A 57,671-nucleotide genomic window follows, 5' to 3' on the forward strand; every position below is an offset into this window, starting at 1 on the left:
TTTTGGCGTTGCTGATTTAAAACATGAAAGAATTTTGGACTAATCTTCTTTGCTTCTTTCTTTGCGTCTTTGCGCCTTTGCGCGAAACGAATTCATATCTGGATTCAGCAACGCCGCAATTTTCAATTTTTAATTAATAAGAATGCTTATTGTGATTTGTGGCGCGACCGCAAGTGGTAAATCTGGATTGGCCTTGAAACTAGCACAAAGGCTGAATACTGTTATTCTCAGTGCCGATTCTCGTCAGGTTTATCGTGAATTTGATATTGGAACCGCCAAGCCGTCGATCGCTGAACAGCAATTAGTTCCCCATTATCTGATCGATATTTGCGAACCAACAGAAACTTTAACTCTTGCAGAATATCAAGAACAAACCCAATCAATTATCAATAAATTCCCAACAACCCATTCCCCCAAATCCCAACTTCCCCAAATCCCTACTTCCCCATCTTCCCCAACTTCCCCAACCCCCCCAACTCTCCTCGTCGGCGGCACCGGACTGTATATAAAATCAATTACCAGGGGACTGAAAATTCCTAGAGTGGCACCTCATGGTAATTTGCGATCGCAGCTATCTAGCTTAGGACAAAACCAACTCTATAGTTTTTTGTCTCAAGTAGATCCTGTTGCAACTAGCAAAATCCATCCCAACGATCAAGTAAGAACATTACGAGCTCTAGAAGTTTATTACGTTACAGGGAAAACCATTACCTCACAGCAAGGAGAAAATCCTCCTCACTATCCAATTTTACAAATCGGCTTAGATTGCGATGTTGACAGCTTAGATCGCAGAATAGCCCAGCGTACTCATCAAATGATTGAAATGGGACTAGTTTCAGAAGTAACCAAACTCTGTAATAAATACGGTCAAGATTTACCTCTTTTAAATACTTTAGGCTATGGAGAGATGAAACAATATTTAGCCGGAGATCTGAGTTTAGACGCCGCGATCGCAGAAACGATATTGCATACTCGTCAATTTGCTAAGCGACAACGTACTTGGTTTCGTAATATTCAGGATATCAATTGGTTTGAAGCTAACAATCCTGATTTATTAGAAAATGTATGGCAGAAAATACAAGAATACATTAGGTGAAGATAAAAATTATTTTGTCTGCACAGCGACACTGGGTAAATAAAGATGGGTTGATTGAGATTTGGCAGTTTTTTTTCTTGTGTTAGCAATAAATATGGGCGCGATCGCCGTGAGAAGAGTAGGCATTCTGCTTAGTCAGGGGACTAAGCCCGCTTGCTTTTTCTCTTCAAGATTATTTTTATTCAGACAGCGCACAATACATAATCTCAATCTAAATTTAATATTAGGCAGTCTTCAACAAGTGTTTCATTAGATTATCTTTGACCATCATTTGACGAAACATTTCTAATAAATACTCTTGTGCTTGCTCCTTGCTTAAACCTCGAACCTGCTCCTGAAGAACTTTTAATTTAAACTGCTGTTCCATACTCAATTTCGCAGATACATCCATAAAACTACTCCTTATAAAACTGTATGACTAATTGCAAAAAGTAGAAGTCATCAAAACTATTACTCTTTTAATTAGATTATTTTTTATAAATTTAACACAGGATAGTAAAATGTCCAGCTTGTCAAGCAATATTGATAGAGATTAATAAAAGTTAATATTTGGGATTAGGAATTTCAATATTCTTCTGTATAATTCAATGCGAAAAAATATAAAAAACGTGATACTGGTCAGTTCGGCAAAACCTAAGACCTAAAACCTAAGACCTAAAACCTAACGCCTAAAACCTAACGCCTAAAACCGAACACCTAAAACCTAACGCCTAAAACCGAACACCTAAAACCTAACGCCTAAAACCGAACACCAGTCTTGAAGACATTAGTAAGTGGAGTTTAGATTGCGATTAGCATCTATCTTCAATTAATTCTGGAGGAACAGTTGGTAATAAAATACGAAAACTAGAACCTTTGTTTAATTTACTATTGACCAAAATTGAACCGCCAGCGCTTTCTACTAATTTATGAACAATAGTTAAACCCAGTCCCGCTCCGGTGATTTCGTTGTTTGTAACGGTCTTAGTGCGATAAAAACTATCAAAAATTTTACCCAAGTCTTTGGCTTCAATTCCTCGGCCTGTATCACTAATTATTAACTTGATGGCGTCGTTGATACTCGTTGCTTGGACGAAGACTCGACCTTTAGGTGGCGTAAACTGCAAACTATTATTGAGTAGTTGAATAATTATTTGCCTTACCCAAGCAGTGGGACAAGAAACCGGAGGTAAATTGTCAGGAATTGTATAACCTAGCTGAATTTGTTTCTCACTAGCTAGGGGTTGATAGGTACTAACTATTCCTGGGATGAGTTCATTTAAATATACCGCTTCTGCCTTCACTGGTCCATGTAAACTAAGCAACTCTAATGAACCACTAATGACCGAATTTTGGCGATCGCATTCCCGTTCCAGCATTTTAAGATAGCGTTGGCGTTGTTCTCCTTTGATCGATTTTGATTCCAGTAAGCTCAAAGCAGTTTTCATATGAGTTATTGGCGATCGTAATTCTGCGACCAAATTATGGAGAAAATCGATGTCCAATCTCAAGTTTTGAGCTGATTTTATGTCCTTGTTCTGAGTTAGAGATCTTTGCTCAACCGATGCTTGAAAGGATTCTGACTGTTCGATTTGCTTTAAAAGTAGCTTAGTGATGAAATTTGTAACCTTGGTCTCCGTAGAGGTAATCTTAAATACTGCTGGCAGAATTTGCTCAGTTGCTCTAGATGTTACAAGGTTTTTTTGAATACCCAATAAGGCTTTTTGTACTACAGACACCTGAAAACTCAACACCATTTTTAGGTAAGGCTGTTCTAGTCTTTTTCCCGAACTATTAACCTTAATCTTGCCCTTTTGCCATTGAGTAAGAATTAAACCAGAAAAATCTTCAGTAATTACGAGCAGAAAACATTCTCTTTTCAACTCAGCATTTTTTGTCAGAGTAACAGGAATCAAAGAACTGGCGGCTAAATCCTCAAATCCTAGTAATTTAGCTGAACGTTCTAAATGATCACTACAAAGATAAATCTTTTCAAATTGACCAAGTTTTTGATATTTGCGAACTTCTTGATGCCAACTTTTTGTTTGAGGTAATTTGAGCCAAATCTTCGCTGATAATTTTTGCTCTATCAGTAGATCTAAAAACATGGCAACGCAAGAGCGAACTGTTGTCGGACTAACAGCGATCTCTAAAGGAGGAGGATTGATGCTTTGAACTAGTTGATAAAGAGATAGACTACTCTTAGTTTTGGAAGTCATGAGTCATATGCCGATTTCCGGTTGCCCTTACTAAAATTCTAGTTAAATGCGAAATTGTCGAGCCTTTTCATCTGGCGAGTAAACATGATTATTAATGAATTCAGAGGAAGTCCCTCTGCAAAATAGTGGGTTCTCTCTGACAACAGGATATCCGACTCTTTTTCAAATTGACAATCACCATCAGCAACTGCAACATGCTACAGGCAATTATCCAAAGTAGCAACCAGGCAGTAAACCTTTACAAAAGAAGCTAACAATTGCTTTTGTAGCTTCTCTCCTACAATGAGTAAAGAGAATTTAATAGTATTTTAGGAGCAAGTGATGGTGACAAAACCGGATTGGTTAAGAGTAAAAGCACCTCAATGGCAAAGGGTAGGTAATGTCAAAGAAATATTAAGAGATTTAGCCTTAAATACTGTATGTGAAGAAGCTTCCTGCCCCAACATTGGCGAATGTTTTAATGTTGGGACTGCTACGTTTTTGATTATGGGTCCTGCTTGCACCCGTGCTTGCCCCTATTGTGATATAGATTTCGATAAAAAACCTCAAGGGCTTGATCCTAGTGAACCTATCAGATTAGGAGAAGCTGTTCGTCGTCTCAACTTGAATCATGTAGTTATTACTTCTGTTAACCGAGACGATTTACCCGATGGCGGAGCATCTCAATTTGTCCGCTGTATCGAACAGGTGCGCCGAGTTTCGCCTCAAACTACGATAGAAGTATTGATCCCTGATCTTTGTGGAAATTGGGAAGCTCTCGAAATAATACTGCAGGCCCAACCAGAAGTCCTTAACCATAATACAGAGACGATTCCCCGTTTCTATAAAAAAGTTCGTCCTCAAGGTAATTACCAAAGATCGCTAGAATTACTCCAAAAAACCCGCGACTTAGCACCTGCAACCTATACAAAATCAGGTCTTATGGTGGGCTTGGGCGAAACAGATTCAGAAGTTAGGGCCGTGATGGGAGATTTACGCCAGGTAGATTGCGATATTTTGACCATCGGACAATATTTACAACCTTCTCAAAAACATTTAGAAGTTAAAGAATTTATTAAGCCTGGCCAGTTTGCTGCTTGGCAAAAGTTCGGCGAATCTTTAGGGTTTCTTCAACTTGTGGCAACACCTCTAACCCGTAGTTCTTATCACGCAGAAGAAGTTAGGAGTTTAATGAAATTGTATCCTCGAAAAAAGTAAATCATGTAGTAATTACTTAGGTCGACAGCTATTTTTTGAATTGGCAAATTTCACCGTATTTTTTTTGCGTATAATTACGTAAGAAAAAATTATTTAATTTATAAAAAATTTGTTCAAGAGCAAGTATGTCCGTGATTATACTTGCTCTTTTTTGCGGCAAAAATATCTTGCAACATTTTATTTTTTTCAGTATAAAAGTGATAAAAACCATGTAAGATGTTAAACAATTCCTCAATAAGGAAAACCAGTGAATAAAAGTCCATCTACTATAATCAAATTAACAACTATTTGCTTCTCCAAGCTCTAAGAAGTCTTTAAAGGATGGCCTAATATTAACTATAAAAAAAGCCTTAACCAGTGTTCTTTTTTATCTCAAACTTGGGCAACCTAATGCTTAGAGGAGTGATTCCAACCTGATTTTCATTCTAAGTCGTCATTGAGAAATTGCCATGTCAGCCAGTTCCTTATCTATTGAGTCCAAAGAAGATTATCCTGTTTCTAATTACGAAATAAGTAATTTAGAAGAAAATAATTTAAATTCAAACAAGATTGGTGATGATCTTGTAGAACTTGATTTTGAGCATCTCGATACAGAAAATATCGCTAAAAGAGGGAGTCGTACTACTACAGACCTAGTTCGTTTATATCTTCAAGAAATTGGTAGAGTCCCTTTACTAGAAAGAGACGAAGAAGTTTCCGAGGCCCAGAAAGTTCAGCGGCATATAAATATCTTGGAACAACGAGATGAGGCGGCGAAAAAAGGAAATATAAATATAGCGGAATTTGTCGAAATCATTAACGCTCATGACGCTTTGGTGGCGCAGCTAAGCCATCGTCCTTCTATGAAAAGATGGGCTAAAAGTCTAGACATGGAAATTCCTGAGTTGAAAGAGGCTCTATCCCGAGGAAAAGCCAGTTGGGCTCAAGTCACAGGATGTGAAGTCAATGAATTGGAAAAAATCCAAAAAGACGGTATTCGTGCCAAAGAACATATGATCAAGGCGAATTTACGTCTAGTCGTTTCGGTGGCTAAAAAATATCAAAATCGCGGTTTGGAATTGCTCGATCTTATTCAAGAAGGAACGCTAGGACTAGAAAGAGCCGTAGAAAAATTTGATCCTACCAAAGGTTACCGTTTTAGCACCTATGCCTATTGGTGGATTCGCCAAGGAATCACTAGAGCGATCGCAACCCAAAGTCGCACCATTAGACTTCCTGTCCACATCACGGAAAAGCTGAATAAGATTAAAAAAGCTCAACGGAAAATCTCTCAAGAAAAAGGCCGCACCCCCTGCATCGAAGATCTATCCCTAGAGTTAGACATGACGGCAGCACAAATTCGTGAAGTCTTATTGCGGGTACCACGCTCAGTTTCTCTGGAGATTAAAGTCGGGAAAGAAAAAGACACCGAATTAGGAGATTTGCTGGAAACTGAAAGCGCCTCTCCCGAAGAAACCTTGATGCGAGAATCTCTACAACGAGACTTACAACTATTGTTGTCAGAATTAACTAGCAGAGAAAGAGAAGTGATTCAAATGCGTTTTGGCTTTGGTGGCGAAAAACCCTTTTCTCTGGCTGAGATTGGTCGATGTCTAGAGCTTTCGCGCGAAAGAGTACGACAAATCGAGGCCAAAGCACTACAGAAGCTTAGACAGCCCAGACGTCGCAATCTGATTAGAGATTATTTGGAATCTCTTAGTTAATTGAGTCAGATACGCTATCAAGAGGGGGTTAGGAGCTAGCCCTCCTCTACTTGATTCCAATACCGTGAAAAAGATAATGTAAGGGGTAAGAATTCTTAGCAATCATAAATTGTGCAATTAAAATATGCCTTAGTCCATGAATGGTTTACCCCAGAAGCCACTGGCGGTTCGGAACTGGTAGTTCAGGAAATATTGAATTACATTGATGCTGAACTCTACGCTTTGATCGACTTTGAATCAACTAATTCTGACAGTTATCTTTACGAGCGCTTGATTGGTACAACATTCCTACAACATTGGCCATTCACTCGTAAAGGAGTGCAAAAGTATTTGCCCCTGATGCCCTTGGCCATAGAGCAACTAGACTTAAGGGCGTATGATGTGATTTTATCTTCTTCCCATGCCGTTGCCAAAGGTGTGATATCTAGTCCCCATCAACTGCATATTTCCTATTGCCATACCCCAATGCGCTATGCCTGGGATCTGACCTTTGATTATCTGCAAAATGACCCTAGAGGACAGGGCTTTTCAGGCATTTTAACCAGATATATTCTGCATCGCTTACGAACTTGGGATGTCATCTCCGCGAATCGGGTAGATTATTTTATTGCCAATTCTCACCACACTGCTTGTCGCATCTGGCGTTGCTATCGCCGTCAAGCAAAAGTTATTTATCCTCCGGTAAATATCAATAGATTTCAACATTTAGCTAAATCTAAGCCCCAAAAAGAGGAATTTTACCTTACAGTTTGTCGACTGGTAAGCTATAAAAAAGTATCTTTAATTGTAGAAGCTTTTAATCAACTTAAAAAACCTCTAGTAATTATTGGTACGGGTTCCGATCTTCAACAAATTCGTAAATTGGCCAAATCTAACGTGCAAATAATGGGTTCGCAACCCCATAATGTAGTTGAGGATTATTTAGCCAAAGCGAAAGCATTCGTTTATGCTGCTTGTGAAGATTTTGGCATCGCTCTGGTTGAAGCTCAAGCCTGTGGCACGCCAGTCATAGCATATAAACAAGGAGGTGCATCAGAAACAGTCAAAGATATGACCCAGTATCCAAAAACAAGTACGGGTATCTTGTTTGAGGAACAAACAGTTGAGGCGATTGTCGAAGCTGTTAAAAACTTTGAAAAACATCAAAATCGAATTGATGTGGAGCAATGTTGCTTGCAAGCAGAGAAATTTAACCCGATAATTTTTAAGAAGTCCTACCTAGAATTTATAGACAATTGTTGTCAAAAATTTTATTCTAGTGATAAATAAGGTCAAAACAACTGTTATTGCTAAGCTTTAGAGCCTTAAAAACTCAAAAAGTGCAAATTAATGTTCAAATTAGCTTTAATTAGTTTGACTTTAAATATATGATTGGGACTGTGTGGTGTGTGTGATTTGAAGGAGAGAGATGACTGCTACTAACAGCCAAACTATCTCCACTAAGCTAGTACAAAAATTTTTTAGGAAGAGTCTGAAAAGACCTCTAGTCGCCCCTAAGAAAACTCAAGGTTTTTCCTTAGCATTAGCTTTAGATGGAGAGTTAACCAAACGTTTATTTGATATAGTTTTTTCCCTGGCGGTTTTGATATTTCTATCCCCGCTCTACCTTGTTCTGTCTGCTTTAATCGCCCTTAGTTCCCCTGGGCCAATTTTTTACGTTCAGCAGAGAGTTGGCAAGGATTTTCAGCCCTTCAACTGCATTAAGTTTCGGACTATGGTCAATAATGCGGATGAAATTTTGGAAACCATGATGGCCGATTCTCCTGAGATGAGGGACGAATTTACCGACAATTTCAAGCTTAAAAGAGACCCAAGAATTACCCGCATCGGTAATTTTCTTCGTTTAACTAGTTTAGATGAGTTTCCCCAGTTTTGGAATGTTCTCAAAGGGGAAATGAGTGTTGTCGGGCCGAGACCTCTAGTTCCAGAAGAGTTACATAAATACGGTCGCCGTATTAATGCAGTATTACAAATAAAACCAGGAATCACTGGATTATGGCAAGTCTCTGGCAGAAATGATATTCCCTATCCCAAAAGAATTCAGATAGATGTTTATTATGCTATTAGTAGGAATTGGTTGTTGGATTTATGGATTATTGTAAAAACCATTGGGGTCGTCATTTTCCCTGGTAATAATGGTGCTTATTAAGGTGCTTATTAAAATGAGATAAACAGGAAACATTACATATTATAATTAGCAAAATTTAGGATGACTGAAGCCAAGCGAGCTCTGATTACAGGTATTACTGGTCAAGATGGTTCTTATTTAGCAGAACTCTTGTTGAATAAGGGCTATGAGGTTCATGGTGTAATTCGTAGAACTTCAACTTTTAATACGGATCGCATTGATCATCTATATCTTGATCCCCATAACCCTGAGGCTCTTTTATTTTTACACTACGGTGACTTGACTGATGGGACAACCTTGCGTCGTATCATCGAAGAAGTTCAACCAAGGGAAATCTATAATTTAGGTGCCCAGTCTCATGTTCGAGTTAGTTTTGATTCTCCAGAGTATACTGCCGATACCGTAGGGATGGGAGCATTGCGATTGTTAGAGGCAATCCGCGATTATCAGAAACGAACTGGGGCCGAAGTTCGTTTTTATCAGGCAGGTTCTTCGGAAATGTTTGGCAAAGTGCGAGTAGTTCCTCAAAATGAAACGACTCCTTTTTATCCCCGTAGTCCCTACGCTTGTGCCAAAGTGTATGCTCATTGGCAAACTGTCAACTATCGGGAATCCTATAATTTATTTGCCTGTAATGGTATTTTATTTAATCATGAATCTCCTCGCAGGGGAGAGACTTTTGTGACTAGAAAAATCACGAGAGCTGTTGCTAATATTGTTGCGGGCAAACAAAAAAAGCTATATCTGGGGAATCTTGATGCCAAAAGAGACTGGGGTTATGCCAAAGATTATGTGAAAGCAATGTGGCTAATGTTGCAACAAGACAAGCCGGATGATTATGTGGTGGCGACAGGAGAAACTCACTCAATTAGAGAATTTTTAGATATCTCTTTTGGCTATGTAAATCTTGATTGGCATGACTATGTAGCATTTGATCCTCGATATTTGCGCCCGACAGAAGTCGATTTACTAATTGGAGAACCGAGTAAGGCACAAAAGACACTGGGCTGGCAACCGTCGGTTGATTTCAATGGTCTAGTAGAGTTAATGGTCAAGGCCGATTTATTGTCTGTGGGCATGAAAAACTCTGATATCGACCCAGACTTGGTTAAGGATAAGGTTATTAGCTCTCGCAACATGGGTATCCGTGTTGATTAAACTAAGTAAACATGATTGGCGCTTGGGGGAGAATAATCCACAAAGACAATGTTTTGCTGATAGAATGACCAGAGGGGGGAATGAAACACAAGTTGGTTTTTCCGCCCACTAGAATCTCTAATCTCAGATGGAGAGTGGGTCTTGCCCGCTTTTTTTATTGTTTAAACTGACCCTCAACAACATTTGAGCTAACTAGCAATCTTTATTAAATTAGGTTTGAGGGATGAGATTTTAGTTTCAAGGGATGTCCTTTTATCTAAATATCAAAACTGACTACAGACTCTCATGACTCATCCTCTAATTCCTCAAATTACAGATTTAGCAGAATCTCTTGTTCAAGAGCTTGATTTGGAAATAGTAGAGATTGTGTTTCAGACTAATAGAAATCCGCCATTACTTAAGGTGGGTGTTCGTAATCTCAATCAAGATACTAGTCTCAAAGATTGCGAACAAGTGAGTAGATGTTTGGAGGAGAAGTTGGATCAAGCAACGATTATCCCTGGAGCTTATGTCTTAGAAGTTTCTAGTCCAGGAGTCAGTAGTATTTTAACCACAGATCGCGATTTCCTGTCTTTTAAAGGTTTTCCTATTATTGTAGAAACTGTCTCCCCTTTTAAAAATCACCAGCAATGGTCAGGAAGACTTCAAGGGAGAGATGAGGATTCATTGTTTATCAATCAAAAAGGAAAAATCACGACCATTCCGCGAGAATTAATTGCCGAGGTGAAGATTGACGAGGGGAGCGACGATTAGAACTTTTTATATGCTTATCTGCTCGGTATAGAATAAGCATGAAAATTTGCGAAGCCGGCTCTCATTGAAGCTAGGCTCTTAATATTAAGCAAGATTATTATTTTTAAGGAGCGATGTGATTTATGACTCTAATCAGTTTGCCAGGTCTTAGAGATACTCTCGAACAGATTAGTCAGCAATATAATTTGCCTGCTAGTGCAGTGGAGGATGCCTTAAAAGAGGCATTGGTTAAGGGCTATGAGCGTTTTCGTCGCACAAAGGAAGCCAGCCGTCGTCAATTTAGTGAAGAGCATTTTGAAAATTTTAATGTTCATTTAGATACAGAAGAAGAGGGCTTTCAAATTATTACAACAAAAACTATTGTTGAGCAGAAGAAAGAAGATATTGAGGATGGCGATCGCGAAATTTCTCTTCAGGAAGTTCAGGATCTAGTGGGCGAGTCAGATATTCAGGTTGGCGATACAGTGACAGTAGATGTGACTCCAGAACAAAGTGATTTTGGTCGTATGGCCGCGATCCAGACCAAACAAGTACTATTGCAAAAGCTACGCGATCGCCAAAGAAAACTAATTCAAGATGAATTTAAAGATCTCGAAAATACAGTCTTGCAGGCTAGAGTATTACGTTTTGAAAGGCAATCAGTTATCGTGGCAGTCAGCAGCGGTTTGGGGCAGCCAGAAGTGGAAGCGGAATTACCCAAACGAGAACAATTGCCCAATGATACTCATCGCTCTAATTCGACCTTTAAAGTCTATTTGAAAAAAGTACGAGAAACTCCTCATCGTGGTCCACAGCTAATTGTTTCCCGTGCTGCTGCCGGTCTCGTCGTAGAACTTTTTAGTAACGAAGTGCCAGAGATCGAAGAGGAAATTGTCCGCATTGTTGCTGTGGCCAGGGAAGCTCGTCCACCATCAAGATATGTGGGGGTTCGTACCAAAATAGCTGTCGATACGCTAGAAAGAGATGTTGATCCGGTGGGAGCTTGCATTGGCGCTAGAGGGTCGCGAATTCAGGCCGTAGTTAATGAATTGCGGGGCGAAAAAATTGATGTTATTCGCTGGTCTCCCGATCCTGCTACTTATTTGGCCAATTCCCTAAGTCCAGCCAGAGTGGATAAAGTTTTGCTTGTTGACACTGAAGAAAAACAATCTTTAGTCTTAGTCGCAGAAGATCAGCTTAGTTTAGCGATCGGTAAGGAAGGGCAAAATGTTCGCTTAGCAGCTCGGATTACTGGTTGGAAAATTGACATTAAAAATAGTGCAACCTATGATGCTGAATCGTTGATAGCAAACGAGGCGGATGACTCTGTCGAGGAATCAGATGAAATCACAACTGAAATCACAACTGAAATCACAACGGGCGAATCAGTAGTTTCGCCCGTAGAAACCGAAGCTCGCGAAGTTGAATCCCTTGAACCATAAATAAACCTATTTATTACCTATTCTTTTGTTTATTATTTATGTTGTGTAACAAGGCTAGCCTATGAAAATAAATTATCGACGTTGTATTAGTTGTAAAAAAACTGCATCTAAAGAAGAATTCTGGCGCATTGTGAGGCTTCAAGGTTCTTGTGAGATTATCTTAGACCAAGGAATCGGCCGTTCTGCTTATATATGTCCCAAATCTGATTGTCTACAAAAGGCTCAACGTAAAAATCTCCTCAAACGAGCCCTCAGAGCTATGGTTCCCCAAGGGATTTATGATTTGCTGCAGCAGCGCCTAATAGCAGAAATGTAATCAGCATTATTGGCCGTAAAATTTTTCTCAGCCAAATTTTTACTTTAAAAACTGAAAATAAAACAAACAATTTCGCATTTTTCTTTAAAATAAGATATATGGAGGCGCTAACTGTAAAAACTAAAACAATACTGAATCAAAAATACTCAAATTATATTTAATGAAGCGATTTCAAACTTTATAGTAGTCGAAAATGATGAAAATAAACATCAACCTACGGATAGTCAGAGAATAGCTGTTTTATTAATCGGCATTAGGGGGCATAGTGGATGAACAACGGAAAAATTAGAATTTACGAATTATCAAAAGAACTTAATTTGGACAATAAAGATATTAAAGACATCTGTGAACAACTCAATATTGCAGTAAAGAGTCATAGTAGTACCATTACTGACAATCAGGCAGAGCGAGTTAGGGCTATTGCGGAGAAATATCCCTCAACGACCAAAAAAACGAATCCTGATCAAGGTAAAAAGGAAAAAGTGATCAAGGGAAAACGTAAACAGCAAATATTAGCCATTCATCACAAAGGTAATTCAGCAAATCCTCCGTCAAGTAATCCCACAACAGAATCGACCTCTGCAACCAGGTTAGCTTCCCCGCCCAAATTTCCCAATCAGTCCACATCGTCTTTGCCAACTAGTTCTGCACCTCAACAGCCCGTGTCACCAAAAGTTCAACTTCAAGCACCACCAAAAGTTTCTGATTCTAAATCTTCTTCCCCATCGGGTTCGGAAATATCCTCGGTCGATAGAACTGACGCCAAAACAACAGTTCAAGAGATTCAAGAACCAGCAAAACAACAAATAATTGCCCCTCCAGCCCGACCTCAATTGGTCAAGCCTGTCTCAAGAGCTGCGCAAGAACCATCTCAGACAATCGCAAATAGAAGTTCTAGGAATAAACCTGCGGCAAGACCTTTAGCGAAACAAGTTACGGAAGAGGAGAGGCCCAACTCTTCTCAACAAGCTGCTTCTGTTAAGAAGAAAACCAAGCAGCCATCTAACGCTCTAAAATTACAACGGCCCCAGAGAAAAGTGGCTTCTGAACCCGAACCGACAGAAACGTCTGTTGCAATACCGGAAGAGTTAGAAAACACTGATGGCACGAATGTTGGGGTTGAAGAAGAGACTCCCATTTCTAAAGTTGATAAACTCAAACGTCCTAATCCACCTCGTAAAATTAAAGCCAAGGTTTGGGAAGAGGAGGATGAAGAGACTCTTGATAAGCAAAACAAAGCTAATAAAGCGAAAGGAAAGCGCAGACCAAAACCAGTCATTGATGATGATGATGATGATTTTGGGCTCTCTCAAGAGGTATCTCAGGATTCTGCTGCTCTAAGTTTGTCAATGGCTCGTCCTCCCAAACCGAAATCGCTCCAGAAACAAACCGCAACTGTAGCTGCAACGAAAAAACCCAAGAAAACGCCATTCAAAGCTGAAAAAGTTCCTAAAGCAGAGAAGAAAACTCGCAAAACCGTAGCTGCACCTCCGGAAAAAATTACTTTAACTAGTAATTTGACGGTGAGAGCTTTGGGAGAAATGCTAGAGATTCCCGAAACAGATATTATTAAAAATCTCTTTTTCCGAGGTATTGCGGTGAATATCACTCAAACCTTAGATTTGGATACAGCTCGCTTGGTTGCTGAAGAATTAGGCGTTGAGGTGGAAATTCCTGAAGAGAAATCGGCTGCAACTAAAGAAACTGAAATGCTGGATGAGGCAGATTTGGATAATCTGCAACTGCGACCTCCTGTGGTGACAATCATGGGTCATGTGGATCATGGTAAAACTACTTTGTTGGATTCTATTAGACAAAGTAAGGTGGCTTTAGGAGAAGCGGGGGGGATTACCCAGCATATCGGAGCCTATCATGTGGATGTTGAGCATGAAGGGAAACAGCAGCAAATTGTCTTTCTCGATACTCCAGGACATGAAGCCTTTACTGCGATGAGGGCCCGAGGCACGAGAGTAACAGATATTGCTATTTTAGTGGTGGCCGCGGATGATGGAGTGCAGCCGCAAACGAGAGAAGCAATTAGCCATGCAAAAGCAGCTGGTGTTCCTTTGATTGTGGCAATTAATAAAATTGATAAGCCAGAATCTAATCCCGATCGCATTAAGCAAGAATTAACCGAACATGGTTTAGTTCCGGAAGATTGGGGTGGTGATACGACGATGGTTCCTGTCAGTGCCTTGAAGGGAGAAAATCTTGACGAGCTGCTGGAGATGATTATATTGGTTTCTGAAATTGAGGAGTTGTCCGCAAATCCCCATCGTCCGGCGAAAGGAACTGTTATTGAAGCTCATTTAGATCGCACTAGAGGGCCTGTCGCTAGCTTGTTGGTGCAAAACGGAACTCTTCGGGTGGGAGATACCATTGTCGCGGGTTCTATTTTGGGTAAAATTCGGGCGATGATCGACGATCGCGGAGACAAAGTAGAAGCGGCAACGCCTTCTTTTGCTGTGGAAATCTTGGGTCTGAATGGTGTTCCCGAAGCTGGTGATGAGTTTGATGTGTTCCCCAGTGACAAGGAAGCCCGAGCGCTTTCGGAAGATCGCTCGGAAATGCAACGAGATTCCCGCCTTCAAAAAGCAATGTCGTCTCGTCGTGTTAGCTTGAGTACTTTGTCTGCTCAGGCTCAAGAAGGAGAACTTAAAGAACTCAATTTAATTCTTAAGGCGGATGTTCAAGGTTCCTTAGAGGCGATATTGGGTTCATTGCAACAATTGCCGCAGAATGAAGTGCAAATTCGGATCTTGTTGAGTTCTCCAGGAGAGGTTACCGAGACTGATGTTGATTTGGCAGCTGCTAGTGGAGCAGTCATTATTGGATTTAATACTACTCTGGCCACTGGCTCCCGTCAGGCTGCGGATAATGAGGGTGTGGATATTCGTCAATATGACATTATCTACAAACTGCTAGATGATATCCAAGGAGCCATGGAAGGTCTATTAGATCCCGAGGAAATTGAGGAAAGTTTGGGTCAAATAGAAGTTAGAGCCGTATTCCCTGTAGGAAAAGGTGCTGTGGCCGGTTGTTATGTACTTTCTGGGAAAGTAATTCGTAATTGTAAGATGAGGGTTCGCCGTAAGGATAAGGTGATTTATGAAGGCACTTTGGACTCTTTGAAACGAATGAAAGAAGATGCTCGGGAGGTTAGTTCCGGTTACGAATGTGGTGTCGGTTGTGCTAAATTTGCTGACTGGCAAGAAGGTGATATCATCGAGGCCTATCAAATGACCCTCAAACGTCGTACCTTATCAGCCAATTGAGGTTCTTGCTAGTTTGGTCGGAATATCGGTAATGGTTTTTAGTAATAGTGATCGCGATGGTAATTTACTTATTTTGCGATCGCTATTTGCTGTTAGCTAGTTAAAAAATCGATAACGATTGTTGCATTTAAAAATTATTAGGGAATAAATTAACCTACTATTAATCTACTTACTTAGATGCTCTCAATCGACTCATAAAACTCTAATTCATCAGACTCGCATTTCAGGCAAGTTTGACATTTCTCGTCAAGAGGAGACTTCTTTACTTTTCCTTTTTGGATTAACCTATCGAGCATTGGCCGAAGACTTTCTCCATTAGTTTGGAAGCATATTTTCATCTCTGCCAAAGAGACGCGACCAAAGTCAAAGACAAAATCCTGTAGTTCTTGTAAATTCATTTGTAAAACCTCGTCAAGCTTCTGCTAACTTTAAGTTTGGATAGTCTAAGGGTATCTCATTGAGCGTCCTTCGTCTGTTGTTCCGCCAGCAGGGGACAAGTAATTTTACAATTAATCTTTCTTCACACTTTACGCTAGACTCATGGGGAATGTGAATCGGTTAACTTGTGATGAATCAATTTTGGGATCGAGTGTTAGAGTTTTGCCAAAAAACAACTCAGGAGATTGGCGATCGCCTAATGGATGATTACGGTAGCCTGAAACCGATGGAAAAAGCCGATGGTAGTTTGGTAACGAAGGCAGATCAATGGGCTGATAAAAAGATTAGAGAGGCGATCGCCAAAGTTTTTCCGGAACATGGGGTTTTAACAGAAGAAACGACTCATACTTTGCCTGACACTGATTGGTGCTGGATTATTGATCCGATTGATGGCACAACTAATTTTACGCGGGGAATTCCTATTTGGGCTATTTCCTTGGGATTGTTATATCAAGGAACTCCCGTCTTTGGGTTTGTTTATTTACCCTTTCTCAACCAAGCTTTCCATGGCTATTGGTACGGCAACTCTGGTTTGACTGGATATACTGGAGCTTTTTTAAATAATCAGCCGATTCAGACAAGTCAAGACTCTCCTAGTAAGAGTCATCTGTTTAATCTTTGTGCTCGTAGTTTGGCGATTTTACAACATCCTTTTCCCTGCAAAATGAGGATGATTGGCGTTGCGACCTATAATATTTTACTTGTAGCGGCAGGCGCGGCGATCGGTGGCGTAGAGGCAACACCTAAAATTTGGGATATCGCAGCAGTTTGGGTAATCTTGCAGGCAGCGGGTGGTTCTTTCACGTCCCTCGGTGATAATGAGATATTTCCTCTAGAAGTGGGCAAAAATTATGGTGAGGTTTCTTTTCCCACGCTGGCTCTTTGTCGTCAAGAATTGGTTGCAACTTTTAAACCTTTAACAGAAGTTCTGTAAGTATTGCTGTGTGGAAATCAAGAGTCAAGAGTCAAGAGTCAAGAGTCAAAAGTCAAGAGTCAAAAGTCAAGAGTCAAAAGTCAAAAGTTGGAATTACTAAAACCTGTAAGATTTTAATTGCTTAACAGCTTTTTCTTAAGATATTCCAACATGATTGGTTGTTGAATGAATCCTGTTGCTGTGATTTCTATCAAAGATCTGCCTTGTAAGGATTCTAAAGCTTCGATGATTTGGCAATATGGTATTTTTCCTCCGATATTATCCGCTAATTGGGTAAAACTGGCATCCTTGTTTTCTAGGGCAAGATAATAGGTCAGCTGTTGTTCCAGGCCAGACAAACGTTGAAATTGTTGATCGAGTAATTGCCAGATCCCGCCATATAACAAATTATTATTATGAGAGATGAACTTATGTAGATCTCCAGCAAACAAAGCTTCGATAGTCGCTGTCGCCATTTTTAGAATGAGAGGATTTCCTTCACAGCGATCGCAAAATTGTTGGAGAGTTGATTCCGAGCCAGTTAAACCGCGATCATCTAATATCTTCAACATGGCATCTTTTGCTAATCCTTTGACCACATGCGATCGCACTAAAGATTTGCGCCCTTCTCTTAAACTTAAACCAGTAGGCTTTTCTCGACTTGTAATGATGACAGAGCTTTGGTGAGATTCGTCTTGAATTCTTCTTAGGAGCTGACCATAGCCCTGATAACCATCGAGATATTGTCCTCCAAGTTTGCCACTTGCTAAAATATTGTCCAGGTGATCGAAAATTAACAAGCAGCGATTTCTGCGTAGATAGTCCATTAAATTATTAATTTGACCTTCAGCAGTATCAGAGATACAAAACATTTGGCGATCGCCAGAGGTGAAAATTAGTTCAGACAAAAAGTTTTTAAAATTTGGGGCATTACGTAGGGATTTCCAGATTACTATGTCAAATTTGGGGGCAACTTGTCTGGCTAGTTTTGCGGCCAAAGCAGTTTTGCCAATGCCACCTATGCCCAATAGAGCAAGGACGCGAGATCGTCGGTAGTTGCGATCACAATCTCCAATTAGCCATCTTTCCAGAGTAGCTAATTCTTGAGTTCGTCCATGAAACAGGGAGCTATCTGGAGCGTCTCCCCAATCCCGATAGGAATTTGTAACAGATTCGTTACCTAAAGTTGCTGTTTTTAAGGCAGATTTAGTAACTTTTGGTAAGTTTATCTCTTCATGGTGAGTTTTTTGATTAATATCTAGTAGTTTCTGGTGTTTACGTTTGACAACTAACTTTATGTTCCTTTTCGTTACATTTTCTGACAAGGCTTCTGAGAGTATTTTCCAAAGGTTTGCCCCAATGCCTTTAAGATAGTCGGGATCATTGAAAGTTTTTTCTGCAATTTTTACATAGGTTTGTCCAGACCAAGCTCCCCGCAAGACTTTTTCCTGCAAATCACTTAGGACTCTAGGTTTGAGATAATTTACCAGATAAGTAATTAATTCTTCCAACTCATGCGATCGCTCTTGCTTTATGACATGTCCGTTGTTCTCGGCAGTAGAGATAGCTTCGGCTTTTGGCTGCAAATTGTCCATTAAAAATATTAATTTGTTTTAAGTTTGTCACTCTTACCTATTACTCAGCTTTTATTATTGTTTTTATGCAAAAAGAAGATTTTTTGTAATAGTCCTTCATCAAATATCGTTAAATAACCTTTTTTTAGTTGAACGAAATCTAATTTGCCGACAAAAACGCCTAAAATCCTCACTTTATATGGTTTTCAAGAATTACTATTTTTTTACAATTAAAGGCAATAATTAACTTAACTACAAAAATGTTTTAAAATCTTGCCAAAACTAAGTTCTATCAATCTGAGTGCAACGCGTTGCAGAAAAGCAGATTCCAAAAAGGCTATACAAGTTTTGTCAGTCAACCAGCATAGAAATGCACTAAATTTACTCTTTGTTACTCAATAAATCACCTTCTCTCACTGAAATATATTGATGATCAGTGAAAGGATTGTAGTTGAAAATTAGGAATTGTAAATCAAAATCTTGAATCAAAATATTTTGATTATTCAGATTGAATATTAAACATTAAGTTTATGGAAATAAAACAATTTTTTAGGATAAAGATTTGTCTAACATTAGTATCAGCGACATTTTTTTTAGGTAGTTGCACAAATGAAGATATAAAAACTGCTGAGAAGTTCGGTCTATTGTCTGCTGAATTATCAGCAGCAAATACAAGAATATCTGCTGATATTTATGGGTCTTGTACTAGATGGGCAATATTATTCGGAAATGATACTCCTAGGAGTCGATCACAGATGCAAACAGTCATAAAAGACTGTGATGAATATAGGCAAAACGCAGAAAAAGCTAAATTAGCTGGAGGGATCCTTATCGGTTATGTTAAAGCTATAGGTGAACTTGCAACAGAAGATTCAGCTGGTTTTAATCAGAGATTTGCTGAAATTGAGGAATCGCTAAATAGTTTAGCGTTTGATAAAAACGTCCCTACTCCCACGGCTGAAGACCCAAATAAAATTTCAACTATAAAGGTTAAATTTAACGATAGCGCAGTCAAGGCTGGAGTTAAGATAGCTGAGTTTATCACTAATTTAATTATTCGTGATTTTCGAAGAGAAAATCTCAAAACTGCAATTGTTTGCACTTCTGATTCTATTGAAGAATATTCAGAAGAATTAGCTAGTTTTTTTGAAGATCACTATGTAAATTATCTCCTTGATCGAGAAATAGATAAACTAGCAGAAGTGAGAGGATATGATAAAGCGGAGGATCAACTGTTAAAAAAAGAAATTCAAGATATTGTGGAATTAAAAAAAGGTGGATCTGCTTATGTAATATTAATTCAGTCTACTGCTCAGTTTCACAATAGACTAAAGCTTATTTTTAATGATGATCAAAATGAACTTTCAATAGAACAAAATAAAGAATGTGATGAATATTTTGCTTTTAATTCTTCTCCGTCATATTTATCAAATCAAGCAATTAGCTTAAATGAACTAGATAGAGCTAGTAAAGCTTTAGATAATTATATTAATGAAATCAGTCCTTTACTAGCTCAGATAAATAAGAAGTCAAAATAATTTTTTTAATGAAAAATCAGTAATTTAAGAATAATCATGACCAATAGCAATAACTTAAACAAAAAGCTCAGCTTGGAAGACCTGAAATCTTTAAGAGAAGAACTTACGAATACTATCAATATTATTCGTCAAGAAGTATTTAAAGCTCGACAAGACAGCACAATTAGCGAACGTCAATTTCAAGAAGCTAGAGATGATTGGCAGGAGCTACAAATTCAAGAGAATCGTTTAACAGGAATAATTATGTCTTTAGCATTAGATTCCTTATTAGATACTAATGTTAATAGTCCTAGGTCAAAAATTAGTAAAGCGATACAAAAGCTTAACAATGCAGCTAAGAGAATCGAAGAGTTTAATAGTTTTTTAAGGGCTGTTAATGATACTATTGAAGTTTTCGGCGCTGTAATTAAAGCAATACAAGGTGGTCTAATTATTCCTATTCCTGCTGGTAGTTAGTCCATTTTGTATAAAATAAATACCCAGGACAAGATCGCATATTAATTATTGGGCGAGGAATAATATTCTGTCTTGGGATTATTCTTTGAGAAACTTTTCAAAGCTGTCTAAGGTAATTACTAAAACATTAGATTTACAAAAGTTCAAGATACATTAGTATTTGAGCTTATACTTCAACTTTATAATAATTGTATAAGGATAAAAAATGAATTTTAATTTGCCAGCCTTTTTGGATATAGCGATTGGTCTAGTTTTTATTTACCTAATATTGAGCTTATTAGCTTCAGAAATTCAAGAATTGTTTGCTGGTTTTTTTCAATGGCGAGCGAAACATTTGAAAATGTCTATCTACCGAATGCTTATAGGAACAGGAAATGTTAAAGAATTAGAACAAATATTAAAATACAAAACAGAAGAAAACATAGAAGACAAGATCAATGCTGAAATAGAAGGAGTTAATAATGAATCAAAGAAAGAATTATTAAATGCAAACAAATCAATCATTCTATTGATTCATGAAATTTATAGTCATTATGAGATCGCATCTCTTAGTCAATCATCTTTAGGATTTGCAGTAACCCAAACTAAGGATTTGTATGGACCTTCTTATATTCCTCCAGAATCCTTTGCTGAAGCTTTTATTGATATTTTGGCTGAAAAAAAGAAAAAATTTGATGAGAATAATCCAGAAAATAAAGACTTAGATTTAATTGCTACAGTCATAGGTAATAAATTAAACTCACTACCGGATAACCTTAAGGCAATTCTTGCAAGAATTGCAGAAAAAGCTGTATTAAAAGTAGATATGTTAGATCCTAAACCTCAAGGATCTCAGTATACTTCTTCTGTAATGGTTCAATTCCAAGTGGAAATTGCCAATTGGTTTAGCAATTCGCAAGACCGTACATCTGGAACATATAAGAGAAATAGTAAACTAGGGCTGTTTTTAATAGGATTATTAGCCGCTATTTTCGCCAATGCTAATACATTTACGATTTTAGAAAATTTACATGATGAAGATGTTCGTGAAGCAGTAGTAACTCAAGCAATTAGTACAGCTAATGACTGTCAAGATAAAAAAGGAGAAGATTTAGCCACATGTATTGATGACAAAGTCGATGCTGCTCTTGAATCCAATAAATTACCTATCGGTTGGTTTGAATCTATTGATCAAGAATCTCCCAATAATGTTTTGAAAATAGTTTTTTATGATCTTCTCGGTTTTATCGTAACAGGATTAGCAATTATGATGGGTGCACCTTTTTGGTTTGATCTACTTAAAAAGTTTGTTAATGTTCGTAATGCAGGGCCTAAACCTCAATCAGAAAATTCCAGCTCTACAAATACATGAAATCAATTTTTTGTAATTGTTCGATATTAATATCTTGCTTAGTCTATATATAATCAGGAATAAATATCATGATAACCACAAAATAATGAAGTTTGTAATAAGTAAGCTGTTCTTTCTGTCTTTATGTTTGCTCAATATCACTATGCCTGGTTGGGCAGCAATGTCTTTTTCTCCACAACAAAAAGCTGACATTATTGAGCGTATCAATATTTGTCAGCAACCTATATTTGAGGATGGCTATGAAACTTCTGATTTCAAGATTTCTATTTTTCAGGAGCAAGATGGCAGTTTTGTTTACTGTGGTTATGACAAGAAAAACCAAGCAAAACTTATTCTCCCTGCGACGGTTGGTGACGCGGCTGAAGCTGACATCATTTGGCAAGCGCGCAATGGAAATGTAGTCTATATCATCAAGGTATTAGATGATGCGAGCTATCTGTTGAGCATTATAGAAAAAGGTGATCTTATCTATCAAGCGGAAGCTTGGTCTGTATATCCTCCCTAAATCAGCAATGAGCAAGGAAAACCCTAAAACTGCATATTCTAGATTCATGAGAAATAGATATTGATATTAATAACCAATCAAAAACAGACCAACAATAATTAAACAATAAAAACTAATATTAAGGTGATTTATTATGGGCGATACTCCAATTTTATTTGACAAACCTTTTCCCGAGATTCAAGTAACAAGAAAATCTTATAAGCGATATACCAATAGGATTATGGGATCTGTTATTGTCACAGGAGGTTTTATGGAACCCAAAGGTCATGGATATAAAGGACGTGCCCGTAAAGCGATTTTTCGCGATGGTTCAATGAAAACCATTAATCCTGGCAACTACAATATTGGTTTCGATTATACGAAAGGGTTTGGCACTAAAGTTATTTGCATGTATTCGGGAGTAGTTACTAAAGCTGGTCGAGAAGGAGGCTATGGCCATCGGATTCATGTCAAACTAGATATTCCATTTATTTATCAGGGCAAAACCTACACCTGTTATCAGGCCTATGCTCATTGTTCCAAACTCCTAAAAGCCCCAAAACAAAGAGTATCTCAAGGGGAAGCTATTGGCATTGAAGCTGGTCAAGGACCGAGGGGGCCAAGGCATTATGGTTCCCATGTCGATCTAGATACCTATTGCTTTATCAAAGGAGAAAAAATTCATCTTAATTTTGAGTTGCTGGCTGGTGGAGTCGATGAGGATGATTTCATTGAAAATATTGAAGTAATGCAGGTTGGCACCAGTGGCTTAGATGTTCGTTGGCTACAGCAAAAATTAAAAATTAAAGTTGATGGCGATTTTGGCAACATTACAAAGCAAGCGGTTACAGATTATCAAGCCAGTCAGCCAGATTTATTGGTGGATGGGATTGCGGGAGAAAATACCTGTAAAAAACTTGGGCTATTTGATTATGCTATTTATGCCAAGAAAGCGACTGTGATAAAAAGCCAACCTATCCAGTCTATTGATATTACTAATCCTCAAGAAAAGTTTCAATTCGACCCGAAAAACAATACTGAGCCTTTGCTGGCAAATTGGGTGCAAGAGGATGGTGATCACTGGAAGTTTGAATTACAAGATCCCAAAAATGGTAGGTACAACTGGCATGCTTTTAAGGCTCATGTTGAAATTGTCAAAGGCTACGACAGTGATTTAGATGATAGTGATATCGATAACCTTGGCGATCTCGATCCAGCTGCTGTTGATAAAACTAATAAAGATAGTGGAGCTCTAAGTCGTTGGGAAAAAGCCTTAAAAAATTGTCCGACGGATGGTTGCTTGATCGCAACTGCTAAGCCCGAAAATATTTCTGAACCTGGAGTTGCCGCAAGTGAGGAAATCGCGCGCCGAGATTTAAAAAATCTTTCTCCAGCAATACTAGCTTCTATGAAGAAAGCCGGCCAAAAATTGAATGTTCCTGTGCCGATTATTGTGGCGCTCGCTAGTCGAGAAAGTCATTTAGGGGCTGTTCTGGGGATACCTCCGAATAAGAAAGGTTGGGGAGACAATAATCATGGCTATGGCATTTTACAGGTTGATAATCGCTCCCACTCGATCCGCGGATTAGATGATCCCTATTCTCAAGCACATATAGAGCAAGCAATTGGCATTTTTAGTAATTATCGCGATCAAGTAGCGCAAAAACATCCCAGTTGGCCTGATGAACAAGTTCTTAAGGGAGCTTGTGTGGCATATAACGCTGGAGTATCTAATGTTAGAACCATCGCAAAGATGAATCTAGGGACAACACATAATGATTATGGAGATGATGTGATTGCTCGTGCTCAGTTCTATATGGACAATATTTAGACAATATAGTTACTGAATAGGATTGGAACAATAATTTATCTATTTAATTGTTCCAGTAAGAGGGGAACTTGCACTGGCATATTGTTTAATAGGAATTCTCCCCGCAACATAAGCTAGTCTCCCGGCAACTGTCGCCAAACCCATAGCTTGTGCCATTGCGATCGGATTCTTCGCCAATGCGATCGCACTGTTAATCAGTAACGCATCAGCTCCCATTTCCATCGCTTGCGCCGCCTCGCTAGGACTGCCAATTCCTGCATCAACGACGACAGGAATATTCGATTGTTCGATAATAATCTCAATATTGGCCGTGTTCCTAATGCCCTGTCCGGAACCAATAGGAGAACCCAACGGCATAACCGTCGCACAACCAGCCTCCTCTAAACGTTTGGCGAGCAAAGGGTCGGCATTAATATAAGGTAGTACGGCAAAACCTTCTTTTACCAATTGTTCTGACGCTTCGAGAGTGCCAATAGGATCGGGTAACAAGTATTTAGCATCGGGAATTACTTCCAATTTGACAAAATTATTATCCTCTTGTCCCAGAAGCTTGGCCATTTCTCTGCCGAGACGAGCCACTCTGATAGCCTCCTCGGCAGTTTTGCATCCTGCGGTATTAGGCAACATCCAGATCTTTTGCCAGTCAATAGCTTCTGCCAAACCTTCATGCCCTGCAGCCTTAGTTTGGACTCGACGCACCGCTACGGTAACAATCTCACAACCACTGGCGATAATGCTATGTTGCATTGCTTCGATACTGGGATATTTTCCTGTGCCAGTCATTAAACGAGAATTAAAAGTTTTTCCCGCAATCGTGAGGGGTTGATCTTCTGAGGCGCTTAGACTATTGGGTGCAGGTAAAGGTGAAGCAACAATTGACATAGGAGATTTTTCTTTAATTTCTATAAATGAATTAGGGTGATGAGCCTTATAGCCATTCTGGACATTATGACCGTTACTCAGAGAATTATTTAAAGAGTTAGCAGTTTTATTCAATGAGTGAGTCAAAAAACGTTGCCAACTAAAATAAGATAACAACGGATCAGATTTTTGTTCCAGAATCAAATCAGCCATTAAGGATGCTGTTACTGGAGCGAGCAAAATCCCGTTGCGATAATGTCCTGTCGCAAAATATAAATTATCACAAGGACTAGTTCCCAGTATCGGCAATTCATCGGGAGTCCCCGGGCGAAAACCCCACCAAAATTCTTCAATTTGCCAATTAGCAACTGCTGGATATAGCTTTGTGGCTTTGTTTAATAAATTTTGAATCCCTTGAGGGGTATTATGGGGTGTCCAATCGACTTGTTCTACGGTCGCTCCGATAATTAACCTTCCATCTTGTCGCGGTACCAAATAGATATTATCGCCAAATAAAACCCTTTGGAGAGGATAGGGCTCATGGGGTTGATGGGGCATTCTCAGAGACATCATCTGCCCTTTGACTGGTTTGACTGGAAGTGGCAATAATTGACTTGCCCAAGATCCTGTTGCCAGAACATATTTCTCAGCAGTTAATGAGCCCTGGCTCGTCATAATATTGGTGACGTTGCCTGCTTGTTGTTGAATGCCTTGAACCGTTACTCCTTCTTGGATTTCTATTTTTAAATTCTGAGCTGCTTGAATCAGAGATCGCATTAAGCAACGATTATCGACTTGTCCATCTTCGGGATACCACCAAGCACCAACTATCTCTTGACCCAATCCTGGCTGATAAAACTCAAGAGCTTCTCTATCCAACCAAGTTTTATTTCCTCGTTCCTCGTTCCTCGTTCCTTGTTCCTTATCAGAGGGGGCCAAAATTCCACAGGGTAAATAACCTGTTGCGACGCCAGTTAAATGTTCGAGCTTGCTAGTCCATTCGGGGTATAGCCAACGCGATCGCAGACATAAATCCAGCATCTGAGGATCAGCTATTTCTTCTGCCATTGGTGCTAACATCCCCGCTGCTGCTTGCGAAGCTGCTTGTTGGACATCACGGGAGACCACTGCAACCTCGGCACCTCGCAATTTCAGCTCAACTGCGATCGCCAAACCAATGACACCGCCACCAACAACAATAACTTCCCAATTCTTATTCATTGTGCCAATCCGAAGCGGAAACCACTCAACAACATCTCAGGTATAGAATTATATCTTGGTTTGCAGTCTAGTTTTATGAAGGAATTATTTATTACTTCTAATTTTTAAACTCGCGCGTTCCCTTGCGCCTTTCGGCGGCGCGGGGTCGCTCGTCAACTTTCAATTGTTCCAATACTCTTTGTAAAGCCTGTCGAACAACCTCCTCGTCTTCTTTTTCTTCTCGAATATGCAAAGCATATGTATAAGTCTTAGCTGCTGCTGAATATTGTTGCAAGGCTTCTTCTACTAAACCTTTGCCTAACCAAGCTTCATAGGCGTGATCATCAATGGCAACTACTTTGTTGTACATTTCTAATGCTTTGGCATAATATTGCTCCGCTTTATAACAATTTCCTAGGCCAATTAAAGCAGGAACATAATTCTGTCTAACTGAGATCGCCTTTTGGTAAGTAATAATGGCTTCTTGATATTGTTGCTGTTGATAATATAATTTTCCCAAGTTATTCCAAGGAACAAAACTTTGTCGTTGATTGAGAGAAATTGCCTTTTTAAAATCTGCGATCGCCTTATCAACTTGTCCCAGTTTCGTATAAACTTCCCCTCGATTGTTCCAGAGCCATAAATATTCTGATTCAATCGCGATCGCACTATTATAGGCAATAATCGACTCCTCATATCTTCCCAGACTATCTAAGGCTAATCCCTGGCAGTTAAGCAACTCATAGCTCTGATAATATTTCAAAGCTTCATTACAAGTCTCTAAAGCTCCTTGAGGATTGTCTAATCGGTTAAAAGCCGTTGCTTGTTTGAGCCAGACTTGCTGGTAATGTTTAACTTGTTTCTTGGTTTTAAAGATTTTTTTTAATCCTGCATCATAATAACTAATTGCTGTGCCATATTGTTGCTCCTCCAGCATAATATCCGCTTTATAAAATTCTAAGATAGCTGTTCTTTGACCCCATTGAGCAACCATAAATAAAATACCAATTACCAATAATGGTAGAGACAAAAGATAGAGATACCATAAGGGGAATTTGGCCTGATACTTAATTTTTTTGAGATCTCGAAGCAAATGAGTTGTCGATTGATAACGTTGAGAGCGATCTAGGCAAGTCATTTTATTGATTAACATAACCAGGTTTTTGCTGACCTTAGTCTTGTTTTCCCAGAGAATTTGTCCTGTATGGGGATTTTTGGCTAATGCTTGAGGAGTGATGCCTGCTAGCGCATAGATGGCAGTCATGCCCAAACTGTAAATATCACTGGCATAGTGGGATGAATCACTCAAGTTGTTTTGCGGCGAAATATTCTCTCTTTGAAGCTCAGAAAAAACATTAGTTAGGTCGCCAAAAATATTAAAATCTCGAAGTACAATAGTCCTTTGAGGTTGACTCTGAATTAGACTTGAAGGCTTAATATTATCGTGAATAATCTCCTGACTATGACAAGCATTTAAAGCTATAGCAGTATGTTCTATGAGGTTTAAAATACTCTGTTCGGAAAAAACAGTATTATTTTTAATTAATTGTTCAACAGTTTTTCCCTGAACATATTCTTGAATTAAATAGTAGCAACCTTGTTCGGCAAAGTAATCTAAGATGGATAGTATTTGCGGATTTTTAGCTAATTTTTGAGTTTTTATAATAAAATTTTTGATCTGTTTTTCTGGCTCAATCCCTGTTGTGTCTGCCAAGCCTTTTGGGGATACTTTAGTTGCAAAATATAAAGAATGTTTATGATCTTGGATGTCTTGAACTATGTAATTATCAATAAAACCTTCACTATTGAGATATCCCACTATAGAATAGCGTCCTTGTAAAACTTGTCCCAGCATTAATAAAGGTTTGAGTGCTGAAATAACTTGTGCCGCTGAGGTAAAACGTTCCGAGGTTTTGGGTGCTACCATTCGCTGGATCAGCTTGATGAATCCCTGACTAATATTGATATTATCTTGCCAATAAATAGCCTCATCTATTTCAATTTGTTCCCACTCGGTGGGAGAATGACCCGTCAAGGCATAGATTACAGTTTTTCCTAGAGCATAAATATCACTGCTGAAAACAGGTTTACCATTATTTTGCTCAGGAGGCATATATCCTGGAGTTCCAATTATTTGGGTATATAAATGGTTCTGGGTCCCAGGTAAGGAGGACTGTAAAATCGTTGTGCCAATTTCCTTAACTGCGCCAAAGTCGATGAGAGTTATTTTCCGAGGCGCATCAGCAGATCCTGCGGGATCTCCACTGCTTCTGATTAAGTTACTCGGTTTAATATCTCGATGAATTACTCCTTGTTGATGAACAAAATCCAAGACTTCTAAGACTTGCTGTAGAAATCGAATCGCTTCTACTTCTGTTAATAACTTTTTCTGAACTTCTTGAGCAAAATCTTCTCCATCAATGAATTCTAAAATCAAGTAGAACTGATTATTTTCTTCAAAATGGGCAATAAGTTGCGGAATTTGTTCATGTTGTCCTAATTTTTGTAAAACTAAACCTTCTTGTTCTAATCTTAGTTTCGCATTTTCCCAAATAGAGGGACTGTTAAACCTTGGCTGTAATTGCTTAACGACGCATTTACTGTTATTTTCCGAGGATATATCAACTGCCAAATAAGTAGTAGCAAACCCTCCACTTCCTAGTTCTTGGAGAATCTGGTATTTCTGCCCGATAATATCTCCTGCGCAGATCATTTGATATTGATACTCACTTGCTGGCTCAGGAGATAAATCTTTGATCCCAGACATGGGAATAGTCCAATCTTGATCTGACATAAATTGAGGAACGAGGGATTTTTAACGGATGAGGGATGAGGGATGAGGGATGAGGAATCTACTGCCTATTTATTTATTTACTTAATTAAGTTATTCAGATATTCAATGGTTTCTAGATTGCCTTCGGGTTACAAAGTTATATCAGGAGATAGCAGTTCACTTTTCAAACTAGAAGAGTTTGCTAGACTCACCTACCAGGAAATATTTTCCTCGCAAGATGATTATTCCCATTTAACAACTACGATTCATAAACTTTTTTCGACTGAGACTCCTCTTTGGTGGGTTCAAACAGAAAAAGCCCAGAAAATTGGTTGTTTATGGATGGGTAATGCGATTGATTCTTTAACAAATGACCGCTATTCTCAAATATTCCTCATTTTCGTCCTACAAAACCATCGTAGTCAAGGTATTGGTACATATTTGTTGCAAAAAGCCCAAGAATGGGCAATTAATAGAGGCGATCGCCAAATAGGATTGCAAGTATTCGCCAAAAACCAGAATGCGATTAACCTCTATCTCAATTTGGGATTTCGTACGGATTCTTTATTGATGCTGAAGCCGTTATTAGATTAATTGGCTAAAGATCCTTAGATTAGGGGATAATGTAAAGTCTTGAGCGTTAAGTTAAATAATTTTAAAAAATATAGTCAAAAATAAAATTTAAGTTTCGTTGATATGGATAATAATGATTTGAGTCTATTAGATGGGGAAGCTGGATTGGATAATCCTCAAAAGAATAATAATTCATCAAGCACAGACTTGAATATTGCACCAACAGCTCCCGAAGATATCGAGAAGATGCTGGGTTTGCTGACGCATCCTGAAGCCTCAAAAAGGATGTTGGCGGCTAGGGTTTTTTGTGAGTTGTCAGATTCACGCTCAATTCCTTTTTTGATTAACTTACTTGATGATATTTGCCCTTTAGTAAGAGTGAGCGCGACCTATGCTTTGGGTCGTAACACGAGTCCGGAAGCGGTTGGGCCTTTAATTGACTTATTAGGTCAAGATTGGAATGGTTATGTCCGTAAAGGTGTTGTCTGGGCCTTAGGCAATAGTAGCGATCGCAGATCTTTACAGCCTCTAATTCATGCCCTGAAAACTGATATTTCTGCGGTACGTTTATGGGCTGCTAGCGGTTTGGCGCAAATTGCCATCTTGGCCTATGAAGATATGATTGCGGCGGTGCCACCTTTGATTCAAGGATTACGTAGAGATTCAGTCTCAGCAGTGAGGAGTAACTGTGCTTGGGCGATCGGGAAAGTCTGTCGGGAATTACCTTCTAATGTGATTTATGCCACGGCGATCGATGCTTTGATCGAATCTTTAGTCGAAGATGAGGATTTGGGGGTTAAAGATGATGCGAGAGCAGCTATTTTGCGAGTAGGAGATTCTCGGGGCTTGCAAACTATTGAGGATTTGGAGTTTGAAGGCGTTATTTAAGCCGAGTGATGGGATGAGAGCTGGGCGATCGCGATTAGGCTACACCCAACTAAGGCTGATTGTTAATAAATTGTCTGGCGTTGTTTGGAGGGACGACCCAAAGACGCGGTCGCAGTTTGTAATTCCTCGACTGTCATACAAGTCCCTCCCTGAGCTCCTGCCATAGTCGTAATATGTTCTTCCATCAAGGTGCCACCGAGATCATTGCAGCCCCAGTTAAGAGCTTGGGTTGCCGCTGTTAATCCTAGTTTGACCCAACTTGGTTGATGATTAATGATCCAATTCCCTAGAAAAATACGAGCAACAGCAGTCAATACCAGAGCATCTTCAATTATTGGTTGATCTCTGCCAACTCTATTTTTGAGGGCTTTCGGGGCTTCTTGTCCTACAAAGGGCAGGATGATAAATTCGCTAATTTTAGCTGGATAATTGTTGGCGATCGCATTTTGTTGTAGCGATCGCAGTTTTCCCAAATGAGCAATCTGTTGTTCTGGGCTTTCAATATGGCCTGAGAGCATGGTGCTAGTAGTTGGCAGTCCCAACCGATGAGCTGTGCCAATGATTTCGAGCCAAGTAGCCGTATTAATTTTCTCAGGACAAATAATTTTTCTTACAGAATCATCCAAGATTTCTGCTGCTGTCCCTGGCATAGAATCAACGCCTGCTTTTTGCAGAGCTGTGATCACCTTCTGATAGCTGATGTCATCTTCACGGGCAATAAACTGTACTTCCTGGGGAGAAAAAGCATGGAGGTGAATCTGGGGAAATTGATTTTTAATAGTTGTGGCCAATTCTAGATAATAAGCCAGAGACGTTCCCTGAATTTTCGCTTCGGGGTGCAATCCTCCTTGCATACATATTTCCGTGGCTCCTTGAGCAACTGCCTCAGCTGTTTTCGCAATTATTTGGTTTGTATCGAGCCAAAAAGAGCCTTCAGCCTCAGCATCACGACGAAAAGCACAGAAACTACAATGCTGTTCGCAGATATTTGTAAAGTTAATATTGCGATTGATCACATAGGTGACTGCATCACCGACTTGTTTTTTTCTCAGGCGATCGCCAGTCTGTTGAATTTTATTAATTGTGGATTGTTTGACCTGGGTGGGAATGTTATCTGATTTTGTTTGCTGGAGCAAGATTAGGGCTTCCGCTTCTGAAATATCCTGCTGATCTAAAGCTTTGTCTAAAATCGAATCAATTAAGTCTTGATTCTCCATGGCAGTAAATCGCATTAATTAGGCCCCTTGCATAATAAAATCTCGTGTTACATTAACGAAATTCTAAGCTGACAACAATAGTTGGTAATTATAAATCTTCGTGGGTTGAATTACCAAACAAGCCAAGGATTTAGTTTTTCTTAGATTAATGGGAAACTAAGAAGCCATGACTATCAGTATTTAAGCGGAATTAACCCCTTGAATGCTGTTTTACTCTTGATCAAGATTGAGAAATACTTAATAGCTAAGCAAAATAATGAAATATCTTATGGGGAGTATGTTCGATCTAAAAGGACATGTATCTGTTGTCACAGGGGGCAGTGACGGAATCGGCCTTGGCCTTGCTAGAGGACTTGCAAAATGCGGCGCAAAAATTGCCATTTGGGCTCGTCGAGAAAATAAAATTTCTCAAGCAGCCGAGAAACTTCGTTCTTTAGGATGTGTTGAAGTATTAGAAATATGTTGTGATGTCTCGAAAGAAGAGCAAGTTAGAGTTGCGATGAAAAAAACAGTTACTCATTTCGGCCAAATAAACTCGGTTTTTGCCAATGCAGGCATTGCTAAGACCAAATCTCTGACAGAAAGTACGATCAAAGATTATCGAATTCAAAACGCAGTTAACTTTGAAGGTATGTTTTTCTGCTTCCGCGAAGCTGCAAAATATATGATCGATCAAGGTAGTGGCGGAAAACTAATCGCAACTTCCTCAACTGCTGCGGTTTTAGGCTCCCCAAATTTGGTTTCTTATTCAGCTTCAAAAGGAGCAATGACTGCAGCTGTCAGAGCATTAGCTGTAGAACTCGGCCCCCATAACATCCAAGTAAATGCCGTACTTCCTGGCGTTTTTAAAACAGCCATGACTTCTAAGGTAGAAGGGCTTACGGAGTATTTCTTACCTAAAATACCTTCTACTTTTATTGGCGAACCAAAACATATTGAAGGTATTGCTGTGTTTTTAGCATCGCGGGAAAGCGATTATGTGACCGGTGCTTGTATCCCGATAGATGGCGGATTAAGTATTATCTGGGAATGAATAATCTTACAATAAGTTCTAGAGGTAGAAGCTCGTAAAAACTCACTGCTTCCCTGTTCCCAAATGCCAATTATGTACTGCTTAGGTACTGCGTCCCAAGGATAGAATGATCACTATGATCTTATCTTTTCTTTTTGGCAAACAAAATATCCATCATGGCAAAACCACCATACAAACTTATACAAAATAAGGGAAGTATTAAGGTTAAAAATCCCAAGCTTATACTGCCATCAACTAATAGCTTGATTGATATTGCGACAAGAGACATACAGGGAGAAAAACACAAAAACTTTTTTACGGGTTTAGGAAGAGCCGCCAAAACATCAAGTAACAATGTTGAAAATAATAATGGGAGTATTAGTGCTATCAGGAAAATGATTAACCCCTGATTTCTATAAAGTAATATAAAAAACATAAGCTAGTATTTTTTGATGTTACAAAATTAGTAATTAAACGTCTTCCCTATAAGGTAAACAATCATACAAATATTGGCGAATTTTCTAACTTGTTCTTTATCTTTAAAGCCCGGCAAATAACAGGTAGAGAAATAGTTAAGTATTTATAGCTAAAAAATTACGATTTACTCTATTTTTGGTCTATGTCTCAATAATTAAACTTGCGTAAATATACTGAGATATTAAAATAATTAACATCTAATGAATCGCACCCATTCTTAACTCTTTATGATCACTCGCCGTCAATTTTTCGTCATAAGCACCGCTATTACTGCAAGTCAATTATTATCTGCTTGTGGAGATCCGACAGGGACTCTCAATGTAATGATGCTTCAGGGGTCGATTCCTACACAATTAGTGGCAGCTTTCCGTCAAACTTTAGCTAAAAATAACCCAATTAAATTTAAACCTGAAGCACAATTAACCAGAATATTTAATCTTCTAGAGACTTGGAAAAACGGTGAAAGCCCTAGAGGTTGGGGTCTAGAACGAATAAAAAATATTTGGCCGAGATCCTCGACCCAAGCAGATTTGGTGACCTTGGGAAATTCCTGGCTAGAAAATGCGATCGCAGAGGAACTGATTCAACCATTAGATATTAATGAATTGGCTGGTTGGACTAGTCTAGACCCGAGATTTCAAAAGTTGGTGACCAAGGATGGCAAAATTTATGCTGCGCCCTATCGTTGGGGCAACACAGTGATTGCTTATCGCAAAGACAAGTTACAAGAGTTTAATAAAGATCGAGTGGAAAAACTTGAAATCACTGATTGGGCGGACTTATGGCGTCCTGAGTTGGCAGGACAAATTTCTTTATTAGATAATTATCGAGAGATCATCGGCCTAACTTTAAAAAAACTGGGTCATTCTTACAACAGCTCAAACTTAACAGCCATAACTAATCTGGAATCGGAGTTAGCAACTCTCCATCAACAAGTCAAATTCTATAGTTCTACTAAATATCTTCAGCCTTTGGCTTTAGGGGATCTCTGGGCTGCTGTCGGCTGGTCCACAGACATTTTACCTTTAGTGAGACGTTATCCAGACAAGATTGGCATGGTTGTCCCTGCTTCGGGCACCTCTCTCTGGGCAGATTTATGGGTGCAACCAACTGTTGATGGCTCCATAGGCGATCGCGTTGAGCGCCGCTTGGCATCCTGGATCGATTTCTGTTGGCAAGATTCTAGCGCTTCAACCCTTATGTTATTTACCAATGGGATTTCCCCGATCTTAAATCAAGAAAATCAAGTAGAACTAACTAAAGAGCTGAAAAATAACCAAGACTTTATCCAATCTAGTCTGAAGCTTTTCTCTAACAGTGATTTTATTGAGCCCCTGACCACTGAGGTTACTCAAGAATATCAAGCTCTGTGGGAAAAAATTCGGACGGCACCAGGCTCTTCTGTTTGAGTTGAGAGATGAAGGCATTATTTAATTTTACTTAATATTTTCTTTCGTAAAGAAGGGGTTGACAAGGTGCGATCGCTGGAGGTATTGTGATTTCAATGCTTCATAATGGGAGTGGAAGCTTCTGTAGATAAACACAACCACTCCCATTACGAAATAAACAATATCACGAAGAGAAAAAAAATGCAAATGATTCAATTTTGGGAATTTTTTCGTTGATAAATATTAAGAAAAATTATAATTTTATTCGGATAGGAGCTAATTATAATTGATTATTATGTTTAATTTCTCCATATCAAAAAAAGCCAGACAAGTTTATCTTATTCCAGGAATTTTATTTGTTTTCGTAATATTTTTGTTGTCGAGTCGATACTCTAGAAGAGCAAATCAATGTGCCGATCGCAACCCCAGGAGAAATGGGAGCATTCAGTTGGGAAGAGTTGGTGGACAGACTAGGAAAATCCCAGGAATACTCGTCAGAATTTAAGGCTGTTTATGCAGATGGCATCAATCCTGAGAATGTTCGTGATGCGATCGCGGTATTTGAGAATTCCTTGTATACTCCCAATGCTCCTTTTGATCGTTATAGTTTAGTTCAAGAAAAAGATTGGTTTTATCCTCTTAAGTTAGTGCGATCGCATACCAATCTTATTTTGGCTCAAAAACCTGAAGTAGAAACCCTAACAAAACAGATATCATCACCCCTAGCCAAACAACAGCAAGCCTTGCTAACAATTTATGATAGTTATTATCAAAAGGCAATCAGAACAGGCAATTTTTACCGTATTGTGACAGGAATTATCTTAATATTAGTTTTGGTATTAATTAACTATTTGATCGTTAAAAGAATCATGGAAATTAATCCGAAGCTTAAGAGCTATCAAAAAATAATCGGCCAAATAATTGACCAGGTAATCGCAATCAACAACAACGAAGCTAATGCTTATGATATGAGAATTATAAATGTTGAGCAAGATGATTTGAACCAATTATCAGAAGAGATTGAGATAATTGCTCATGCATTACAAGAAAAAGAGCAACAGCTTCAGGCCAAACAGGAACAGGAAATCAGAGAAGAATTTCTGAGTAGGGAAGTCACTGTCTCTAGTCATAATAAAGAGTCTTTCTCTTTTTTGACTGTGCGGTTATTGTTGATAACCAAAAATAGGAAAAAGATCCTTCGGCCTGATATGTATGAGTCACTAGAGGAAGTTCTTAGTAAGAAGTTAGGACAAAGCGAAAGTCAATTGATAGAATTTCAAGGAGAAATGGATCGAGTACAAATCATATTTAGTTATCCGCCACATACTCAATTATCTAAATTAGTAACGGCTCTTAAAATTGTATCTAGGGATCTCATTGGGCGAAATTTGGCCAAAGAACTCAATTATGAGCAAAATCATGATGAGATATGGAGTGATGCCTATTTTATTGCCAGTTGTAGCGGTTTGAATTCTAATATAGGTGATCAATTGTCAATTAATGCTTAAGCAGATTGAGCTGGCTTTTGTTATTTACAGATTACGAGTGATAGTCAATAAATTGTATAGGGTTGGACAGCAAATAGAGAAGTGCTTCATTGTATTATTTCATAGAGACAAAATTTAATTTTTTGAGGAGAGAACATGGAACGTCGTAAATTTTTAAGCTGGGTCGGTGTAGGGATGTTGGCTTCGTCTTTACCTGTCGCAATTGCTGCTTGTTCTTCTGAAACTAGCTCTTCTAGTCCTGCTGAGACCAGTTCATCGGCAACTCCTGAAATCGATACGACTCCTGATGCAGAGGGTTTTACTGCTGTGGGAACCAATACAGAATTAACAACCAAAGGATTTATCTACGATAAACAGTTAGGAGTCATTATTGTCTCCAATGGCGGCAGTATTGCGGCATTGAATCCTACATGTTCCCATCAAGGATGTGATGTGGATTGGAAAGGAAATACTGGGGAATTGGTTTGTCCTTGTCATGGTTCAAAATTTGGAGTTGATGGTGCAGTGCTCACTGGACCAGCAACAGAAGCATTGCCTGTCTATGAATTTAAACAAGAAGGTGATTTGATTAAGGTGAAAATTGCCTAAACATCTGATTCATATCACATCAAAACAAGGTTACAGAGGAGATGGGGAAAAGCTTTATTCGTCTATCATTGATATTTTTCTTGCCTTTTTTGCTGCTGAGTGCTTGCGCTGGGTTTCCGATCGCCTCTTTAGAGGCCAATTCTGTTGAAGAGACAGAACAACCAGAAGATACTCTGACTAAAATTCGGCAAAGAGACAAGATTATCATTGGAGTTAGCACAGATTCCCCACCCTTTGCTTTTCTTGATTCTGAAGGTAAAAATATCGGCTTAGAAGTTGATATTGCTCGCTTTATCACCAAAGAAATTCTCGGCTCGGTAGAGAAAGTCCAGTTTATTCCCATTTTTGATCCTAGTAAAAGAATTGAATTTCTGAGGACAAAGAAAATTGATTTAGCGATCGCATCCATTCGGGATTTGCCACAAAATAAACAAGAAATTGATTTGAGTCGTCATTATTATTCCTCTGGATTTGGTTTTTTAACCCGCAAAAATAACGGCATCAATAGCTGGCGACAACTCAAAGGTCAAACCGTTTGTGCATTCAGGGGCGGTTACTGGAATAAAGCTCTCTCTCGTATGGGGTTCGAGCTCATAGATTTTCGGAGTTTCAATGAAGTAGATCTCGCGCTAGAAGAGGAACGTTGTATTGGTCTTGTTTCCAGTCACGCTCGAATTTCTGCCGTTTTGCAAGATCCGGAATGGTCTGAACAATGGCATCAGGCATTGCCACTGATTTTATCGGTTCCCTGGTCAATGGGATTGCCCAAGGGGGATGATAGCTTTAAACAAGCTGTTGATGATGCTATTCTGAAAATGGAATCCAAAGCATTTTTGGTCACAAGAGAAGCTCAATGGAATATCCCCACTACAGGGTATGTCCAGAAACAAGCCGCTCTGGCAAAAATAGAGATTGGTATCCTGGATGCCAATCGATTGCAAGATCTGACAATAGATAAAGCCTACGATAATAATATTTTGATTGACGGCTCTCCCATCATCTCCCCATTGTCCGATCGCATAGCCACCAAATATGAGGGTAATAACGATAATATCAAGATTGTTGTGGGGCGATCGGGTACCAATGAAGGCATCAAAAAGTTATGTCATGGGGAAATCGACATTGCCAATGCTTCTCGTGGGATGAACCAAGCTGAAATTGAATTATGTTTGACCAATGGAATTGAATATAATAGAAGTGCCCTTTGCTTCTGATGGTATCGCGATCGCAGTTAATCCTCAGAATGACTGGCTAGATTGTCTAAAAGTGCAAGACTTAAAGGAAATTTGGCATGCTGCCAATGACCAAACGGTAGAGAAATGGCATCAGGTTAGCGATCGCTAACCCCAAAAAAGCCTTCAGCTATTTGGCAAATTAACTAGCTCTGAGACCTATGATTATTTCACCAAAGCTGTAGGTAGTAATATCGCGCGCGACAATTATCAAGCTCGGGAAAAAGATTCTAAAATCATTCAAGATATTGCCCAAAGTCCCCAGAGTCTTGGCTTTTTTGATTTTAAAGTTGATAATTTGGCTCAAGATAAAGTCAAAATTGTCTCTGTCATGAATGAAAAAGGCTGCTGTGTTAAACCAAATGAAATTTCTATTGGGGATGGCACCTATAGTCCTCTGAGTCGCCATTTATATTTTTATATTAATAAACAATCTCTGATCAACAATGATGATGTTCGAGCTTTCACTAAATATTTTTTAGCTAGGGAAAATCGTTTTGAGATTACTTCAGTTGGCTATGTTCCCTTGCCTCAAAATACTGCGAACAAGACCCGCGATCGTTTGCAAACTATGAAATAGTAGAGTGAACTAAGGAATGAGAAGCAAGGAAAAACAAACGAGAAATAGTTTTAAATTCGCTTGTAACTCTACAGAATATTTAATGGGCGACAATGAAACATTCAAAACTTAACTGGTTAAACTTCCTTTATAAAACATCATTAGCTCTTGGCCTACTCAGCTTATTATTATTCGTCATCGGTTCTATCTTATTCCGACAAACTCAAAAAAATAGAATTCAAGCAGCTCAGGAGAAAAGTAAACGCGAAGCAGTCCTGGCCACCCTAGAAATTGAAAGGGAATTAAGGGAATTTTCCCAGCCCCTAAGCCTTTTATCTCAAGAATTGAGTACAGGAGAATTATCAACCACAGAACTACAAACTCGACTAGAGCGAGAAATTACAGAAAATCCGCAAATTGCCAATTTGGGTGTGGCATATAATCTCTTTTCCTATGACCAAGATAAAATGTTTTATGCTCCTACCTATATCAGAGCTAAAGACGCCATAAAATTAATTCAATTAGAAGATATTTATGATTATACAAGCCCTGAATATGGATGGTTTCGTGATGTCTTCATTCAAGGAGCTCATTGGGGAGAACCCTATTCTTGGCCCAAAAATGATTTTATTGATGAGGTTTTGTTTGGCTATTATCAACCGTTTTATCAGCCAGAAGAAGGTTCAACAGCAGAATCACTGCAAGGAGTTATCTATGCCGAATATTCTTACACTCATTTAGAAGACATCATGGATTCTCTAAACTTAGGGAAAACTGGCTATGGCTTTTTGATTTCTCAACAAGGTAAATTTATTGCCCATCCCAATCCTGAGACTGTCAGAATAAATAGCAATATTACCGATATTCTGCAACAGCAACCAGACAAGAATAAATTGATTAATACGATCAACAAAGTTTTTGAGGAGCAAATTGTCGAAACTGAATTTATTGATCAAATCACAGGTAAAAAATCCTGGGTTTACCTAAGACCTCTAGACTTAAACGATTGGGTGGTGGGAATTGTTTTTTTCGAAGAAGAAGTTCTGGTGGATTCGAAAACCAAACGGCAATGGTTAATCCAACTTAGTTTGCTATTTATGTCTTCATTGTTTTTCCTAGGGGTTCTTTTATTCTGGTCGAAAAAGTTTAATTTAAAAAAACTCTGGTTGTTATCAATTTTTAGCTCTGCACTGTTCATCGCAGAAATTGGGTTTATTTGGCAGTTGTTACTAGAAAATTACAATTATCTTGCCAATAGATTGGTTCTGCTTAATAAGACCGAATTAGAAAAAATATTATCTCCCCATATTAAACTGAGCGAACAATTGCATCAGAAAACTCCGCCCAAGATCCCTACAGGTTTTTTTCTCCAATCAGTAAAATTTTCTGAAGGACATGAAATATTTATTACAGGTTATATTTGGCAAAAATATTTATTAGGAACTTATGATGAATTGTCTCGCGGCTTTATTCTTCCCGATGCAGTTAATGCTAATGATTTGGAAATAAGTGAAGTCTACAACTATGAAAAAGACGGTTTTGAAGTCATTGGTTGGTATGTAGAAGCGACTTTACACCAAGACTTTGAGTTTTCTAAATACCCTTTTGACCGCAAAGATATCGAAATACAAATATGGCATGAGGATTTGGAAACTCAGGTTATTCTCATTCCTGATTTAGATTCATACGAATTAATTAATCCTAAAATTAAGCCAGGAATCAACCAAGATATTATCTTAGATGGTTGGACATTAGAAGGGAGTTTTTTTGAATATAAATTTCGAAAATTCAATACAAATTTTGGCTTTAAACAAGGTTTTTCTCGTAACAATGCTCCCTCACTTTATTTTACGATCGCGGTGAGGAGAAATGTCTTTGCCCCTCTAATATCTAAGCTAGTGGCCTTGGTTTGTGTGGTTGCTTTGTTATTTGCGATGTTATTGATTCTCAATCGAGAAAGAGCAATGGAAATATTAGGAGTTGCGGCAGGTTTAATTTTCATTCTAATTATCGATCAGATATCTGTTCGTGAGGCGATCGCAGCTCAGGGCTTAATCTATTTTGATTATTTTTATTTTGTAATTTACTTATAGCAATTCTTATACTCGTGAGGTACAGTAAATCTAAGCTTTCGGGAACAGGGAACGGGGAACAGGGAACGAGGGAACAAGAAAGTGTGCCTCATGACTTTGAGAACCGCCATATTTATTTTTCTGATCGCTGTCAATGCATTAATGTTAATCAAACAAAACTCTAGTTTGGCTATTCTTCAATATCGCGATAATTTGCCCGCAAAATTACTTTATTGGCCGAGTCTTTTGGGTGTTCTATTAGCCTTAACCATTCTGGTTTTTTTCTAGTAAAAATTCTCCCTCTCAAACCTAAAACCTAAAACCTAACACCTAATTCTAAGACTGTTTCATTGCTCTAGCGATATCTCGTGAATCTTGACGACGTTTAATAGATTCGCGTTTATCATGAATTTTCTTGCCTTTACCTAGGCCAATACTTACTTTGATCCAGCCATTTTTGAAGTACATTTTCAAAGGCACTAAGGTTAATCCTTTTTGTTCTACTTGACCAATGAGTTTATTAATTTCCTTGCGATGTAATAATAACTTGCGGCTGCGGCGGGGTTCATGATTAAAATGTTGTCCCCCTGCCTGATACTGTGCAATGTGAGCATTTAGTAGCCAAGCTTCATTGTTGCGAATGATTGCATAGCCGTCTCTGAGATTTACTTTCCCTTGTCTAATAGATTTCACTTCTGTGCCGACCAACTCAATGCCAGCTTCATAGCTTTCAAGGATGGTATAGAGAAAGCGAGCCTGACGATTGTCACTAATGATTTTAATTCCTATATTCTTTTCGCCCATCTTTTACTACAGTATTTTGTGATTTTAAAGTGTAAAATGCCCAGTTTACGTCAGATTCCCTAGTATAACATTGGGGATCATTGTCCTTAAACCCAAAAATATTTTTAACTGCTTGACAAATAAGCAAAAAATGGTAACAATGGTTACATAAACCAATAAATCGTTCATCTTTCAAGAGCTTAATCAAGAGAGACGGAAGTAGGGGATAACCTGAAGGAACGCGCCCCATTATAACGACACTAAATTTTGGAGGCGAACCTTATGAAACTTTCTTATCGTGGCATTAAATACAACCAAGAATCTACATTAGTTAACGTGCGTTCTGGTGTAGTATCAGGGAAATATCGCGGGGCGGACTGGCAATCTCATGACCTGGAGCAGTTAGCGCTTAAGCAGTCTCATCCTCATTTGACCTATCGCGGAGTCAGCTACCACTAGTAGTTACCTAGGTAATCAACAGCTTTAATTCTTATACCACCTAAGTTCATGACCTATCATCATGGACTTTTTTTTATCGGGCTTTGCCCTTGAAGGCAGAGGGCAAAAGGTTGAAATCTGCTTCTTGCTTGTTAGCTATTATTGCTGATTTGCTTGGTAAGCTTATTCGATCCTGATTATGATTTTGATGATGAAAAAAGAGAGTAAATTATATATGGATGTCCAAAATTTATGAGCGCTTTTGCTCTACTATTCACCCAGTTCGTTTATGTATTATCCCTTAATAAATAAAGGACTTAAATGTTAATTTTTATTTTATTTTCCTATTTTCTGCTATAGATAAAATATAAAATTGCACTAGGCGCCAGGACTATAACTTTTCACCTTATCTAATTAAGCAACCTTTGAGGTCTTCTGTTTATATCTATTCCCGTTAAGTTATTAAGACAGATGAAAGCTATATGCCATGGATATTTTATTTTGTTATTAATTAGGGAAAATCAATGTCTAATGTTAAGGGAAATAATCTTGAACTCTTAGGTAGAATATTGCTGATGATTCCCCTGCTTGTGGGTGCTGTTAATGGTGTGAAAGCTAATTCTCCTCAGAAAAGTCTAGTAGAGCCTCTTTCCCTTAGTCAGTCTCTAGGGCATCAGGAATACAAGGGCGAATCTCAAGGCGAATCTCAAATCGATGACTATGAGGCAGAAAAGATAGTTAGTCATTATGGGGTGACTATATCAGTATTCCCTGTATCATCAGAAGATGAGACGATTGTTCGTGCTTCATCTTCCGTCGATTCTATTGGTTCTATTGGTGATAATGTTCTTGTCTTTGAGGAAGATGGCAAAAGGGTGATTGTGGGTTCAGCCCCCCCAGCTTGGGTAGGGACATTAATCAAGGACTATGGTCTTAATATAGAAGATTACAGAAAATAAGTCTTCAGATAGTTGCTAATTACTAATTACTGTGTAAATCACCTTAGACTGTACGGACATATTCAAAAGCACTATCATTTAGGTCTAATGTGCTGTAAACTCCTAAAATTGTCGCTAAATCACTACTGCCATTGAAAGTGCTAAGGTACGGGGTTGTTTGCCAATCACCACTGCCATTGATACTTAAAGTGTTATTATTTTCCAAAATTGCTACTAAATCACCATTTCGAGTGATGTGAATGTTATTTCCTTGCTGTATTTTTTGATAATCACCAGCCACGCCGAAAAGCTGTACTGTATCCTCGCTAGAATTAAAATCTTGAATCACAACATAATCTTGAGCGCCACCGGTAGCATAGAAGGCTTTAGTGCCATCCCCCAAGATAAACTTATCTGCACCCGCGCCACCTTCGAGGGTATCTCTTTCTAAGCGGCCCGCAACTATGCCATCAGTTCCATTAATCACATCATCACCTGCGCCACCTTTGATAATATCGTGACCACCATTACCGAATATATTGTCGTTATAGGTCTCAATACTAGATGTCGCCGAATCCCCTGTACTAACAAACTCAACTGAAATACTAGTACTAAGATCATCACCATAAATTACATCGTTACCAGTATTCCCGTAAACTTGGTCGTCTCCATTGCCACCAAAGATGGTGTCGTTGCCCCCAACACTAGACCAATCAATCTCAATAATGCCCCGATGTCCCTCGGGGGCTAACCATGCAGTGCCATTCCAAGAATAATCAGCAGTTAAAGATTCTGCCCCCCACTCAGTACTGTAATGTGTTTGATTGTTGCTCCACCAAGAAGTATTAAGGGCAACTTCGTAGAGATTGATTACCCCATAATCTTCATTGTTAGCTATATGTGAGTAGCTACTTTGATTGTTGTAGGTCATAGCTTCCCCGTTAGTCCATTGCCATTGACCTTCTGTCTCTTGATCCGTTAGACCAATCCAAAAAGCTTCATTAACGAAATTCCCATTTTGGTCGAAGCCAAAATTATCAACTAACCATTGTTCTTCTCCAGCATCATTGATAGTAACTAAATTCCCACCATAGCTTTGTGCTTCTGCTTGAGCTTCTTCCCAAGTACCAGCCTGACTCAAAATATAACTGCTATGACCGTAGTGGAGAGCATTCTCTATCAAAGGAGGAGTAATATTACTCGAATCATTGAGCTCATCTTCCCCAAAGATCATATCGTTACCTTCCCCGCCATCAATACCATCATTTCCAGCACCACCTCTGAGGACGTCACTGTTTAATCCAAGTTCAAATTCTGGAGTGATACTAATAGCTTCAGGGGGCGAATCAATATCCTCGGGGGAAGAATCTCTAGAATCTTTGCTTTCAGGGTTTTCAACGAGAATGAATTTGACATAGTCAAGAGAACCTTCCCCATAATATGATTCATTGACCATACTCCTAAGGGTAAAAGAGTCATTATTATTTAAAGAAACGTTACTAATCCTGTGGGTGGTGAAATTCCCTGCCGCTAATATGTCAGTGTGGAGATTTTGGCTAAGATCCCAACTATCAATTTGGGTGTTGTTGACTTGGAATTGAATTGTACCGTTATCTATTTCGATATCGTGATAACCAATGACAATATCGTAAACTCCAGTTTTTCCTGTAAAGACGTCTTCTCCAGCAATCCATTGATCATTGGTATTGTTTTGAATTAAACCTCCACCAGAGGCATAACCTTTATTCGTTGCCCTGTAATTTCCGCTCCAACTTAAGCTTTCAGCTTCAACTGTAATTGGGTCTTGACCAAGGACTAAATTATTCGTAGCTATTAAATCAACAACAGGAACGAATTCGATATAGTCAAGAGAACCTTCTCCACCCTTATCACTACTAACTATATTTTGAATTGTAAAAAATTGATTTTTCGTTAATGAAATATTTTCAATAGTATGAGTGGTAAAATTTTCTGAACTCGGCTTATTGCCATCAATATCCTTGTTTAATTGCCAACTATCTATTAAATTGTCATTTAGTTTAAACTGTATTTCTCCAGTTTTTAAGTCAATATCATGATAGCCGATAATAATTTTATAGGTTCCAGTTTCTCCTGTAAAAGTTGTTGTGCCAGCAATTGCCTGATTGTTATTTTTGTTTTTAATTAATCTCCCACCAGAGGCAAAGTTTTTTTTCATTACTTTATAATTGCCACTCCAACTCAAGTCTTCGGCTTCAATTCGGATTGGGTTTTGCCCGGCAACCATACTATCTGTCTCATTATCATTGCCATTAGTGTTAGCAGTAACTTCAGCATTTTCCGTATTGGCAGGATCAAATATTTGTTTTAGGTTACTTAAATCATCACCCAGATTGTGGTTGAAGCTTTCTGAATATCCATCACCAAAGATAAAATCGTCTCCACTGCCGCCATTCCCAATATCTTCCCCTGCTCCACCAACCAAGAGGTCTTTTCCCGCTCCGCCTTCTAGGGCATCATCTTCTGTTCCCCCAATCAAAACATCATGTCCAGTATTTCCACTGAGAAAGTCTCTGCCTGCGCCCCCATCGAGATAGTCATCATGATCTCCGCCCATCAGGACATCAGCCCCAGCCTCGCCTAAGAGAACATCATTATCAGATTCCCCAGAAATTACATCATCTCCCTCTCCACCCATGATCGAATCATTGCCATCAAAACCAAAGATAGTATCGAAACCAGCACCACCTTTGATAGTGTCATGACCCTCGGCCCCGTCAATGAGGTCATCACCTTGCTTGGCGTTAATCTCATCATCACTAAGATCTCCCCCAATAATGTCATCATCATTCCCCCCTGTAATCTCTTTATAATAATTCGCCCCAACTTCTTTGCTATCACTAGCTCCTGGTAATTCTACATCTTCCCAATTGCCATCATCTTGACTGGCAAAAAAGACTTCCTGCCACCAAGAACCCTCCCCATCATTATCTTGGCTCCACCATTCATAAAGCTCTTGCCAGGCAGAACTGCCCCCATCATTATTTTGCGCCCACCATTCATAAAGTTCTTGCCAGGACGAACTACCGCCACCATTATTCTGTGCCCACCATTCGTAGAGCTCTTGCCAGGATGAACTGCCCTCACCATTATTCTGCGCCCACCATTCATAAAGTTCTTGCCAGGATGAACTGCCCCCGCCATTATTTTGCGCCCACCATTCATAGGTTTTCTTCATTAGATTACTCAGATCTTTGAAGAAGTCTTTCAATTCCTTATCATCAAGGTTTTCTAAGTCTGAACCGGAGCTATTATCAACTGAAGAGCTATCTTCTGTAGGGTTATTATCTAAATAGGCGTTTTCTAGCTCGCCAATTAATTCCAGGGAAGATACCGGAACATCAGCATGCTCTTCTAAATACTCTACTGACAAGCCTAGTTTATCAGCCAGTTGAACCTTAGCTTGAGCCAGTAAAACTTCTAAACTTTCACTGGCAAATAAATCTTCAACATTTTCGGCTTCTGAGCTCAAATCGTAACCCATCAGATCAAAAGCTAGGACATCTAAGTCGGTAATTGATACTCGTTCTTGATACCAAAGAGTGGGGTCCATAATGCCCAAAGGGTCATAGCGTCTTTCCCAATGACTGGCTTGGAAACCATCCCCTTTTTTGCCTGTGGACATTTTGGCACTTAAGGTTTCTCCTCCGTCGGTAGAAAACCAAGCTGTTTCCCCAATAGATAGGTCATTTACTTTCCCATCAGGATTCTCTTGAGCTAGACTTCCTGCCGAAAAACGAAATAAATCTAGAGGAGAAAAGTTACTGAGTTCTGTCCGACCGGAATGGAGAGTTTCTTCTTGGAGTGAAAAGTCTAAACTGCTAGTAAATCCGAGAATATGTCCTGTTTCGTGAAGGGCTACACTCAAAAAATCTAAAGTATCTTCCTCTCCTTCAGAGTCGCGCAAATAATTAAAATCCCAGGCAAAATCCTGGTTCATCATAATTGTGCCATCGATGAAATTTTCTGATTCATCTAGAACATAGCGATCTAAACTAATAGCCTCAGTCATGCCCAAAGCCTTGGCTAAAGCAGTGGTTAATTTTAATTTGGTGTTGCCGCCAACTAGATCTCCATCAAGCAAAAAATCGATCGTGTTGCCTTTTTGTAGAGCATTGAAGGCCATTTGATCTTCTATTGAGGTGATATCTGCTTCATAATATTCTAGAAATAAAGCGTAATGCTGTTCATGAAATTCAGGAATTGCCCCACCAATAACATTGGAATTCAGTTGGTCGGTGGTTTTGGCTAAGATATTAACTTCTACATCGTCGGCGAATAATTTACCCCAAATAATGGATGCGATTTCGTAACCAATCATTTGTTCGAAACTGACATCTGGGGTATAAACAAAATTTATTTTCATTATTCTGTATTCTCAAATCCTATTGCGACCAATAACAATAGATGAATTGCTATCGATTTTCTGCGTCAATCCAATGCTAAAAACAGGTAGATTGATTTAGGCAAAGCTAACTTGAATTCTTCGTGAAATCATTGTGAATTTTGAGCGGTGTTGTAACGAGATTCCTAAGCTCGAATTCTGCAATATTAGATAATAGTTAATTGCTATGTTTATTGAGGTATTTCAATCAAGATGCTCGCATTGACAAATATCAGTGTAATTGGTGATACTTTGAGGTATATATGGTTCTAATCAAAAATGCTTGCAGAAATTAAAGATCTTGCCGAAAATCTTGCACCGAGATTAATTGAAATTCGTCGTCATCTCCATTCCCATCCCGAATTAAGTGGTGAAGAGTATCAAACGTCAGCTTATGTCGCAGGGGTTTTATCTTCCTGCGGTTTGCATGTTACTGAGTCTGTGGGCAAAACAGGTGTTATGGGTGAATTATCGGGAAATAACGCGGATCATCGAACATTAGCAATTCGGACTGATATGGATGCTCTGCCCATTCAAGAAATAACCAACCGAGAATTTGCTTCTCGCAATCCTGGGGTAATGCATGCTTGTGGCCATGATGTTCATACGACGTTAGGTTTGGGGACTGCGATGGTTTTATCTCAATTATCCGAAGCCTTACCAGGAAATATGCGTTTTTTGTTTCAACCAGCCGAAGAAATTGCTAAAGGCGCAAGATGGATGGTTGATGAGGGGGCAATGTCGGGAGTCAATGCAATTTTTGGAGTTCATGTTTTTCCTTCCATTCCTGGGAAAACTGTTGGTATTCGTTACGGGGCCTTGACTGCGGCGGCTGATGATTTGGAGATTATTATTGAGGGAGAATCGGGTCATGGGGCCAGACCTCACCAAGCTATTGATGCGATTTGGATTGCTTCTCAAGTGATTACAACTTTGCAACAAGCTATTAGTCGTACCCAAAATTCTTTGCATCCTGTGGTTTTAACTATCGGTGAAATCTCAGGGGGGAGAGCACCGAATGTAATTGCCGATCGCGTTAGGATGCTGGGCACGGTGCGTTCTTTGCATCCTGATAGTTATGCGAGTCTTCCTAATTGGATCGAAAATATTGTCACCAATATCTGTGATACCTATGGTGCAAAATGCCAAGTCAACTATCATCGGGCTGTGCCTTCGGTTCAAAATGACGCTAAACTGACTCAGATTTTGGAATCTGCCTGTCGAGAAGCTTGGGGAAATGAGCAGGTGCAGATTATTAATGAACCATCTCTGGGGGCAGAGGATTTTTCTGTATATTTGGAGAAGGTTCCTGGTTGCATGTTTCGCTTGGGAGTTGGCATAGCAGAACAAAAAAATTATCCTCTGCATCATCCTCGGTTTGATGTTGATGAAGCTGCGATCGTCACAGGAGTTGTGGCTTTAGCCTATACTGCGTATAAGTATTATCAAGCTAAATAATTAGTTTAATCTTAACTTTCAACTTTCTTGAAGCACAAAATCAAGTTTTTGGCTATATTGGCTATATTTTAGTTAGAGCTTTAATAGGTGAAAGTTATGATTTTTAGACAACTGTTTGATAAAGAATCTAGTACCTATACCTATCTCGTAGCTGATCCTGCAACAAGAGAAGCTGCTTTGGTTGATCCTGTGTTGGAACAAGTAGAACGGGACCTCCAACTGATCAGAGAACTAAACTTGGCTCTCAAATTTTGTTTAGAAACCCATATTCATGCTGATCATATTACTGGAACAGGGAAATTAAGAAAACTAACTGGCTGTCAGGGGATTGTTCCTGTGAATGCCCAGGTAAATTGTGCTGACTATTGTGTTCAGGATGGTGAAATTGTCACTTTGGGCAAAATTGCTATTAAAGCCTACGAGACTCCTGGTCATACCGACAGTCATATGGCTTATTTGGTCAATGGCGATCGCATTTTGACTGGAGATGCGATGTTTATTCGTGGATGTGGACGCACTGATTTCCAGAGCGGCGATCCTGGAGCGCTTTATGATTCGGTGACGCAAAAGCTTTTCACGTTACCTGATGAAACTTTAGTTTATCCAGCCCATGATTATCGTGGCTGTACTGTATCGACAATTGGCGAAGAGAAGAAATGGAATCCTCGATTTGTGGGACGCGATCTCAGCGGAGCTGAGGCACTGCGTGATCGCGATAATTTTATCAAATTTATGAATAATCTCCATCTTCAAATGCCGAAAAAGATGATGGAAGCGGTTCCTGCCAATCAAGACTGTGGAATGGTTCCTGCTATAGTTGCATAAGCTAAAAGAAAAGCTAGGGTGGGCATTGTAGTCGCCCACCCCAATGATGATTAAGAAGCTAAAGCTACTTCAACCATTTCTTGTAACTCGCCGCTCTGGTACATTTCAATCGCGATATCAGAGCCGCCGAGAAACTCCCCATTGACGTAAATTTGAGGAATAGTTGGCCAGTTAGAATATTCTTTGACCCCCTGACGAATTTCAGGATCTGCTAAAACATCTACTGTTTCAAAAGGGACTCCCAATGTATTAAAAATTTGGACTACATTGTTCGAGAAACCGCATTGAGGCATTAATTTTGACCCTTTCATGAATATTAAGACTTTATTGTCTGTAACCAATTGGTCAAGTTTTGCTTTGAGTTCTGGTGTCATGGTTAATAATTTTATTCCTGTTAAATGTTTACTGAAAACTCTACTAACTGTTAACTGCCAACTGCTAACTGATAAGTTTTGGGTGTATAGGTTTTTAAGGATAAAGCATGAATTGCTTCGGATGCCATTGCTTCCTGGACGGCAGCATAGACCATTTGATGTTGTCTAACTTTCGGCTTGCCATCAAATTCACCAGATACTATGATCGCTTCAAAATGCTCCCCATCACCAGTCACTTGGACTTCCGCGTCGGGAAATTTTGTTTGAATCATGCTTTCTACCTGTTGGGGGCTGATCATAAAGACTCCAAAATCGGTTGATTACTCTTATACATCATTCTATAAGAAATCAAGGAATGAAAGGAATGAGAAACGTCCTAAAGGATACTGCGATCTATTAAGGAACAAGAAAATTTTTTCTGATATTTCTTTTGCCCTTGCACCGCTCTACCCGAAGGGTCTCTGCCATCTGCCATCAAATTCTATTGACTTGAATTCGATGTGGAGTAGGGATCTTCCACAAAGCCAATTTCAAAAAGTTGCTGATAAGATTTAGTTCCTAAATCGCTGGTCGGGTTTTGGGAGCGGATAACTTGGATCAGTAGAGGCACCGATAATTCTGGTTTTTCTTGTGCTCGATGAACCAAGGCTAATTTATAGGTTGCTTCGTCCCGTAGTTGTCCTGTTTCTAAGGCTTTATCTCTCTGCTCTTGGGCAATGCGATTTTCGATTCCAGAAAAACTTTCTGATAGTTGGAGGTAAAAATTTGACAGTTGATTAAACACTTGACGAGCTGCTTGCAGTTTCTCAACCGCAAGGTCATATTGTTGCTTATCAATAGCATCACTTGCTTCTGACATTAGCTTTTGACCTCCCTGCAAGCTAAGAAGACTATCTGATTGGTATGGAGTCGTGACTTCTGCGGGTTCTGTTGTAGTGGGAGAATCTGTTGTGGTTAGGGTAGATTCTTGGGCTATTGCAGGAAGAGTTGAGATGACGCCCCAAGCTAATGATAATGACAATAGGGAAGTTATTTTAGTACGCATAATACTGGGAATAATCATGGTTTAGCTTTTTCTATTGAAGATTAAATATTACTTAGGGTTTTGGGTATCTTATCATTTTCAAGATAAAGATTGTCCGAATTATAAATCATGAATTTAAAAATATGAATTATAAAAATGTCGATAATAGAGTCAAAAGGAAATAAAAAAGTGAAAAAATTTTCGACTTATCTTATTTTAGTTGTTTTGCCCTTTTCTTTATTCTTTAATGGTTGTAAGCCGGATTCTCTTATGACCGAATTATTGCCTCAAGATCCCAGTTTTGAAGTTTATTTTAATCATCGAAATATTGGTGAGGTAACTTATCGCGATCCCTATCGAAAAATTGCTCATGGCGGAGATAATTTAGAGGCGGTTATTATAGAGGCCATTAATAATGCTAATGTTAGTATTGATCTCGCAGTTCAAGAGTTGCAATTACCAGAAATTGCTTTGGCTTTGGCAGAGCGTTATCGCACAGGAATTCGAGTTAGAGTAGTTCTAGAAAATCAGTATAGTCGTTCTTTAAGTGATTTGAGTGGTCAAGAAATTGCGACTTTAACAGAGAGAGAACGCGATCGCTATAAACAATATTTTCAACTCATAGATATTAATCAAGATGGGGATCTCTCTCAGCAAGAAATAAATTCCCGTGATGCTTTAGTGATTTTGAGAAATGCCGGAATTCCCATAATTGATGATACAGAAGACGGCTCTAAGGGTAGTGGTTTAATGCACCATAAGTTTATGGTAATTGACAACAAAACTGTGGTTACTGGTTCGGCTAATTTTACCCTTAGTGGTATTCATGGGGATTATAGTAATTCTGCAACTAGAGGCAATGTTAATAATTTACTCAAGATTAGTAATGCTCAAGTCGCTAATTTATTTGCAGAAGAATTTAATTATATGTGGGGTGATGGGGAAGGAGGAGATGAGGATAGTGAGTTTGGCATTGATAAGATTTGGCGATCGCCTAAAACAATTTATTGGGATAATACAGCTGTTACTGTGCAGTTTTCTCCTACTTCTAAGACTCAAGATTGGTTCAATAGTACTAATGGTTTAATTGGTAAAACTCTTAGCGAAGCTAATTCTGCTGTTGATTTGGCTTTGTTTGTTTTTAGTGAACAGAAACTAGCTGATATTCTAGAGAAAAAGCGAGAATCTGGAGTTGAGATTCGGGCGTTAATAGATCGAGGTTTTGCCTTCCGTTACTATAGTGAAGGTTTAGATATGTTGGGTGTTGCCTTGAGTAACAAGTGCAAATATGAAAAAGAGAATAATCCGTGGAATAATCCAATCAATGATGTGGGAATTGCTGATTTGGCCAGAGGAGATAAATTACATCATAAGTTTGCGATTGTAGATGGCAATATTATTATCGCAGGTTCGCAAAATTGGTCTAATACAGCGAATGTTAACAATGATGAGACAGTTTTAATTATTCAAAATTCTACTGTTGCGGCTCATTTTCAACAAGAATTCAATAGTTTGTACCGCAGCTCTATCTTAGGATTGTCCCAGAGAATTGAGAATAAAATCCAAAAGGATCAACAAAAATGCAAGTAGGTAATTATAGAAATTACCCAGTAATTAAAAGTATACGAATAACAGTATCAATTTTCTGATTAGTTTTCTCAATCTATATTGATTTTGTGGCATTCCTAATGACAGTAATTTTTACCGAGAAAATTGTAGTAGTTGATCGAAGATACTTTTATCCTGTATGGCTTGGAGTTCTACCTGCTCTAAAAGATCATGCCATTCATCAGCAAGGGTTTGATTATTGGGATCTAAATTTTGAGCTGCCACCAAAACTTCCACTGTGTTGTACCAAATTCCGGCCTTGGCGTATTCCGTCGCCAATTGCACAGGAGAGTTCGCTAGCTCTTGTCGGTTAATATCCGTTTCTACTCTTTTGACCCAACCGGTAACTGCATAATTGTCTGGCCTTAAAATCCCCTCTGGTTCAATGGGGGCAAAGTACCATAAATAGTTTTTCCTAAGTTCTAATTCCGGAGCCGAGTCGGGTATTTTAATACTTATAATTCCACCGGAAATTGGAACTTTGACCATGGCGTGGTAATGAGAATTTCCAGCTTCATCTTGGATACTAAAAAATACTTCCTGAGCCCCAATTGGCGGAAGATAGACGAAAAAAGTGGGATGAGTTGAGACTGTACGTCCATGCTTCGTTTTGGGAACTAGGGCGGTCAAAGCAAGTTCTTGACCTCTAACTCCAGTTCCTACAGTGGTATTGGGGGCTGCATCTTGATCGGGAAGTTCAAATTCCACATCACCCCTGACTCCAGCTCCTACTGTGGTATCGGGGGCTGCATCTTGATCGGGAAGTTCAAATTCTACATCACCTCTAACTCCACTACTTAAATTGGTCTTAGGAATCACTTCGCGATCGGGAAAAGCAAATTCCACATCACCTCTAACTCCACTACCGACATTAGTCTTAGGACTAGAACTTTCGTCTGGCAAGGCAAACTGCACTTTTCCCCGAACACCTCCGCCAACACTAGTATCAGGGACAGGGTCGTCTGGAAGCTCAAATTCCAATGCGACCAGGCTCTTATGAGCTTCCTTAAAAGATAATTCTGCCATGGCAATATTCGCGGTGACCACGACAATGATAGAAAAAGTTGTTCCTACAAGATTTTGCCAGCCGATCCTATTCATCTTGCAATTCCTTTGAGACATGCTTTTATTCTAGTTTTTTTCTCCTTTCCAATTTCCCATTTTCTGTTCACAACCAGTTGCCTACTAAAATAAAAGGCGACCAAAAATAGGGATGTTTATGTAATGAATTGGACATTACTTTCAATTGAGCCTGTCGCATTGCTTCTGCTTTACTAACTTGTCCGCTGCTAATCTGAGCATAAAATTCCTGCATTATTTCTGAAGTTGCTTTGTCATTAACTGACCATAAACTGGCTACTGTACTTCTGGCACCTGAACGCAAAGCGAGTCCAGCTAACCCCAAAGTGGCGCGATTATCACCTGCCGCTGTTTGGCAGGCACTCATTACCAATAATTCAATTGGTTCTAGGATGCCTAACCTCCTTTTTTGAAAGATAAGATCGAAATCTTGAACCGAAATGCGATCGCGCCAGGTCAGCAGAAAAGTTTCTTCGGGATTCGAGCTAAATTGACCATGAGTCGCGAGGTGGACAATGGGAAAGGTTTGCTTATTGAGTATCAGACTGAAGCTATCTTGAGTAAATTCTTGATCTAGTAAAATTTTAGAGTCTACCTCTGTTGCAATTTGCGTAACTTCTCCCACCACTCCAGGTAAAGAATTAAAACCTTGACGAGCTTCTGTGAGTCCTGCTGCTAGCAGAGCTAGTTCTTTGCCTTGTAAACCTTCAGGAAATAGCTGTAACCCTGGGCTGACAGCAACACCGTAATTTTCAATCAGATAACTTGTGCCATCATAAAGAACGCTCATTGGTAGGTTACGAAAAAAACCATCGGGAACAAAAACCAAAGTCTGACTATTACTCTGTTTCAAATAAGATTCAGCAGGTTTAACTAGCCAATTATAGACTTCTTCGGCAATTTCCAACCCTCGATCGCGAGGATAACCAGGAGAGAGAGACGAGTATAGTTGTTTGAGAGTAGTTTCGATTTGCCCTGAGTCTAAGGGTGTCGAGTAATGCCGCAATGGTTGCTGAGGCAGCGCTAAAATCACTTCCAGGCGATCGCGGAGGATAATTGGATAAATAACCGCTGCTTGCACATCTATCTCATCAATCACCACGGGATGAGTATCTAAACAGGCATCACGAAAAAAATCGTCTAATTCTGCCACTTGTAAAGATTCCATTACTTGCCGGGCTTTTTGCAAATTTTCTTGTTCATCACCTTGTTGTAACAATAAACTCACATAATCTCGGTAGGTAGGCTCGATATTTTCTTTAAAAGTGAACTGGACATTGGCATTATTCGCATTAGTGGTCACCAAGTCACTACGTAAAGATTGTAATTTGGTAAAGGCAATGTCATAGGCGGCGATCGCGCTATTCAAATTCCCTTGTTGTCGGTGAATAATGCCTAGTTGAGTTGCTGATCGCGCCGTAATATCATCAGCATTAATTGATTGAGCAAACTGTAAGCTTTGTTGCGTCAGTTCTTGGGCTTCTGATAGTTGATTTTGTTGTTGGTAAAGTTGACCTAGTTGATTGAGAGCATAAGCTTCTGCTCTAATGTCTGATATTTGTCTTGCTTGTTGAACTGCTGTAGCTAGAAACTGAGCAATTTCTGGGGAATCGACTATCGGAAAATCGCTCGCCGCTGTCCCATCCATTAAGGTTGCAGCCAGATTTACCCTCGCGTAAATACTAGAACGACTTGCAGGAATTTGGGATAGATTATCTGCGATCTCTGGCATGAGCTCGGCGGCAGCTTGCAACCTTTGAGATTGCACGAGCATACTGAGTTGATTGAGTTGCGCTTGAAGTCGAGTCATTTTATCGGAAGACAAGCGTAGGGTTTCTTGGTAATAGGTCTGGGCAACATCATATTGACCCAGATCCTGAGCCAAATTGCCGATACTAAGATAGGCTGCACTAATATCTGGCTCAGAATTCAATTGCTGACTAATCGCTAAACTTGATTCTAAAATTGCCTTGGATTGTATTGGCTCCCCAATAGTTTGTAGGGCAATCCCTAAACTTCTTAATTCCTGAGCCTTCAGAAGACTGTCTGGTTGCTGTTGCAGTTGGGTAACTAGTTCTTCAATCAGAGATTTGGTTTTGCGATATTGTCCCAAAGCCTGTAAGGCTTGAGCTTGATTTAGAGAACTGATGAATTTCCCGGTATCATCACCAGCAGTGGCATAGATACTGGTGGCTTCTTGCCAAGTTGCCAGAGCATTGTCGGTTTGTCCCTGGGAAAATTGCCATTTACCTTGATTATTTAAAGCTTGACCTCGAAGTAACAAAGTTTGTTGATCTAGGTTTTCGGAATTTGCTAGAAGTTCTAGGCTATTTGCGATCGCATTTTTGGCTTCTGGCCATTGACCTAATTCTTGATAGGCTAATGCCAGATAGTTAAGAGTTTGGGCTTGTTTAAAGGTCTCCTCACGGGCTTGATAATCAAATAAAGCCTTTTGCCAGATATTTATCGCCGCAGCAAACTGTCCAGCTTGATAATGTTGTTTGCCTATTTGTAGTAAATTTGTCCCTTCTGATTCTTCTATGGATTGAGATAAAGTGAGCGGAGAATCTTGAAGGGGTTTGGCATTGGTCGGATTAACCAAAATCGTTGTCGATAACGATAGGAAAATGCCAGTATTAATAACAAGTTTTGCAATAACTAAAGTCATTTTTTGTCTGCTAGGTCTTGGCAATCGGGTCTATTTAAAAATTTAGTTTCTTGTGGTAGTGTGGCGACCAATTCTACTTCTCCATCTTGATTAACCAACCATCCGCTAACTTGCACAATTGATTTGGGCACTTGCGATCGCGATCGCTCTAGTTTTACCGTTGGCAAATTTGGATCACTGTCGGCATCTGTAAAATCTCGTAAATCGGACAATACAGCTTGTCCTCTAATGCTATTGGTGGGATTTTCCGGTAATCCACCTCTGCCTGTAATAGTAAAGGAATTCCCCTCAACTGCGCCACAACCAGCAATAATGCGATCGCTAGGGTCAGTAGTTTGATCGGGCAACTCCACTAGTCCCGCAGTGGGATCAACATCAGGGTTATTAATCACCACAATTCCTGCTAAGCCAAATTCAGAGGAAGCTGTAATATCGCTGCGATCTGTTTCTTCTTCGCGAAATTCGATGCCAAATAATCCAGTAGCCGTGATATCAATATTACCGCCATTTCCTTGAGAAGCATCAGCTGTAATATCACTATTTTCTGACGCTGGTGCCACAATAAATGGGGTGTTAATTGTTATGTTGCCGCCATTTCCTCCCGCGCCTGCTGTTCCTGCATCTGTCGCAATGTTACTTTCACGCTGCAATAAAATTAAATCATTAATATTTAAGGTAATATCACCACCATCGGTACTTGCTGTGGTTGCTGAAATCCTTCCTTGATCATCCAAGGTTAAATCATCCCCGCTAAGTGTAATGGTTCCACCCTCTCCTGTTCCCTTGCTATCTACAGAAATCTCGGCGCGATCGCGAATCTCAATCACTTCAGAATCAACAAAAATATTACCTGCATTCCCCGTAGAAGTTTCAGTTGTGTCAGAAAAAAGCCCTGTATTTGCTCCAGAAAGCAGAACGAAATCAGTATCAAAAATCCTAATATCCCCAGCATTGCCACTATCTTCTGTTAAAGCTTGTAATTGTGCCCCATTTGTTACTGATAGAGAGGGTGTTGTGATTGTTAATGTCCCTCCCTCTCCAGTTCCACCTTCGAAAACGGCCACATTTGCTCGACTGGGCAAAGATTCCTCTAGGTTTGCACTAGTAAATATGCCATCAAAAAATGCTGATTTTGTCGCTGTAATTTTAATATCTCCAGCATTTCCAGTGCCGTCGATACTTGCACTAATGAGGCCACCATTAGTCACGGTCAATTGCTCAGCATTAATATCTATAGTTCCTCCATTACCTATTGCAGGATCTAGAACTTCAGACACAATAAGACTACGAATAAAACTTAAAGAAAATTCAGGACTAGGTAATGCTACCCCGTCGATAGAAACATCTCTTGCCTCGATCAGAATGTTTCCCGCATTTCCATTTCCCTCTGTACTGGCAAATACTTGTCCTCCATCTTTAAGGTTTAGGGAACTTGTGGTGATTGATATAATGCCGCCACTACCAACTGCATCAGGAAATATCTGAGTGATAATTCCACTGGGCAAATCGCCAAAATTACCAATTAAATTAACGGAATTTGCCGATTTGATATTGATATTTCCACTATTGCCAATATTCTCATCGATAATTTGTGAGCTAATTTGACTACCATCGATCAAAGTGAGATCATTTGTCCGAATTTCTATATCTCCAGTATTTCCCCCAATAGGACTCAATCCTACTGCAAAGATGAAGCTATTATCTTGTAGCAATATCTCATCAGCATTGATCGAAATATTACCAGAATCTCCCAACCCAAAAGTAGCAACTGCCAGTTGATTGCCACTAATTTCCAAGTAATCAGCTTCGATCTCAATATTTCCCCCTTGTCCTTCGCCAAACAAAGCAACCCCAACGAACTCGTTATCAAAATC

The 57,671-nt window shown here is 39.2% G+C and carries 49 protein-coding genes, 1 pseudogene and 1 riboswitch (1 of these 51 running past the window's edge); of the genes and pseudogenes, 35 read left to right on the forward strand and 15 right to left on the reverse strand.

Annotation, left to right across the window (positions count from 1 at the left end):
• Positions 1-142 precede the first annotated feature (142 nt).
• Positions 143-1,096: a tRNA (adenosine(37)-N6)-dimethylallyltransferase MiaA gene (gene miaA, locus XEN7305_RS24180; RefSeq protein WP_006512173.1), complete on the forward strand. Its 954-nt coding sequence runs from the start codon at positions 143-145 to the stop codon at positions 1,094-1,096.
• Between the two features lie 223 nt (positions 1,097-1,319).
• Here the strand turns inward: miaA and XEN7305_RS24185 are convergent, their stop codons facing one another.
• Positions 1,320-1,487, reverse strand: coding sequence for an NblA/ycf18 family protein (locus tag XEN7305_RS24185; RefSeq protein WP_006512174.1), 168 nt, complete (start codon positions 1,485-1,487; stop codon positions 1,320-1,322).
• A 400-nt stretch (positions 1,488-1,887) separates the two neighbouring features.
• Positions 1,888-3,294, reverse strand: a complete 1,407-nt coding sequence (locus XEN7305_RS24190; RefSeq protein ID WP_006512175.1) for an ATP-binding protein — start codon at positions 3,292-3,294, stop codon at positions 1,888-1,890.
• A 94-nt stretch (positions 3,295-3,388) separates the two neighbouring features.
• On the opposite strand from XEN7305_RS24190, the gene XEN7305_RS30095 reads away from it, so the two are divergent.
• The 10 genes from XEN7305_RS30095 to infB all read left to right on the forward strand — a co-directional run bounded on the left by XEN7305_RS30095 (position 3,389) and on the right by infB (position 15,245).
• On the forward strand, positions 3,389-3,514 hold the full coding sequence (locus tag XEN7305_RS30095; RefSeq protein WP_255325081.1) for a hypothetical protein: 126 nt from the start codon (positions 3,389-3,391) through the stop codon (positions 3,512-3,514).
• A gap of 101 nt (positions 3,515-3,615) precedes the next feature.
• Entirely contained in the window at positions 3,616-4,491 is an 876-nt protein-coding gene (lipA, locus tag XEN7305_RS24195; protein ID WP_006512176.1) for a lipoyl synthase, read from the forward strand.
• A 449-nt stretch (positions 4,492-4,940) separates the two neighbouring features.
• Positions 4,941-6,194 carry an RNA polymerase sigma factor SigC gene (gene sigC / locus XEN7305_RS24205; protein WP_006512177.1) on the forward strand — a complete coding sequence of 418 codons (1,254 nt, stop codon included), beginning with the start codon at positions 4,941-4,943 and terminating at the stop codon, positions 6,192-6,194.
• Between the two features lie 111 nt (positions 6,195-6,305).
• Positions 6,306-7,463, forward strand: coding sequence for a glycosyltransferase (locus XEN7305_RS24210; protein WP_006512178.1), 1,158 nt, complete (start codon positions 6,306-6,308; stop codon positions 7,461-7,463).
• 139 nt (positions 7,464-7,602) lie between these two features.
• A complete protein-coding gene (locus XEN7305_RS24215; protein WP_006512179.1) occupies positions 7,603-8,343 on the forward strand; it encodes a sugar transferase in 741 nt (246 codons plus the stop codon).
• Between the two features lie 60 nt (positions 8,344-8,403).
• Positions 8,404-9,480, forward strand: coding sequence for a GDP-mannose 4,6-dehydratase (gene gmd, locus XEN7305_RS24220; protein WP_006512180.1), 1,077 nt, complete (start codon positions 8,404-8,406; stop codon positions 9,478-9,480).
• A gap of 285 nt (positions 9,481-9,765) precedes the next feature.
• Entirely contained in the window at positions 9,766-10,233 is a 468-nt protein-coding gene (gene rimP, locus XEN7305_RS24225; protein ID WP_006512181.1) for a ribosome maturation factor RimP, read from the forward strand.
• A 122-nt stretch (positions 10,234-10,355) separates the two neighbouring features.
• Complete coding sequence (gene nusA / locus XEN7305_RS24230) at positions 10,356-11,654, forward strand: transcription termination factor NusA (RefSeq protein ID WP_006512182.1); 1,299 nt, start codon at positions 10,356-10,358, stop codon at positions 11,652-11,654.
• 61 nt (positions 11,655-11,715) lie between these two features.
• Positions 11,716-11,970, forward strand: coding sequence for a YlxR family protein (locus XEN7305_RS24235; protein ID WP_006512183.1), 255 nt, complete (start codon positions 11,716-11,718; stop codon positions 11,968-11,970).
• A 269-nt stretch (positions 11,971-12,239) separates the two neighbouring features.
• Entirely contained in the window at positions 12,240-15,245 is a 3,006-nt protein-coding gene (gene infB / locus XEN7305_RS24240) for a translation initiation factor IF-2 (RefSeq protein ID WP_006512184.1), read from the forward strand.
• A gap of 173 nt (positions 15,246-15,418) precedes the next feature.
• On the opposite strand, the gene XEN7305_RS24245 is transcribed toward infB, so the two are convergent.
• Positions 15,419-15,643 carry a FeoC-like transcriptional regulator gene (locus XEN7305_RS24245; protein WP_006512185.1) on the reverse strand — a complete coding sequence of 75 codons (225 nt, stop codon included), beginning with the start codon at positions 15,641-15,643 and terminating at the stop codon, positions 15,419-15,421.
• 170 nt (positions 15,644-15,813) lie between these two features.
• Between XEN7305_RS24245 and XEN7305_RS24250 the strand changes: the two genes are divergently transcribed.
• On the forward strand, positions 15,814-16,617 hold the full coding sequence (locus XEN7305_RS24250) for an inositol monophosphatase family protein (RefSeq protein WP_006512186.1): 804 nt from the start codon (positions 15,814-15,816) through the stop codon (positions 16,615-16,617).
• 113 nt (positions 16,618-16,730) lie between these two features.
• Here XEN7305_RS24250 and XEN7305_RS24255 read toward each other — a convergent pair whose 3' ends face one another.
• Positions 16,731-18,191, reverse strand: coding sequence for an NB-ARC domain-containing protein (locus XEN7305_RS24255; RefSeq protein ID WP_006512187.1), 1,461 nt, complete (start codon positions 18,189-18,191; stop codon positions 16,731-16,733).
• 509 nt (positions 18,192-18,700) lie between these two features.
• On the opposite strand from XEN7305_RS24255, the gene XEN7305_RS24260 reads away from it, so the two are divergent.
• The 5 genes from XEN7305_RS24260 to XEN7305_RS27085 all read left to right on the forward strand — a co-directional run bounded on the left by XEN7305_RS24260 (position 18,701) and on the right by XEN7305_RS27085 (position 23,830).
• Positions 18,701-19,708 carry a hypothetical protein gene (locus XEN7305_RS24260; RefSeq protein ID WP_006512188.1) on the forward strand — a complete coding sequence of 336 codons (1,008 nt, stop codon included), beginning with the start codon at positions 18,701-18,703 and terminating at the stop codon, positions 19,706-19,708.
• Positions 19,709-19,744: 36 nt separating this feature from the next.
• Complete coding sequence (locus tag XEN7305_RS24265) at positions 19,745-20,164, forward strand: hypothetical protein (protein WP_006512189.1); 420 nt, start codon at positions 19,745-19,747, stop codon at positions 20,162-20,164.
• 205 nt (positions 20,165-20,369) lie between these two features.
• Positions 20,370-21,515, forward strand: coding sequence for a hypothetical protein (locus XEN7305_RS24270; protein ID WP_006512190.1), 1,146 nt, complete (start codon positions 20,370-20,372; stop codon positions 21,513-21,515).
• Between the two features lie 85 nt (positions 21,516-21,600).
• Positions 21,601-22,020 carry a hypothetical protein gene (locus XEN7305_RS24275; protein WP_006512191.1) on the forward strand — a complete coding sequence of 140 codons (420 nt, stop codon included), beginning with the start codon at positions 21,601-21,603 and terminating at the stop codon, positions 22,018-22,020.
• Positions 22,021-22,153: 133 nt separating this feature from the next.
• The gene (locus XEN7305_RS27085; protein ID WP_006512192.1) at positions 22,154-23,830 is read left to right on the forward strand and encodes a peptidoglycan-binding protein; all 1,677 of its coding nucleotides are present in this window, start codon (positions 22,154-22,156) and stop codon (positions 23,828-23,830) included.
• 39 nt (positions 23,831-23,869) lie between these two features.
• Here the strand turns inward: XEN7305_RS27085 and thiO are convergent, their stop codons facing one another.
• Complete coding sequence (gene thiO, locus XEN7305_RS30150; protein WP_006512193.1) at positions 23,870-25,912, reverse strand: glycine oxidase ThiO; 2,043 nt, start codon at positions 25,910-25,912, stop codon at positions 23,870-23,872.
• Between the two features lie 97 nt (positions 25,913-26,009).
• Positions 26,010-28,685: a tetratricopeptide repeat protein gene (locus XEN7305_RS24290; protein WP_006512194.1), complete on the reverse strand. Its 2,676-nt coding sequence runs from the start codon at positions 28,683-28,685 to the stop codon at positions 26,010-26,012.
• A 105-nt stretch (positions 28,686-28,790) separates the two neighbouring features.
• Here XEN7305_RS24290 and XEN7305_RS24295 point away from each other — a divergent pair, with 105 nt between their 5' ends.
• Together XEN7305_RS24295 and XEN7305_RS24300 are read left to right on the forward strand one after the other, a co-directional pair.
• The gene (locus XEN7305_RS24295) at positions 28,791-29,258 is read left to right on the forward strand and encodes an N-acetyltransferase (protein ID WP_040899480.1); all 468 of its coding nucleotides are present in this window, start codon (positions 28,791-28,793) and stop codon (positions 29,256-29,258) included.
• Between the two features lie 102 nt (positions 29,259-29,360).
• Positions 29,361-30,125 (forward strand): HEAT repeat domain-containing protein, encoded by a 765-nt coding sequence (locus tag XEN7305_RS24300; RefSeq protein WP_006512196.1) that lies wholly within the window; start codon positions 29,361-29,363, stop codon positions 30,123-30,125.
• A gap of 62 nt (positions 30,126-30,187) precedes the next feature.
• Here the strand turns inward: XEN7305_RS24300 and cofH are convergent, their stop codons facing one another.
• On the reverse strand, positions 30,188-31,342 hold the full coding sequence (gene cofH, locus XEN7305_RS24305; RefSeq protein ID WP_040899461.1) for a 7,8-didemethyl-8-hydroxy-5-deazariboflavin synthase subunit CofH: 1,155 nt from the start codon (positions 31,340-31,342) through the stop codon (positions 30,188-30,190).
• 256 nt (positions 31,343-31,598) lie between these two features.
• Between cofH and XEN7305_RS24310 the strand changes: the two genes are divergently transcribed.
• The 11 genes and pseudogenes from XEN7305_RS24310 (at position 31,599) to XEN7305_RS29205 (ending at position 40,466) form a co-directional block, all read left to right on the forward strand.
• On the forward strand, positions 31,599-32,375 hold the full coding sequence (locus tag XEN7305_RS24310; RefSeq protein WP_083889450.1) for an SDR family NAD(P)-dependent oxidoreductase: 777 nt from the start codon (positions 31,599-31,601) through the stop codon (positions 32,373-32,375).
• A 155-nt stretch (positions 32,376-32,530) separates the two neighbouring features.
• A complete protein-coding gene (locus XEN7305_RS24315) occupies positions 32,531-32,764 on the forward strand; it encodes a hypothetical protein (RefSeq protein ID WP_040899464.1) in 234 nt (77 codons plus the stop codon).
• A 294-nt stretch (positions 32,765-33,058) separates the two neighbouring features.
• On the forward strand, positions 33,059-34,240 hold the full coding sequence (locus XEN7305_RS24320) for an extracellular solute-binding protein (RefSeq protein WP_006512200.1): 1,182 nt from the start codon (positions 33,059-33,061) through the stop codon (positions 34,238-34,240).
• Between the two features lie 371 nt (positions 34,241-34,611).
• A pseudogene (locus XEN7305_RS30100) lies at positions 34,612-34,815 on the forward strand (cytochrome c peroxidase); the annotation flags it as partial.
• A gap of 51 nt (positions 34,816-34,866) precedes the next feature.
• Positions 34,867-35,727, forward strand: a complete 861-nt coding sequence (gene tnpA / locus XEN7305_RS30445) for an IS200/IS605 family transposase (protein WP_369792520.1) — start codon at positions 34,867-34,869, stop codon at positions 35,725-35,727.
• 135 nt (positions 35,728-35,862) lie between these two features.
• The gene (locus XEN7305_RS24330; RefSeq protein WP_006512202.1) at positions 35,863-36,315 is read left to right on the forward strand and encodes a ubiquinol-cytochrome c reductase iron-sulfur subunit; all 453 of its coding nucleotides are present in this window, start codon (positions 35,863-35,865) and stop codon (positions 36,313-36,315) included.
• 41 nt (positions 36,316-36,356) lie between these two features.
• Positions 36,357-37,529, forward strand: coding sequence for a transporter substrate-binding domain-containing protein (locus XEN7305_RS27095; RefSeq protein WP_006512203.1), 1,173 nt, complete (start codon positions 36,357-36,359; stop codon positions 37,527-37,529).
• On the forward strand, positions 37,513-37,659 hold the full coding sequence (locus tag XEN7305_RS29200) for a hypothetical protein (RefSeq protein ID WP_158500444.1): 147 nt from the start codon (positions 37,513-37,515) through the stop codon (positions 37,657-37,659). The genes XEN7305_RS27095 and XEN7305_RS29200 overlap by 17 nt, the downstream gene beginning before the upstream one ends.
• Positions 37,660-37,845: 186 nt before the next feature.
• Positions 37,846-38,127, forward strand: a complete 282-nt coding sequence (locus XEN7305_RS27100) for a PstS family phosphate ABC transporter substrate-binding protein (RefSeq protein ID WP_052035234.1) — start codon at positions 37,846-37,848, stop codon at positions 38,125-38,127.
• A gap of 92 nt (positions 38,128-38,219) precedes the next feature.
• Positions 38,220-40,199 (forward strand): Cache 3/Cache 2 fusion domain-containing protein, encoded by a 1,980-nt coding sequence (locus tag XEN7305_RS24340; RefSeq protein WP_006512206.1) that lies wholly within the window; start codon positions 38,220-38,222, stop codon positions 40,197-40,199.
• A gap of 90 nt (positions 40,200-40,289) precedes the next feature.
• Positions 40,290-40,466 (forward strand): hypothetical protein, encoded by a 177-nt coding sequence (locus XEN7305_RS29205; protein ID WP_158500446.1) that lies wholly within the window; start codon positions 40,290-40,292, stop codon positions 40,464-40,466.
• Positions 40,467-40,514: 48 nt separating this feature from the next.
• Here the strand turns inward: XEN7305_RS29205 and smpB are convergent, their stop codons facing one another.
• Positions 40,515-40,982: an SsrA-binding protein SmpB gene (gene smpB, locus XEN7305_RS24345; protein WP_006512207.1), complete on the reverse strand. Its 468-nt coding sequence runs from the start codon at positions 40,980-40,982 to the stop codon at positions 40,515-40,517.
• 159 nt (positions 40,983-41,141) lie between these two features.
• Positions 41,142-41,207: riboswitch (Glutamine riboswitch) on the forward strand.
• A gap of 21 nt (positions 41,208-41,228) precedes the next feature.
• Here smpB and XEN7305_RS27955 point away from each other — a divergent pair.
• Positions 41,229-41,420: a DUF4278 domain-containing protein gene (locus tag XEN7305_RS27955; RefSeq protein WP_144053359.1), complete on the forward strand. Its 192-nt coding sequence runs from the start codon at positions 41,229-41,231 to the stop codon at positions 41,418-41,420.
• A 503-nt stretch (positions 41,421-41,923) separates the two neighbouring features.
• Positions 41,924-42,358 carry a hypothetical protein gene (locus XEN7305_RS24350; protein ID WP_006512210.1) on the forward strand — a complete coding sequence of 145 codons (435 nt, stop codon included), beginning with the start codon at positions 41,924-41,926 and terminating at the stop codon, positions 42,356-42,358.
• 43 nt (positions 42,359-42,401) lie between these two features.
• Here the strand turns inward: XEN7305_RS24350 and XEN7305_RS24355 are convergent, their stop codons facing one another.
• Positions 42,402-46,742, reverse strand: coding sequence for an NF038122 family metalloprotease (locus tag XEN7305_RS24355; protein ID WP_006512211.1), 4,341 nt, complete (start codon positions 46,740-46,742; stop codon positions 42,402-42,404).
• A 297-nt stretch (positions 46,743-47,039) separates the two neighbouring features.
• Here XEN7305_RS24355 and XEN7305_RS24360 point away from each other — a divergent pair, with 297 nt between their 5' ends.
• Together XEN7305_RS24360 and XEN7305_RS24365 are read left to right on the forward strand one after the other, a co-directional pair.
• The gene (locus tag XEN7305_RS24360) at positions 47,040-48,218 is read left to right on the forward strand and encodes a M20 family metallopeptidase (RefSeq protein ID WP_006512212.1); all 1,179 of its coding nucleotides are present in this window, start codon (positions 47,040-47,042) and stop codon (positions 48,216-48,218) included.
• A 96-nt stretch (positions 48,219-48,314) separates the two neighbouring features.
• On the forward strand, positions 48,315-49,043 hold the full coding sequence (locus tag XEN7305_RS24365) for an MBL fold metallo-hydrolase (protein ID WP_006512213.1): 729 nt from the start codon (positions 48,315-48,317) through the stop codon (positions 49,041-49,043).
• 50 nt (positions 49,044-49,093) lie between these two features.
• Here XEN7305_RS24365 and grxD read toward each other — a convergent pair whose 3' ends face one another.
• The 3 genes from grxD to XEN7305_RS24380 all read right to left on the reverse strand — a co-directional run bounded on the left by grxD (position 49,094) and on the right by XEN7305_RS24380 (position 50,480).
• Positions 49,094-49,417: a Grx4 family monothiol glutaredoxin gene (gene grxD / locus XEN7305_RS24370; RefSeq protein ID WP_006512214.1), complete on the reverse strand. Its 324-nt coding sequence runs from the start codon at positions 49,415-49,417 to the stop codon at positions 49,094-49,096.
• A gap of 50 nt (positions 49,418-49,467) precedes the next feature.
• Positions 49,468-49,716, reverse strand: coding sequence for a BolA family protein (locus tag XEN7305_RS24375; RefSeq protein ID WP_006512215.1), 249 nt, complete (start codon positions 49,714-49,716; stop codon positions 49,468-49,470).
• 182 nt (positions 49,717-49,898) lie between these two features.
• Complete coding sequence (locus tag XEN7305_RS24380; RefSeq protein WP_006512216.1) at positions 49,899-50,480, reverse strand: hypothetical protein; 582 nt, start codon at positions 50,478-50,480, stop codon at positions 49,899-49,901.
• Between the two features lie 150 nt (positions 50,481-50,630).
• On the opposite strand from XEN7305_RS24380, the gene XEN7305_RS24385 reads away from it, so the two are divergent.
• On the forward strand, positions 50,631-52,031 hold the full coding sequence (locus tag XEN7305_RS24385; protein WP_040899486.1) for a phospholipase D-like domain-containing protein: 1,401 nt from the start codon (positions 50,631-50,633) through the stop codon (positions 52,029-52,031).
• Between the two features lie 111 nt (positions 52,032-52,142).
• Here the strand turns inward: XEN7305_RS24385 and XEN7305_RS27105 are convergent, their stop codons facing one another.
• The 3 genes from XEN7305_RS27105 to XEN7305_RS24400 form a co-directional block, all read right to left on the reverse strand.
• Positions 52,143-53,150, reverse strand: a complete 1,008-nt coding sequence (locus XEN7305_RS27105; protein ID WP_006512218.1) for a DUF928 domain-containing protein — start codon at positions 53,148-53,150, stop codon at positions 52,143-52,145.
• A 67-nt stretch (positions 53,151-53,217) separates the two neighbouring features.
• Complete coding sequence (locus XEN7305_RS24395) at positions 53,218-55,797, reverse strand: CHAT domain-containing protein (RefSeq protein WP_006512219.1); 2,580 nt, start codon at positions 55,795-55,797, stop codon at positions 53,218-53,220.
• Positions 55,794-57,671 carry the 3' portion of a filamentous hemagglutinin N-terminal domain-containing protein gene (locus tag XEN7305_RS24400; protein ID WP_083889454.1) on the reverse strand. The gene runs 1,629 nt beyond the window's last position, so only the last 1,878 of its 3,507 coding nucleotides appear in the window; its start codon lies off the right edge, out of view — the gene reads right to left on this strand; the stop codon is at positions 55,794-55,796. The genes XEN7305_RS24395 and XEN7305_RS24400 overlap by 4 nt, the downstream gene beginning before the upstream one ends.

This window comes from Xenococcus sp. PCC 7305 (assembly GCF_000332055.1).
In the GTDB taxonomy this organism is placed as follows: Bacteria; Cyanobacteriota; Cyanobacteriia; order Cyanobacteriales; family Xenococcaceae; genus Xenococcus.

Excerpts from the sequence above, each read along its gene's own strand:
- miaA (WP_006512173.1), top strand. The coding sequence starts at position 143 with ATGCTTATTGTGATTTGTGGCGCGACCGCAAGTGGTAAATCTGGATTG.
- XEN7305_RS24185 (WP_006512174.1), bottom strand. The coding sequence starts at position 1,487 with ATGGATGTATCTGCGAAATTGAGTATGGAACAGCAGTTTAAATTAAAA.
- XEN7305_RS24190 (WP_006512175.1), bottom strand. The coding sequence starts at position 3,294 with ATGACTTCCAAAACTAAGAGTAGTCTATCTCTTTATCAACTAGTTCAA.
- XEN7305_RS30095 (WP_255325081.1), top strand. The coding sequence starts at position 3,389 with ATGAATTCAGAGGAAGTCCCTCTGCAAAATAGTGGGTTCTCTCTGACA.
- lipA (WP_006512176.1), top strand. The coding sequence starts at position 3,616 with ATGGTGACAAAACCGGATTGGTTAAGAGTAAAAGCACCTCAATGGCAA.
- sigC (WP_006512177.1), top strand. The coding sequence starts at position 4,941 with ATGTCAGCCAGTTCCTTATCTATTGAGTCCAAAGAAGATTATCCTGTT.
- XEN7305_RS24215 (WP_006512179.1), top strand. The coding sequence starts at position 7,603 with ATGACTGCTACTAACAGCCAAACTATCTCCACTAAGCTAGTACAAAAA.
- gmd (WP_006512180.1), top strand. The coding sequence starts at position 8,404 with ATGACTGAAGCCAAGCGAGCTCTGATTACAGGTATTACTGGTCAAGAT.
- rimP (WP_006512181.1), top strand. The coding sequence starts at position 9,766 with ATGACTCATCCTCTAATTCCTCAAATTACAGATTTAGCAGAATCTCTT.
- nusA (WP_006512182.1), top strand. The coding sequence starts at position 10,356 with ATGACTCTAATCAGTTTGCCAGGTCTTAGAGATACTCTCGAACAGATT.
- XEN7305_RS24235 (WP_006512183.1), top strand. The coding sequence starts at position 11,716 with ATGAAAATAAATTATCGACGTTGTATTAGTTGTAAAAAAACTGCATCT.
- infB (WP_006512184.1), top strand. The coding sequence starts at position 12,240 with ATGAACAACGGAAAAATTAGAATTTACGAATTATCAAAAGAACTTAAT.
- XEN7305_RS24245 (WP_006512185.1), bottom strand. The coding sequence starts at position 15,643 with ATGAATTTACAAGAACTACAGGATTTTGTCTTTGACTTTGGTCGCGTC.
- XEN7305_RS24250 (WP_006512186.1), top strand. The coding sequence starts at position 15,814 with ATGAATCAATTTTGGGATCGAGTGTTAGAGTTTTGCCAAAAAACAACT.
- XEN7305_RS24255 (WP_006512187.1), bottom strand. The coding sequence starts at position 18,191 with ATGGACAATTTGCAGCCAAAAGCCGAAGCTATCTCTACTGCCGAGAAC.
- XEN7305_RS24260 (WP_006512188.1), top strand. The coding sequence starts at position 18,701 with ATGGAAATAAAACAATTTTTTAGGATAAAGATTTGTCTAACATTAGTA.
- XEN7305_RS24265 (WP_006512189.1), top strand. The coding sequence starts at position 19,745 with ATGACCAATAGCAATAACTTAAACAAAAAGCTCAGCTTGGAAGACCTG.
- XEN7305_RS24270 (WP_006512190.1), top strand. The coding sequence starts at position 20,370 with ATGAATTTTAATTTGCCAGCCTTTTTGGATATAGCGATTGGTCTAGTT.
- XEN7305_RS24275 (WP_006512191.1), top strand. The coding sequence starts at position 21,601 with ATGAAGTTTGTAATAAGTAAGCTGTTCTTTCTGTCTTTATGTTTGCTC.
- XEN7305_RS27085 (WP_006512192.1), top strand. The coding sequence starts at position 22,154 with ATGGGCGATACTCCAATTTTATTTGACAAACCTTTTCCCGAGATTCAA.
- thiO (WP_006512193.1), bottom strand. The coding sequence starts at position 25,912 with ATGAATAAGAATTGGGAAGTTATTGTTGTTGGTGGCGGTGTCATTGGT.
- XEN7305_RS24290 (WP_006512194.1), bottom strand. The coding sequence starts at position 28,685 with ATGTCAGATCAAGATTGGACTATTCCCATGTCTGGGATCAAAGATTTA.
- XEN7305_RS24295 (WP_040899480.1), top strand. The coding sequence starts at position 28,791 with ATGGTTTCTAGATTGCCTTCGGGTTACAAAGTTATATCAGGAGATAGC.
- XEN7305_RS24300 (WP_006512196.1), top strand. The coding sequence starts at position 29,361 with ATGGATAATAATGATTTGAGTCTATTAGATGGGGAAGCTGGATTGGAT.
- cofH (WP_040899461.1), bottom strand. The coding sequence starts at position 31,342 with ATGGAGAATCAAGACTTAATTGATTCGATTTTAGACAAAGCTTTAGAT.
- XEN7305_RS24310 (WP_083889450.1), top strand. The coding sequence starts at position 31,599 with ATGAAATATCTTATGGGGAGTATGTTCGATCTAAAAGGACATGTATCT.
- XEN7305_RS24315 (WP_040899464.1), top strand. The coding sequence starts at position 32,531 with ATGGCAAAACCACCATACAAACTTATACAAAATAAGGGAAGTATTAAG.
- XEN7305_RS24320 (WP_006512200.1), top strand. The coding sequence starts at position 33,059 with ATGATCACTCGCCGTCAATTTTTCGTCATAAGCACCGCTATTACTGCA.
- XEN7305_RS24330 (WP_006512202.1), top strand. The coding sequence starts at position 35,863 with ATGGAACGTCGTAAATTTTTAAGCTGGGTCGGTGTAGGGATGTTGGCT.
- XEN7305_RS27095 (WP_006512203.1), top strand. The coding sequence starts at position 36,357 with ATGGGGAAAAGCTTTATTCGTCTATCATTGATATTTTTCTTGCCTTTT.
- XEN7305_RS24340 (WP_006512206.1), top strand. The coding sequence starts at position 38,220 with ATGAAACATTCAAAACTTAACTGGTTAAACTTCCTTTATAAAACATCA.
- XEN7305_RS29205 (WP_158500446.1), top strand. The coding sequence starts at position 40,290 with ATGACTTTGAGAACCGCCATATTTATTTTTCTGATCGCTGTCAATGCA.
- smpB (WP_006512207.1), bottom strand. The coding sequence starts at position 40,982 with ATGGGCGAAAAGAATATAGGAATTAAAATCATTAGTGACAATCGTCAG.
- XEN7305_RS24350 (WP_006512210.1), top strand. The coding sequence starts at position 41,924 with ATGTCTAATGTTAAGGGAAATAATCTTGAACTCTTAGGTAGAATATTG.
- XEN7305_RS24355 (WP_006512211.1), bottom strand. The coding sequence starts at position 46,742 with ATGAAAATAAATTTTGTTTATACCCCAGATGTCAGTTTCGAACAAATG.
- XEN7305_RS24360 (WP_006512212.1), top strand. The coding sequence starts at position 47,040 with ATGCTTGCAGAAATTAAAGATCTTGCCGAAAATCTTGCACCGAGATTA.
- XEN7305_RS24365 (WP_006512213.1), top strand. The coding sequence starts at position 48,315 with ATGATTTTTAGACAACTGTTTGATAAAGAATCTAGTACCTATACCTAT.
- grxD (WP_006512214.1), bottom strand. The coding sequence starts at position 49,417 with ATGACACCAGAACTCAAAGCAAAACTTGACCAATTGGTTACAGACAAT.
- XEN7305_RS24375 (WP_006512215.1), bottom strand. The coding sequence starts at position 49,716 with ATGATCAGCCCCCAACAGGTAGAAAGCATGATTCAAACAAAATTTCCC.
- XEN7305_RS24380 (WP_006512216.1), bottom strand. The coding sequence starts at position 50,480 with ATGATTATTCCCAGTATTATGCGTACTAAAATAACTTCCCTATTGTCA.
- XEN7305_RS27105 (WP_006512218.1), bottom strand. The coding sequence starts at position 53,150 with ATGAATAGGATCGGCTGGCAAAATCTTGTAGGAACAACTTTTTCTATC.
- XEN7305_RS24395 (WP_006512219.1), bottom strand. The coding sequence starts at position 55,797 with ATGACTTTAGTTATTGCAAAACTTGTTATTAATACTGGCATTTTCCTA.